The sequence below is a fragment of the Arthrobacter sp. UYCo732 genome, from assembly GCF_040547265.1.
GTDB lineage: Bacteria > Actinomycetota > Actinomycetes > Actinomycetales > Micrococcaceae > Arthrobacter.
This window is the reverse complement of record NZ_JBEPPJ010000004.1, coordinates 170,254-227,924: the sequence shown is the minus strand read 5'-3', so window position 1 is coordinate 227,924 and position 57,671 is coordinate 170,254. Positions and strand designations below refer to the sequence as shown.

Genomic DNA, 57,671 nt, shown 5'->3' with positions numbered 1-57,671 from the left:
CGCGATGATGTTGATGACGGCTGGCCCGAGGATGACGATGAACAGTACGGGCAAAATGCAAAGCATCAGGGGAAACAGCACCTTGATAGGAAGCTTCATTGCTTTCTCTTCGGCCCGCTGCCGCCTCTTGATCCTCATCTGCTTGGCCTGTGTCCGCAGGACGCTTGCGATCGCGATGCCGTAGATGTCTGCTTGGACAATAGCCCGCACGAAGCTCCGCAGGTCCGGTGCGCCGGTGCGTTGTCCCATGGCCAGATACGCTTCCCGGCGGCTCCTGCCGACCTGCATATCCTGGAGCGTCCTGAGGAGTTCCGCGGCGAGTGGTCCCTTACCGCTCTGGGCCGCCCGCGCCATGGCTGACTCGAAGCCCAGTCCGGCCTCTACCGATATCAGCATTTGGTCAAGGGTGCTGGGCAACTCCAGTTCGATCGCTTCCTGGCGCTTCGCACCCTGGCTCTGCAGGAGGAGGTCCGGAACGAAATATGCGAGCACCGTCACGAACAAAGCCAAAAGAATGTTTGTGCTCGTTGGGGTTTTCAGAATCAACAAAATCCCGATCAGTCCGGCTACCAAAGCGAGCCCGGGCTTGACCACCAGAAGACGCTCCAGAGGCATGGTCGCTGGCCTCCCCGCCTTCGCAAGCAACTTGTCCAGCCAGGCCGGGTACCCCTTCGGGGTCAGTCGCTGGCCCAATTGCGCTAGCCATGGGGCTTCGACGCCCTGGGAATCGGCTGACGTTCCCTTACCTCGACCCAGGTTGCTTCGGACAGCAGCCAGCCCTGGGCGGTCCACCGAAATGACGGCCCACACCATAACCGAGCACGGTATAACGATTATTGCCACTATGAACCAGGCCATTGCGCTCATGCTTCTACCCCCTAGAACTTGATCTTGACGACGCGGCTCAGCCAGTAGGACCCGAGAGCCAGCAGCACAACTCCAAATCCGAGCATGATCCATCCCAGCACGTCGGTGTACATCACTCCGAGGTAGCCGGGGTTGGAGAAACTCAGGAAAAGAAAGATTCCGACAGGCAGAGCAATGAGGATGTACGCCGACAGCTTGCCCTCGGCACTCAGCGATTGGACCTGTCCCTTGATTTGCATCCGTTCGCGGATTGTGTCTCCCACATGATCGAGTACTTCGGCCAGGTCTCCGCCGACTTCCCGGTGGATCTCGATGGCCTGGGCCATCCAGTCAAAGTCCTCGCTTCGCATGCGTCGCGCCGAATCGGCCATGGAGTCCTTGAGGTCTCTACCAAGCCTGGTCTCATTGACCAGCCGTGCGAATTCCTCAGAGGTTGGCGCGTCTGACTCTTGGGCAACAGCGTCCACGGCCCGCAGCAGGCTGTGACCGGCTCTAAGTCCACCCGACAGCATCTGCAACGTGTCGCCAAGCTGCGCTTCAAACTTGGCACGTCGCTTGCCAGCCATAACGGTTAGGAACATCATGCCGCCGAGCGGCGTCAGCAGGGTAGATAGCAGTGCCAGCCCCATGCCGCCGAGAACATAACCCACCACCCCGCCTGTAACTGCTATGCACCCGAGCAGGAGGATAAAGTCTGCCTGGCGAAGGCGCAGCCCCGCTTCCTCCAACGACGAGGCCGAACCAAAGCGGGCGTTCCGGCTGACGTTGCGTTCGACAAAGGAAGTCGCCGAAGCGGCAACCCGGGTGAGTGTGGACGGTTGCTCGGCAACACCCGGCCGCCTGCGTGACAATTCGATATTTGCTTCACGGCCACGAAGAGTCACTACGAAGAGGAACACAAGCGAAGCCAGGGATAGAAGGACGCCGAGAATCAGCAGAACCGGGCTTGTGGCGGTCACCGGAAACCACCGCCGGCTGGCGCCGTCCCGAAGACGGCGGGGGAGATGGCAATTCCCAGGTCCGCGAAGTGGTCTGCGAAACGGGGTCTGACGCCGGTGGGGACGGGCTTTCCGAGGAACTTTCCCTTTGCGTCAACTCCGGCGCTGTAATCGAAAGTGAAAGCGTCCTGTAACGTCACGATGTCGCCTTCCATGCCTTGGACTTCCGTGACATGAGTGACTCGCCTGGTGCCGTCTCGAAGGCGCGAAATGTGCACGATCAGGTTGACCGCCGACGCGATCTGTTCGCGGATGGCGCGAAGCGGCAGGTCCATCCCGGCCATGAGCACAAGGGTCTCAAGTCTGGCGATGGCGTCACGGGGCGTGTTTGCGTGCACTGTAGAGATCGACCCGTCATGGCCTGTGTTCATGGCCTGGAGCATGTCCAGAGACTCGCCTCCACGGACCTCGCCGATAACGATTCTGTCCGGGCGCATGCGTAGGGAGTTCCGGACAAGATCCCGGATACTGATCTCGCCCTTACCCTCGATGTTCCGCGGCCGGCTTTCGAGGCGCACCACGTGTTCTTGCTGAAGTTGCAGCTCGACGGCGTCCTCGATGGTGACTATCCGCTCGTCCGGAGGAATGAAGGACGACAACACGTTGAGCAGTGTGGTCTTACCTGTGCCGGTGCCTCCCGAGACGATGATGTTGAGCCGGGCGTGGACGCAGGCTTTCAGGAGTTCGGCGATTTCCGGAGAGATGGTTCCAAACGAGATGAGATCATTGACGGTCAGCGGCACTTGGCCGAACTTTCGAATCGTTAGTGACGAGCCGTTGACGGCCAACGGCGGAATGATGGCGTTGACACGCGAACCGTCGGCCAGGCGGGCATCCACCAAGGGAGACGATTCGTCGATGCGCCTTCCGACTTTCGTAACGATCCGCTCGATGATCCGCCGCAGATGGTCCTCGGACTTGAAACGTGAGCCGGTGAGGAAGAGTTTGCCTCCCCTTTCCACGTAAATTTTGTCCGCGCCGTTGACCATTACTTCGGTCACCGCATCATCCGCAAGGAACTTTTGCAGCGGACCGAGACCAATCACATCATCCAAAATGTCCTGGACCAGGCGCTGCCGTTCCCCGGATGAGAGTGGGATCTCATCCTCTTCGATGATGGTGCGCAGCTCGTCTTTGGCGTATTCGTGCAACTCGGCCTCGTCCAGTGACGAGTCTGAGATCCGGCTTCCCATGCGCTCATAAAGTGCAGCACCGGCGCGTTCCTTGACCACGGTTAACGCGTCGTTAGCTTCGGCACTGTGATCGTTGGAGGCAGGTTCATCCCAGGCGGATTCATTCTGGCTTCTTCCTGCCCACGGGATCTCAGTCCGGGTTTCAACTGGCTGCTGACTCGTCTGGTTACGGACAGATTGAAAGCGATCTGCGAGTGTCATTGGACTACCGCCCTTCGGTGAAGTTTCTTGTGGACCCGCTGTTCCCACGCCGGGTCAAACCGCTGGACGAGCTGGCGCAGCCCTTTTGTCACGGAATCCCTGGACGTCTCCTGCAGCAACGGAACCCCTTTGTTCGTGGAATAAGGCACCGCATGTGACCGGGGGAGCACTACATCCACAGGGCATCCGATGGTTGCCTCGACGTCCTTCAGTGTCAGTCCGCTTCGGCGATCGCCGAAATTGAGCACCACGTGCCGGTTCGGGGGTAGCAAGCCAAGTTCGGTCAGGATGGAGAATCCTGTTCGAAGACCCTTGACGCTCGGTATGTCCATACCGCAGACCCAGACGCCGTCGGTGGCTTGTTCGAGACTCGCGAGTACATGTTCCCCGAGCCCTGGGGCGGTGTCCACCACAACGTATTTGAATTCGCTGGCTAACTGCACCAGCAACCAAGCCACCTGCTCCCCTGTTATTTGGTCTGCCTCTACGGGGTTGAGCGGCGCGCAGAGTGCGTACATGCCTGACGGATGCAGCGTGAGGTACGACTTGAGCACCAGGCTGTCACCCGCGGCCGCGCCTTTGACGGCGTCTGCGATGGTCTTCTCGGGTTCAAGCCTGAGCCCGGAGGCTACGTCGCCGAACTGCAGGTCTAAATCGACCACCACAACGCCCATAGGGGCCAGCTTTGCAAGGCCTACGGCGAGGTTGGTAGTCACGGTCGTCTTTCCCACACCGCCTTTAGGAGACATGACTGCAATGATTCGCCCGCTGCCGCTCAGCGGTTCAACGCTGCTTCCGAGGCCGCGGCGGCGTCCTGCCGCCGCGAGGCTGGCGCGTTCGAGCATGACGTGGATGGCGTCGACGTCTGCCCCGGGATCCAGGAGGTCTCTAATACCGGCCCGCATCGCGGGCAACGCGATGTCAGAATCACTTTCGGTGACCAGCACCACGCTGATCTCCGGGTACTGGAGGTCAAAGAGACTCGCAAGCCTGATGGATTCATCGACCGGAAGACCCGGTCCGAGCAGAATCACTTCCACCTGATCGCCCGAGAGCGTACGCAGTACGTCGTCCGGGCCCGGCGGTAGGAAGTTGGCCACGATTCCGTGAAATGTTCCGCGCAGGCGGGAAGCTGCCTGCCTGGCCCGGGCTTCGAAGTCAGCGTCTGCTGTGATGGCTACGAACCTGCTCACCGGTACAGCTCCGGCTTCTTGACAACCAGCGGTGTTCCTTCGTTAGCGGACGACGGTTCCTTGGTCAGCCACAGGGATCCGAAGTTGGCCCCGAAAGCGATCTTCGCGGCATCTGCATCGTTTCGGGCAAACGTGACGAGCAACTGTCCGGTGGGCAGTTCCGTGTTGGCCTGTTCCTCGGCAGTGGTCGCTCCGGCGGCCGAGCTAGATGTCTTCGCAAGGGAACGCTGAACGCTCGTTACCAGGACTTTGTGAAAAATCTGCTGTCCGGATTCCACATCGGGCGCGTCTTTGACGGCTCCCTTGTCGAAGAGGACCACGATGCCCACGGTGTCGCCGGCCGCGATGCGCCCGCCCACCACCCGCTGGGCCTCAAGCTGAACCGAGATCTCTTGCATCCCGTCGGGAACCGCAACCGACCCGGGCGCGGAGAGACTTTCGGGATCAGCCAGCCGGGCGCCCAGTAGAGCTTCGCCCGGCAGCAGATCGACTGCCGCGACTTTGCCGTTGAGGCCGTCCAGGCTCTTAAGGGCGCCGTTGGGCACGGAGGCCGAAGGCAGTGAGGTCAGCTTGACTGAGGATCTCAGTTTTTCCAGGTCAGTGCCCTTGGCTACCTGCTGTTGAACGACGAGTACGTCCACCGGCTGCAGGTCCTTTTGGGCCCGTGCCTCTGATGCTGAAACGTAAGAAACAAGCAAGAAGGTGCCAGCAATTGCCAGCACAAACGCGATAATGCCTCCCAGTAGGCGTGTTTTCATTTTTCATCTCCCTATAAAGAAGTTATTTAGTGAGTCCGAGTACAACGACGTTGCCGGTGGAAGTGGATGAATCCCCGGTAAAGAGGCTTGGATCGGCTGAATATCCGACGAAGGTGCCGTACAAGCCGCTCTCGCCTGGGCCGAATACACCGGTGGGGCCGGCGTTGTTGGAGGGAAAGCTCCAGCCGAGGACCTTGAACCCTGCCCATTTTTGGATCATGTATTTCACGTTGCTGCCCGTGCACGGAGACAGTATCCCTGTGCATGTGTAGCCATAAACGGGGAGTGCCACTGTCTTTCCCAACAGCGACGCGTTGAACAAGGCGTCGCAGCCGGTCGGGATTGAGCCGCCGGCACTCGTGGCGCTCCACTGACCAATAGTCGCCGTAACGTTGCAACCGGTGCTGCCGTCGGGCTTCAGCCAAGCGAAACCGCCGGGGATTATTTGGCCGGAGGGGTTGCTACTGTTGCAATCCGGGGCACCGTGCCCGCCGCCGTGGGTAAGGATTTTGTGCGGGCTGTGATCATCTTTGAATTCACATGTAGCGAAGACGAGGGGTAAGACCGCGCGGCCGGTCGTTGGGTATTTCCACCTTGCTTGAGCCGTCGCTTGGATCTCAACAGAGTTGATTCCGAGTGCCCGAGCCAAGTAAAGAGAAAAGTGTTCCCCACCGGCGCTTGCCGGGGTCTCAGTTTTGACGTCCGCAGTGCCAGCGGCGTTATCAACCACAGCTGACACCACGTTGCTGTGACCGTCAAGGGCGTTGCCGTTGGCGTAGGGCGTGGCCTGAGTTTTCTGATCAGCAGGGCATCGCGCCGACATAGGAGCTTTGGCGCAAATGTCGGCCACGGCCAGGGCAGCAGAGTCGGCTCCGTTTTGAAGTTGCGCCTTTTCCGAGTACATGGCGCCCACGTCGACAGCCAGTGCACCAAAACCTAGCAACGCCACCATAAGCAACGCTGCCACTGGGGCTACAACCCCCCGTTCCCTCTCGTCGTCACGGCCGCCCGGCGTTGCCTTCTGGCCTAACCTCCGCATCGCATGACCCCTTTAGCTGAAATGTTCATAATGTCCGGTAGAAAGGGAACTAGCGTCGGAAGACCAGTGAGGTACGTGACGTTTGCGTTAATAGTGACGACGGCATCCCGGTCTGGCATGCAGGTACTGATGTTGATTTCCCCGGGCTGTAACCTGGCGATAGGGGCAGCGGCAATGGCCTTTTGCTTTGCGACAGCTTCGAAGCCGGCGTCTGTGTAGTGGAGGGCGGTATACCGGGCTGCTTCCCGGGCGCCCCCAGCCATGGAGACCTGGATACTGAATGCTCTGCCGTATTCCACTATGCCGAAAATCAGCATTAGAAATATCGGCAGTATCAGTGCGAACTCGACAGCAACAGCTCCTCTTTCTTTGGGCCTGCGCTTGCCGTGGGCCAATTCTGACTTCTGCATCACAGGCCGGCCAGAGCTGCTTGAAATCCGGGAATGAGTTGCTGGCCAATCAAACCGACAATGGCAGCTATCAGCGTGGCAATGAAACCGACCAGAAGCGAATACTCAGAAGTGGTCGCACCGGCCTGCTCTGCTATCACGGTACGACGGCCCCTGAGCCACCGATGGATGAACATGTTCGCCCTAACTTTGTGATCCTGCACGACCCCTCCTATATTGAAAAGACCCAGGGCGGGGCAGCGGCAACAGAATCTTAATCCTGTGCTCCGCCCCGCGCCTGGGCTTCAACTCTGGCTAGCCGGCGACTGGAGGGAAGGAGTTCCTGATATTGGTGAACAGCTGGTTGAGCCCGCCGCCCAAGGCGGTGACCGTACCGATGATGGCGACAGCAATCAAAGCGACCATCAGGCCATACTCCACGGCAGTTGCGCCCTTTTCGGATGCTAGGCGATCCTTGACGCCGGCGACAAAAGCCATCATTGAGACCATGAGAGAAGTCATTGTATTTTCCTTAATTCGGTGAAATGGGTTGAATTGATTCCAACGAATTTCCAGCTGCCCCCATATTTCCTAGCGGTTGCTGGACTTCGCTAAGAAGAGATTCTCATTCCGGGGTTTCGGCAACAATGCGTAGAGGTACCCGACTTTTTTGGGGTCGTTTCAATGACGTACTCGAAACGCAATCGTGAGTACTCGCATTGGCGATGTGTGTACGCACGCCGCTACTTGGACGCGGCGGCGTAACTGATCGCTAGCGGTGTTGAGGGAACGTCGCGGCCTAGGTCAAAAGGAGGGCAACGCCTGCCGCGGCAGCAAGCATGGAAGGCCCGTGTGGCACCTCAGAGGCACGTTCTGCGCGGTTTCGGCGAATTACAACGAGCGTTACGACTCCGTTCAGGATGAATCCCAGGAGGCCGCCGTACAGTAGTTGGCTCCAGCCTAGGTACCCCAAGTAAAGGCCGATTGGTGCCGAAAACTTGACGTCGCCCATTCCCATGCCGCCGGGAGAAATAATCGCCAGAATCAGGTAGATGACGCAGAGAATCGCCGCTCCTGCCACTGCGCGAAGCACGTCTGTCCACTGCGATCCACCAAAAGTCGAAGCCAGAAGACAAAAGAGTCCCCCTAATAAGAGGGACAAAACCAGGGGGTTCGGCAGTAGATGCAGCGCGATGTCGATTCTGGCCAGCTGCACACCAAGAACGGCAAGCAGCACGAAGGCGGGCAGTCCGGCACCCGCTCCGAAGCGCACAGCGAAAGCCGCGCAGAGAACCCCGGTGACCACCGCCGTCGTCATCCGGATGCGCGCGGCCGGCAGTCCCCCGATGCGCGGGAGCAGCTTAGCGATGAGCATTTCAGCGACAGGTGAAAGAATGAGTCCCAGGAGTCCTATCCCGGTCACAAACAACGGCGCCGTTGAACCGGCGTAGCCCACTGAAGTCATTGAAATCCCCTTGCATGCGTCGGGCCGGCGGGCGGTGAAGGCTGTCCGGCTCACCCATTTTGACCCTGAGGCCGGGTTCAAGCTAACATTGGTAGTCGTTGTGCGTGTCCTTTCTCGATGATGCGTGCCCGCTTGAGAATCCGGTTGCAGGATAACTACTCAACGAGCACATTCGAGACCGCTGGATGACTGGTTACATAGAGCCCTCACCTCTGTTCCGGTAGCGCATAGATAGTAGGTGCACACGTTTGCGTGACACCTAAACAAGAAACGCCAGAACAAGAACGAGGCAAAAACCGTGCGTACGTACACCCCGAAGCCCGGCGATATCAACCGCCAGTGGCACGTCATTGACGCCACAGACGTTGTCCTTGGTCGTCTTGCCAGCCAGACCGCAATCCTGCTGCGCGGCAAGCACAAGGCCACCTTTGCGTCCCACATGGACATGGGCGACTTCGTCATCATCATCAACGCTGAAAAGGTAGCCCTGACCGGCGCCAAGCTGGAGCAGAAGCGCGCCTACCGGCACTCCGGCTACCCGGGCGGCCTGACCTCCGTCAACTACGCGGAACTCCTGGAGTCCAACCCGGTCCGCGCCGTTGAGAAGGCCATCAAGGGCATGCTCCCCAAGAACTCCCTCGCTGCCCAGCAGCTGGGCAAGCTGAAGGTGTACCGCGGTGCAGAGCACCCCCACGCCGCCCAGCAGCCCAAGACTTTCGAAATTACCCAGGTCGCCCAGTAGTCCTGGCCACCAAACAACTTATCTATACAAGGAGAATCGTGGCTCAGAACGAAGAGACCACCGAAGCCGTTGAGGCTGAGGAAACCCTGACCAGCTACACCTCTGAAAGTGGAGCTGCGGAAGCTGCTGCGCCAAAGAAGGAGCGCCCGGCCCTGACCGTTGCCGGCGCAGCTGTTGGCCGCCGCAAGGAAGCTGTTGCCCGCGTACGCGTCGTGCCGGGGTCCGGCAAGTGGACCATCAACGGCCGCGCGCTGGACAACTACTTCCCGAACAAGCTGCACCAGCAGGACGTCAACGAGCCCTTCAAGATCCTTGATCTTGACGGCGCCTACGACGTCATCGCCCGTATCCACGGTGGCGGCATCTCCGGCCAGGCCGGTGCACTGCGCCTCGGTATCGCCCGTTCCCTGAACGAGATCGACACCGAGAACAACCGCGCCACCCTGAAGAAGGCCGGTTACCTGCGCCGTGACGCCCGCGTCATCGAGCGTAAGAAGGCCGGTCTCAAGAAGGCCCGTAAGGCTCAGCAGTACTCCAAGCGCTAAATCCGCTTGCACAGAAGCCCGTCCCGCCATCTGGCGGGGCGGGCTTCTGCCGTTAACTTCGCTTCTTATGACAAGCGGACAGTCCACCTGACCAGTCATTTCAAGCCCTGAACCTCTCATCCCCTAGACTTGACCCCGATGTCTAGATTATTTGGAACAGATGGAGTCCGGGGCCTGGCTAACGGCCTGTTGACGGCGGAGCTCGCCATGCAGCTTGCCCAGGCAGCCGCCGTCGTGCTCGGGCATGACCGTAATACCAACGGGACCCGGCCCCGCGCCGTGGTGGCGCGTGACCCACGCGCGAGTGGCGAATTCATCGCCGCGGCCGTCGAGGCCGGGCTCTCCAGCTCCGGCATTGACGTGTACGACGCCGGAGTCCTCCCGACGCCGGCCGCTGCCTACCTCGTGGCTGATCTCGACTCTGACTTCGGCGTAATGATCTCCGCGTCGCACAACCCTGCTCCGGACAACGGCATCAAATTCTTCGCCCGTGGCGGCCAGAAGCTGCCTGACGAGGTTGAAGACGCCATCGAGCAACAGATGAGCAAAGAGCCCACCCGGCCCGTCGGAGCTGACGTAGGCCGCATCCAGCGCTTCTCGGACGCCGAGGACCGCTACATCGTCCACCTCCTGGGCACGCTGCCGCACCGTTTGGACGGGCTCAAGGTTGTTCTGGACTGCGCCCACGGTGCCGCCAGCGGATGCTCGCCCCAGGTCTTCAGGGACGCCGGGGCTGACATCGTCGTCATCGGCGCGGAACCCGACGGCCACAACATCAACGACGGCGTGGGCTCCACGCACCTGGGCCAGCTCAAGGCCGCCGTGATCAAGCACAAAGCCGACCTGGGCATCGCCCACGACGGCGACGCCGACCGCTGCCTCGCCGTGGACCACGAAGGCAACGAGGTGGACGGCGACCAGATCATGGCGATTCTTGCCGTGGCACTCAAGGCCTCGGGCAAGTTGATCGACGACGTTCTGGTCGCCACCGTCATGAGCAACCTCGGCCTCAAGATCGCGCTCCGCGAGGCCGGCATCAGCATCCGCGAAACGGCAGTGGGGGACCGCTATGTCCTAGAGGGTATGCGCGACGGCGGCTATAACCTTGGTGGTGAACAGTCCGGCCACGTGATCTTCGCCGACTACGCCACCACCGGCGACGGGGTCCTTACTGGCCTGCAGTTGGCCGCGCAGATTGCCCTGACTGGCAAACCGCTCAAGGAATTGGCTGCCGTGATGACCAAGCTCCCGCAGGTCCTCATCAACGTCAAGGGCGTTGACCGCAGCCGCGTGAACAGGTCCGCAACCCTCGCGCAGGCAATAACCGTCGCCGAAGCAGAGTTGGGCGACACCGGACGCGTCCTGCTCCGGCCGTCAGGCACCGAGCCCGTCGTCCGGGTGATGGTGGAGGCCGGGGATGAAGCCACGGCCGAATCCATCGCCGAGCGGCTCGCACAGGTGGTCCGCACAGAGCTCGCGCTGGAACTCGTCACCGACTGACCCAGACTTCTAACAACTGTGGCCCGCCTCCGTCAGGAAGCGGGCCACACGTGGTTAGTGCCCAGGCGAAACTCAGAGTACCCGGTTCTGCAGCGAGTCGCGGATTTCGGTGAGCAGGGCGATCTGCGGATCCTCCGCGGCCACTTCCTTGACGTCCGGGTTGATGCCGAGCCTGCGGTTGCGGCGCTCGATCATGTGGTTCATCGGCATGATGACCACGAAGTAGACGGCGGCGGACACCAGCAAGAAGGAAATGATAGAGGAGATGACGGATCCATACATGAATCCCTCCCACTGCATTTCTGCAATCCCTTTGGCACTGAACAGACGGCCGATCAGCGGTGTGAGGAGGCCCTCGACAATTGAGGTCACGACGGCGCCGAATGCGGCACCCATCACGACGGCGGCGGCAAGGTCTACGACGTTGCCCTTCAAAATGAAGTTCTTGAATCCTGTCAACATAGAACCCAAAACTAGCGCACCAAGGTAAGCCGGACATGACTAAACCTGTAAATTCCTGCCACCGTGTCAGGAACTACATACGCACCGGTTGCGGTCAGGCGTACCCAGGCGCCGCTTCCACCCCGAAGTACTCCTCAAGAGTGACGATGCCGCGGTTCGCCATGTCCGTGGCGGCCTCCACGCCGATGTACCGCAGGTGCCACGGCTCGTAGTAGTAGCCGGTGATCGGGTGGAACATCAACGGATAGCGCACCACAAAGCCGAAGCGGTGGCCGTTCGCTTTCGCCCACACCGCGGCCGGCTGATCGGCGAAGCAGGAATCGAAGCCGCAGGCCCCGCCGCCGTCGCCAATGTCGAGGGCCCACCCGGTCTGGTGCTCCGAGTAGCCGGGCCGGGCACTGGCGGTGTCGGCATCCGCCTGGCCGCGGGCCGCCACATAGCCGTTGTACGTCACCACCTGCGTGCCATACGAGCGGTAGCCGCTCGCCAGCGTCATCACCACGCCATCCTGCGCGGCGGCGGCGAACATCGTTTCTGCGGCAGCCGCCGTCGGGCTGTTCAGCAGGGCCGCCTCGCCGGATACAGCCAAGTTCACGTTGGGCCGGACAAGGTCCGCCGGGGCATAGTCCGCCGGCGAGAGCGGGCGGTGTTTGTTCACCACCACCCAGGGGCTCGCCGGATCCGTCAGCGAGAACTGCCGCGGCAACGCCGCAGCTGCTGACGGCGAAACAGGAACCTGCGCACTCGGCGCAGCTGCCGCCGTCGTACTTTCCACTGCGGGGACGCCGGACGCGGACGTCACCGCGGGAACGGGGGAGGACGACGGCGCCACCGTCTCGGGTGCCACCGGCGTGCACGCTGCCAGAACAGTCAGTCCGGCTCCGGCGGCGAGGAAGCGGGCGAAGGACCGCCGGCTGGCCCCCGCCGTACGACGGCCTGCCACGCAGTCATGGCACACCTGGGTTAAACCTTCCGCAGGAGCATACGGCGGATGGAGTGATCCGCGTCCTTGGTCAGCACCAGCTGGGCGCGGCCACGGGTGGGGAGGACGTTTTCCTCCAGGTTGGGCTCGTTGATGCGCTTCCAGATATCCCGGGCGGTGCTCTCCGCTTCGGTGGGGGACAGCGATGCGTAGCGGTGGAAGTAGGACTCCGGCTGCGCGAACGCCGTGCTCTGAAGCCGCCGGAACCGCTCCACATACCACTCCTCGATATAAGCGGTCTTGGCGTCCACATAGATGGAGAAGTCGAAGAAGTCGCTCACGGCCAGGCCCTGCCGGCCGTCATGCCGCGGGCGGGCCGGGGCCAGCACGTTCAGGCCCTCCACAATCAGTACGTCCGGGCGGCGGACCACCACTTCCTTGTCCGGCAGGATGTCATAGGTGACATGCGAGTACCACGGGGCCCGGACCTCCTCCGCGCCGCCCTTGACCTCGCTGACAAAGCGCAGCAGCGCCCGGCGGTCGTAGGACTCGGGAAAACCTTTCCGGTCCAGCAGCTGGCGCCGCTGGAGCTCGGCCAGGGGATAGAGGAACCCGTCCGTGGTGATCAGCTCAACGTTCGGTGTCCCGGGCCAGCGCCGCAACATCTCCCGGAGCACCCGCGCAATGGTGGACTTGCCCACAGCCACCGATCCGGCCACGCCGATGACAAACGGGGTGCGCTGCGTCTTCTCGCCCAGGAACGTGGTGGTGGCCGAATGCAGCTGGCCGGCGGCCTCCACATACAGGTGCAGGAGCCGGGACAGCGGCAGGTAGACCTCGCGGACCTCCTTCATGTCCAGGGGATCGCCGAGGCCACGCAGTCGCACAATGTCCTCTTCGTTAAGGGGCTGCTCCATCTGGGCGGCGAGCCGGGACCAGGTCTGCCGGTCCAGCTCAACGAACGGGGAGACACCCTCGCCGTTCGCTTCGTTGCGTTGCAAAGTCACGTTAGAGATTCTGCCCCTCCCGCGGCTGAGAGCGAAATGCGGCGGCGAAAGTTTAAATCTCCTCCCGCCTGCCGATAGGCTGGTGCGCATGTGTGGAATCGTTGGATATGTGGGCCATTCTGCTGGCCGTGGCAATGCCGGTCACAGTGCGTTGGATGTGGTCCTTGAGGGATTGCGCCGCCTCGAGTACCGGGGTTATGACTCTGCAGGGGTGGCGGTGGTCTCTGAGGGGTCCATCCAGTCCCGGAAGAAGTCCGGCAAGCTGAGCAATCTCCTGGCCGAGCTGGAGGAGCACCCGCTGCCGGAGACGCTGACCGGGATCGGCCACACGCGCTGGGCCACGCACGGCGGCCCCACGGACCAGAACGCGCACCCGCACCTGGCCGACGGCGGCAAGCTGGCCCTGATTCACAACGGCATCATCGAGAACTTTGCCGAGCTGAAGCTGGACCTGGTGGAGAAGGGCTACACGTTCGAGTCCGAGACGGACACCGAAGTCGCGGCCGTGCTGCTGGGCGATATCTTCCGCACCAAACTCAACGGGGATGTGTCCGACGGCGGCCTGACGAAGGCCATGCAGCTCGCCTGCCAGAGCCTCGAGGGTGCGTTCACCCTCCTCGCCGTCCACGCCGACCAGCCCGACGTTGTGGTGGCTGCCCGCCGCAACTCGCCGCTGGTGGTTGGCCTGGGCGAGGGCGAAAACTTCCTGGGCTCGGACGTGTCCGGGTTCATTGACTACACCCGCCGCGCGGTGGAGCTGGGCCAGGACCAGATTGTCACCATCACCGCCGACTCCGTGGAAATCACTGACTTCTTTGGTGCCCCGGCCGAGGGCAAGGAGTACCACGTTGACTGGGATCCGGAATCGGCGGAAAAGGGCGGCTTCCCGTCCTTCATGGAGAAGGAAATCCATGACCAGCCGGACGCCGTGGCCAAGACCCTGCTGGGCCGTTCCGACCTCGACGGCCGGCTGACCCTGGATGAGCTGCGGATCGATCCGGAGCTGCTCAAGAGTGTCAACAAGATCATTGTGCTGGCCTGCGGCACGTCCGCCTATGCCGGGCAGGTGGCCAAGTACGCCATTGAGCGCTGGTGCCGGATCGCCACCGAGGTGGAGCTCTCCCACGAGTTCCGTTACCGCGACCCGATCGTGGACGCGAACACCCTGATCGTCTCCATCTCCCAGTCCGGCGAGACCATGGACACCCTGATGGCTGTCCGCTACGCCAAGGAACAGGGCGCAAAGACGGTGTCCATCTGCAACACCAACGGCTCCACCATCCCGCGTGAATCTGACGCCGTGCTCTACACCCACGCCGGCCCGGAAATCGCGGTGGCTTCCACGAAGGCGTTCCTGGCGCAGATCACCGCCGCGTACCTGTTGGGCCTGTACCTTGCTCAGCTGCGCGGGAACAAGTTCCAGGGCGAGATCAAGGACATCCTCGCGGACCTGAACAAGATCCCCGCCAAGATCCAGACCATCCTGGACAACGAGGGCCCGATCAAGGACCTCGGCAAGTCCATGGCCGATGCGAAGTCCGTGCTGTTCCTGGGCCGCCACGTCGGCTACCCGGTCGCGATGGAAGGTGCGCTCAAGCTCAAGGAGCTCGCGTACATCCACGCTGAAGGGTTCGCCGCCGGTGAGCTCAAGCACGGCCCCATCGCGCTGATCGAGGAAGGCCAGCCCGTCTTTGTGGTGGTCCCGTCCCCGCGCGGCCGCGACTCGCTGCACGCCAAGGTGGTCTCCAACATCCAGGAAGTCCGGGCCCGCGGCGCCAAGACCATCGTCATCGCCGAGGAAGGCGACGAAGCCGTGAAGGCCTACGCCGAGCACGTCTTCTACATCCCCGCAACCGACACCCTCCTGGCACCGCTGCTCAGCACGGTCCCGCTGCAGATCTTCGCCCTGGCCCTCGCCTCGGCCAAGGGCTACGACGTGGACCAGCCGCGCAACCTCGCCAAGAGCGTCACCGTAGAGTAGTGCCATGATTGTTGGCATTGGCGTAGACGTTGTAGACATTGAGCGGTTCGGCCGCCAACTCGAGCGCACCCCCGGCCTCCGGGACCGGCTGTTCGTCCCTGCGGAACGCGAGTTGAACACCCGGTCCCTGGCCGCACGGTTCGCCGCCAAGGAGGCCGTGGCCAAGGTTCTTGGTGCGCCGGCCGGCATGAACTGGCAGGACTGCTGGATCGGCCTGGACCAGCACGGCCCCACCATCCAGGTCAAGGGCACCGTCCTTGCGGTGGCCGAGTCCAAGGGCGTCAAGCGCTGGCACGTGTCCATGAGCCACGACGGCGGGATCGCCACCGCCACGGTCCTCGCCGAAGGCTGAGAACCGCAACGGCTGAGACGCCAACGGTCCTGACACGATGATCAGCGCCTACACCGGAACCCAGATCAGGGCGGCCGAACAGCCACTCCTGGCGGCCGGCATGGGCGGCGTCCTGATGCAGCGCGCTTCCTACGGGCTCGCCAACGCCATAGTCCACGAGCTGCAGGCCCGCGGCTGGCGGCTCTACGGCGCCAGCGTGGCCGTCCTCGCGGGCAAGGGCAACAACGGGGGAGACGGACTCTTCGCCGCGTCATTCCTGGCCGCCCGGGGCATGCGGACGACGGCGGTGCTCACCGCCGGGGCGGCGCACCCCGAGGCGCTGGCCGCTTTTGAACGCGCCGGCGGGCGCGTGTATCTGCTCACCGAAGCGAATGTCAGCCAGCTGGCGGCTGAAACGGCAAGTGCCGACGTCGTCATTGATGCTGTCCTGGGGACGGGCGCCCAGGGCGGGCTGCGGGGAGCCGGCGGAGCACTGATGGGCGCTCTTCTGGAGGGGCGTTCCGGCGGCCCTGGACTTGTGGTGGCCTGCGACATCCCCAGTGGCGTGGACGCCGATACCGGGGAAGCCCATGCGCCGGTGCTGCCCGCGGACCTGACCGTAACATTCGGCGCCGCCAAGGTGGGCCTGCTCGCAGACCCGGGCGCCGATCACGCGGGCCGCGTTCAGGTGGTGCCCATCGGCATTGAGGACGAGCTGCCGTGGCCCGCCCTGCGCCGGCTGGGGCCGCCTGACCTGTCGCGTCTGCTGCCACGGCCCGGCAGACGGTCGCACAAGTACTCCCGCGGGGTCCTGGGCGTTGTTGCCGGCTCGGCCGGCTATCCCGGCGCCGCAGTGCTCGCGTGCCGCGGTGCGCTTGCCGCCGGCGCGGGTATGGTCCGCTACCTCGGCCCGCCGGAGGTGGCCGGCCTGGTCCGGCAGGCCTGCCCCGAGGTGGTCTGCAGCACCGGCTCCGTGGCGGACACCCACGTCCAGGCGTGGCTGGTGGGTTCGGGCATGGGCCCTGGCGACTCGGATCAGCTCCAGCGCGCCCGGGACGCCGTGGGGTCCGGCCTGCCAGTGATTGCCGACGCCGGTGCGCTGCCGTCCCTGCCCGACGTCCTGGGGCCGCACGTGGTGCTGACCCCGCACGCCGGCGAACTGGCGTCCCTCCTGGGACGGCTCGGCGCTGAGTATGACCGGTCCGCCGTGGAGGCCAACACATTAGGCGCCGTCCGGCACGCCGCCGTGCTGACCGAGGCCACCGTCCTGCTCAAGGGTGCCACCACGCTGGTGGCCTCGCCCTTCCAGGACTTCTACAGCCAGGCCGACGGCACGCCGTGGCTCGCCACCGCCGGGAGCGGCGACGTCCTGGCGGGAATCATCGGTGCGCTGCTCGCCCAGGCGGGGTCCGACGTCGGGCGCTTCCGTGACGCGGGCATCGATCCGGACGAGCGCTGGGCGGCGATTGCAGCCCTCGGGGCAAGCCTCCACGGCCTCGCAGGTACTGCCGCAGCCGCCGGGGGACCGTTAAGCGCAGGGCGGATTGCGGACGCCATACCAGAGGTTTGGGGTAAAGTCAGCGTGCTTAGTAAACACGGGGTCCGGAAACGTAATAGTCACACCCACCCGCTACCGTAGGCATAGGTTCTGTACCGGCCGGGGTGGTGCGGCGATGTTTCGCGGGCCCCTGCTGTCGAATAACAATGAGGAGCACGCATGGAAATCTGGCCCGGATCGGCTTATCCGCTTGGCGCCACTTTTGACGGGACCGGCACTAACTTCGCGCTGTTCAGCGAACGCGCCGAAAAGGTTGAGCTGTGCCTCTTCGATGACGACGGCGTGGAAACGCGGTTCGGGCTCGATGAGGTGGACGGCTACGTGTGGCACTGCTACCTCCCACAGATCCAGCCCGGCCAGAAATACGGCTACCGCGTCCACGGACCCTATGACCCCGCCTCCGGGAACCGGTTCAACCCGAACAAGCTCCTCCTGGACCCGTACGCCAAAGCCGTGCACGGGCAGATCGACTGGGACCCGGCCCTGTTCACCTACAACCTGGGCGAAGAGCCGGACACCATCAACAACGATGACTCCGCGGCGCACATGATGATGGGTGTGGTCATCAACCCGTTCTTCGACTGGGACGGAGACCAGAACCTGCGCGTCCCGTACCACAAGTCCGTCATTTACGAGGCCCACGTCAAGGGCCTCACCCAGCTCCACCCCGAGATCCCGGAGGAGCAGCGCGGCACGTACGCCGGGGTGGCGCACCCGTCGGTCATCGCCCACCTCCAGAAGCTGGGCGTCACCGCCATCGAACTGATGCCGGTGCACCAGTTCGTAAATGACGGCACCCTGCAGGACAAGGGCCTGAACAACTACTGGGGCTACAACACCATCGGCTTCTTCGCCCCGCAGAACACCTACAGCTCCACCGGCGACACGGGCCAGCAGGTCCAGGACTTCAAGGCCATGGTCCGGTCGCTGCACCGGGCCGGCATCGAAGTGATCCTGGACGTGGTCTACAACCACACCGCCGAAGGCAACCATCTGGGCCCCACCCTGTCCTTCAAGGGCATCGACAACCAGTCCTACTATCGCCTCATGGAGGGCGACGAGAAGCACTACATGGACTACACGGGCACCGGTAACTCGCTCAACGTCCGCCAGCCCCATTCCCTGCAGCTGCTGATGGACTCGCTGCGGTACTGGGTCACCGAAATGCACGTGGACGGCTTCCGCTTCGACCTCGCCTCCACCCTTGCCCGTGAGTTCTATGACGTGGACAAGCTCTCCACGTTCTTCGAACTCATCCAGCAGGATCCGGTGGTTTCCCAGGTCAAACTGATTGCCGAGCCCTGGGACGTTGGCCCCGGCGGCTACCAGGTGGGCAACTTCCCGCCGCAGTGGACCGAGTGGAACGGCAAGTACCGCGACACCGTCCGGGACTTCTGGCGCGGCGAACCGGCCACGCTGGGCGAATTCGCTTCCCGCATTACCGGCTCCGCTGACCTGTATGAGCATTCCGGCCGCCGCCCGGTAGCTTCGATCAACTTCGTCACCGCGCACGACGGCTTCACGCTTGCGGACCTGGTCTCCTACAACGAGAAGCACAACGACGCCAACGGCGAGGACAACAACGACGGCGAATCCCACAACCGTTCGTGGAACTGCGGCGCCGAGGGCCCCACCGACGATCCTGCTGTCCTGGGCATGCGCGCCCGCCAGCAGCGGAACTTCATCGCCTCCCTTCTGCTCTCCCAGGGCGTGCCCATGCTGCTCCACGGTGACGAACTGGGACGCACGCAGCAGGGCAACAACAACGGCTACTGCCAGGATTCGGAGCTGACCTGGATCAACTGGGAGAACATCGACCAGCCACTGATTGAATTCACGGCGGCCGTCAACGCGCTCCGTGCCAAGCACCCCACGTTCCGCCGGAGCAGGTTCTTTGACGGCCGCCCCGTCCTGCGGGGCGAAGGCGAACGTCTGCCCGACATCGCATGGCTGGACGTCGGCGGCGACACCATGAAGCCTGAAGACTGGGACAGTGGTTTCGGCCGCTCAGTTGGTGTGTTCCTCAACGGCGACGGCATCCAGGGCAAGGACCTCCGCGGCCGCCGGATCACGGACGTGAACTTCCTTCTCTACTTCAATGCCCATGACGACATGGTTGAGTTCACTCTTCCGAATGACGAGTACGCGCCGGCATGGGACATCATCATCGACACCGCGGGCCACAATGCCGACACGGAACCCGTCAAAGCCGGTGAGGCCTTGCCGGTGGATGCCAAGTCCCTGGTGGTGCTCCGCGCCCACACGGTGGAGGAGACGGAACCGGACCACTCCGTGGCCGCGTCGCTCGCAGCCCTGTCGCAGACCTCTACCGCGGAAACCGCCGCCCTGAGCACGCCAACCGTGCCGGAACCCAAGAAAACGAAGAAGGTCAGCACGCCAGAGGGGGCAGCCAAGTGAAGGTCCCGGCGTCCACCTACCGGCTCCAGATCCGGAGCAGCTTCACGCTGTTTGATGCGGCCGCCACGGTTCCGTACCTGAAATCACTGGGCGTTGACTGGGTGTATCTCTCGCCCATCCTGACGGCCGCGCAAGGTTCTGACCACGGCTATGACGTGACGGATCCGTCGGCGGTTGATCCCGAGCGCGGCGGGCCCGAGGGCCTGCTGGCACTCTCCGAGGCTGCGCGTGCCCACGGCATGGGGGTGCTGGTGGACATCGTTCCCAACCACGTAGGCGTAGCCACGCCCGTGCAGAACCCGTGGTGGTGGTCGCTGCTGCAGGAGGGCCGCGGCTCGCCCTACGCGGCAGCGTTCGACGTCGACTGGGACTTTGGCGGCGGACGGCTCCGGATTCCGGTGCTGGGCAGCGATGACGACGTTGCCCGGCTGGAAATCAGGGACGGTGAACTGCGCTATTACGATCACCGCTTTCCACTGGCAGTCGGCTCCTACACCGAGGGCGATTCGCCGCAGGCTGTGCATGACCGGCAGCACTACGAACTGATCTCCTGGCGCCGGGCGGACAGCGAGCTGAACTATCGGCGGTTCTTCGCCGTCAACAGTCTGGCGGGCATCCGTGTGGAAGACCCCTGGGTTTTCGATCAGGCGCATGCCGAAGTGCACCGCTGGTTTACTGAAGGCCTGGTGGACGGGCTGCGCGTGGACCATCCTGACGGCCTGGCCGATCCGGTGGGCTACTCGCACCGGCTGAAGGAACTCAGCGGCGGGGCGTACGTCCTGGTGGAGAAGATCCTGGAACCGGGGGAGGAGTTGCCGCCGGAATTCGCCTGCGAAGGCACTACCGGATATGACGCCCTGGCCGACCTGGACCGTGTCCTGGTGGATCCGGCGGGGGAGGCTGGTTTGGACGCGCTGGATGCACAGCTGCGGTCCGGGGAATTGGCGGACTATGCGGCCATGATCCTTGGGACCAAGCGGGCCGTGGCGGACGGCATGCTGCGCTCCGAAATCCTGCGGCTGGCTCGTCTGGTGCCTTCCGATGCGGGCCTGTCTGCCGACAGCTCGGCCGATGCGCTGGCGCAGGTCATCGCGGCCTTCCCGGTGTACCGCACCTACCTGCCTACCGGCGAGGACGTGCTCCGCGGCGCCTGCGTGGCAGCGGCGGAGTCGCGCCCGGACCTGGCCGACGCGTTGGACGTCCTCCTGCCCCTGCTGCTGAAACCGGAAACGGAACTGGGCCGCCGGTTCCAGCAGACCTCCGGGATGGTGATGGCCAAGGGTGTCGAGGACACTGCCTTCTATCGCTACACCCGGCTGGGAACGCTCACGGAGGTGGGCGCTGACCCGGCCCACTTCTCGTTAACAACCGACGAGTTCCACCAGCGGATGGCGGAGAGGCAGGCCACCCTGCCGCTGTCCATGACCACCCTGACCACCCACGACACCAAGCGCAGCGAGGACACCCGGGCGCGGATTTCGGTGATCGCCGAGCGGGTGCCGGAGTGGGCAGAGCTGCTGACGGCGCTGCGTGCGGCCGCGCCGTTGCCTGACGGTCCGTTGTCCGCGTTGCTGTGGCAGGCGGTGGTGGGGGCCTGGCCCGCCAGCCGGGAACGGCTGCGCGGCTACGCCGAAAAGGCTGCCCGGGAAGCCGGGAACTCCACCACGTGGACGGACCCGGACACCACCTTCGAAGCCGCGTTGATGAAGGCCGTGGACGCGGTTTTCGACGACGACGCCGTCAACGCCCTGGTCACCGGGTTCGTGGACTCCCTGGCTCCTTACTGCGCGGTCAACTCGCTCTCGCTGAAGCTGCTCCAGCTGACCATGCCGGGGGTCCCGGACGTTTACCAGGGTACGGAATTCTGGGACCGTTCGCTGGCAGACCCCGACAATCGGCGCCCGGTTGATTTCGACCGCCGTGTTGCCGCCCTGGCGGGGCTGGACGGCGGCGCTCGTCCCGCGGACTTCCAAGACGAGGCCGTCAAACTGCTGGTGACATCCCGGGCGCTGCGTCTCCGCCGGGACCGGCCGGACCTGTTCCGGGGTTACGAGCCCTTGGCGGCGTCCGGGGCAGCCGCCGACCACCTGGTGGCCTTCGACCGCGGCGGCGCACTGACGTTCGCCACCCGGCTTCCCTTCGGACTGGAACGTGCCGGCGGATGGCGGGACACCGCCGTCGAACTTTCCAGCGCTCTGCGGGACCAACTCACAGGCCGGACATACGGTCCCGGCCAGGTGCCGGTGGCCGGCATCCTCCAGACCTACCCTGTGGCGTTGCTGGTGCCCGTGAACGGAGAGAACGCATGAGCCTGACGCACCACGGTTCCGGCCGGTTCGACGTCTGGGCGCCGGACGTTGCGGCGGTTTCGCTGCTCGCTAACGGGCAGCAGTACGCTATGAAACAGGTGGCCGGAGCCCCCGGTGCAGACGGCTGGTGGTCCGCGCCGGACGCCCCCGGGGACGCCGACGTAACCTACGGCTACCTGCTCGACGGCGACACCCACCCGCTGCCGGACCCCCGGTCCCGCCGCCTCCCGGACGGCGTCCATGCCCTGTCCTGCACGTATGATCCCGGCTCCCACAACTGGCAGGACGCTGGATGGGCCGGGAAGGAACTGCGCGGCTCGGTCATCTACGAACTCCATGTGGGAACCTTCACGCCGGAGGGCACTCTGGACGCGGCGGCCGGCAAGCTTGGCTACCTGGCGGACCTCGGCGTCGATTTTGTGGAGCTGCTGCCGGTCAACGGGTTCAACGGCACCCACAACTGGGGGTACGACGGCGTCCAGTGGTTTGCGGTCCACGAAGGCTACGGCGGGCCGGCCGCTTACCAGCGGTTTGTGGACGCCGCCCACGCATCCGGCATGGGCGTGATCCAGGACGTTGTCTACAACCACCTGGGCCCCAGTGGCAACTATCTGTCCCGGTTCGGCCCGTACCTCAAGCACGGCGATGCCAATACGTGGGGGGACTCGGTCAACCTCGACGCCCCAGGCTCCGACGTCGTGCGTGAATACATCCTGGCCAACGCCGCCCTGTGGCTGCGCGACTACCACGTGGACGGCCTGCGCCTGGATGCGGTCCATGCGCTGCGGGACGAGCGCGCGGTGCATCTCCTGGAGGAACTTGGGGCGCTGGGCGACGCGATTGCCGCGGAGACCGGTTTGCCCAAGACCCTCATCGCCGAATCGGACCTGAACAACCCGCGGCTGCTCTATCCGCGGGACGCCAACGGCTACGGCCTTGCCGGGCAGTGGAGCGACGACTTCCACCATGCGGTGCACGTCAACGTCAGCGGGGAAACCGCGGGCTATTACGGCGACTTCGTGTCCCTGGCCGTGCTGGCCAAGGTCCTCAGCGACGGGTTTCTGCACGATGGCAGCTACTCCAGCTTCCGCGGACGCCATCACGGCCGTCCCATCAACACCTCCCTGGTTCACCCCGCCGCCCTGGTGGTGTGCAACCAGAACCACGACCAGATCGGCAATCGGGCAACGGGGGACAGGCTGTCGCAGTTCCTTCCGTACGGGCCGTTGGCCGTGGCTGCGGTGCTGACGCTGACCTCGCCGTTCACGCCCATGCTGTTTATGGGCGAGGAATACGGCGCCACCACTCCGTGGCAGTTCTTCACCTCGCACCCCGAGCCTGAGCTTGGCAAGGCGACGGCGGAGGGCCGGATCCGTGAGTTCGAACGCATGGGGTGGGATCCCGCCGTCGTGCCCGATCCGCAGGATCCCGAAACGTTCCGCCGCTCCAAACTCGACTGGACTGAGGCAACCACGGGCGACCATGCGCGGCTCCTGTCGCTCTACCGGTCGCTGACGGCGCTTCGCCGCGCTTACCCGGACCTGGCCGGGCTGGGCTTCGCCGAGACCCACGTTGAGTTCGACGACGACGCCTGCTGGCTGCGTTTCCGCCGGGGGTCCGTGGAGGTGCTGCTGAACTTCAGCTCTTCTTCTGTGCGTTTGGCTGGTGCGCGGGGAACGCTGCTGCTGTCCACCGAAGAAACCTCCGGCGCAGAGGGCGATTCGTTTCTGCTGGCGGCACACAGTGGGGCGGTTCTGACCAGTGGGAGAGAAGTAGCCTCGAGTTGACGTAGACACTGGAGTTACCCGGGCGTACCATGCGCTTACTGGCCAGCCGTGATGTACGGCTCGGCGGCATGGTGCGGGCGATGGAGGCCGTCATGGGTGACAGTGTGGATGGCACGCCGAAGGTCCCGGCCACGCTTGAACTGCGGATCCATGGCATCCGCAATACGCCGCCGCACGAGCTCCTCCAGTGCGAAGTCGCAGACGTTGACCGGGTCCAGGGCGACGAGCTCGGCGGTTTCTTTACTGCAAAGGCACCCTCTCCCGGACCGACCCTCGTGGAGGCCTACAGCTGGGGGAAATTGGCTCGTAATTCGCCGGTTGCCAGCATTTTTGGCAAGGTCGGGGTCGTTGCAAGCAATCTGGCATGGTTTCTGCTCTTGCCATTTGGTCTTGCGAATGCGGCCTACTGGGCGCGCAGACTACAAAAGGACGGTCCCAAGGGAGGCAGCCAACTCGCCGCAGGAAACGGGGCGGGAACGGTACGGCTGTTCGCCCTGCTTCTAAGTGTGTTCTACACCGCAGCGCTGTGCACGGTGGCCTTCGACCTGCTGGCGGTGCAGTGCTTCCGCCACCTTGAGGGTGTGCCAGGGGTGTCGGTATGCAGCCAACTTCCTGGCCCTGCTGACCTACTTCGGAACCTGACCCGGGGGCAGCGCCATACCGTTATGGCCTCAGTGCCGTTGCTGGGAATGGGACTCCTGTTCACCATTTCCCTTTTGTCCAACGCCAAGTACCGAAGACGTACACTTCGACTCGAAGCCCGCAGCTCCGTGGAAGCTGCAGCCGGCGCCGTCAAACTTCCCATTCTGGCCGCCTCCGGGTTCTGGGATCGAAGGTTTGTTTCTTCGTCCACAGGAGTCCTTCACATCGCGGCATGCTTCGCATTCGTCGCGCTGCTGATTAATGCGGATGCGGTCGCAGCCCTGCGGTCCCCCGTCTGCGGTGACCCAGGCCGGTCGTTCGACCTCGTCTGCCTCACGGAACCGTTGCGCCGCGCCGGGGAACGCACAGTCGAGATGGCGCTCCTCGTCACAGGCGGCGTTCTGCTGCTGATGGTCGCGGTCATTGTGGTGGCGTGGTCATCGGAGGTCCGCGCACCAGTCTCAACTGCGCTCCGGCGAAAGCGGGCCGCGGCCTTAGTCATGGTGGCCGTCGTCCTGCATTTGGCCGGAACACTCAGCGTGGCTTATTTCGCGACCCCGGATGCTTTCGTTACCAGGGGTTTCTCGGGCACTCGTGCGGCGCCTCTTGTGTTGCTGGCGCTGTTGACCATCTTGAGCCTTTCGGCTGCCGTTACGCGTTCAGGGGTGCCGGCGGCCAGGGCGTTCGTATTGATCTCCATTTCCACCGTATCCCTGCTGGCATGGTCGCTCATCCCGGCAACCGACCTCATCCTCCTACTGCCACTGGGCGCCGGGCTTGTTCTGGCCGTAGACATCGTCCAAGTGCGCCGGCGAAGCCTTGCCGATTTCGAACACGAAGGATGGTTCGGCTTTGGACCAGGGGTATTCATGTTCCTGGCGGTCATGTTTGCGTCTTTCCTCAGCGGGAGCCTTGTGGTGGGAGTGGCCGAGTTCCTGAGGAGTCCGCGAATAATCAGCCAAGTTCTGGAGCAAAATCCGGTGTGGCGATCGGTGACCGAGAGCACCGCGCTGGGAGAGTTAACTGTCCCGACGTCATACCGGATGTTTGCGGGTGTCCTGCTGGTAGCCATCGTGGTTGCTTCCGTGGTGGTTGTCCTCTGGGCCGGCGTCAATTTGTTCAAACGCCATATTATTGCTTACCCGCGAGCCTATGACTCTGGCCTTGGGATGCCTCCTGGCGAGCCCGGAGAATTTAAACCCCGCAGGGCGCCCGAATCGCTTGAACCGCGCCTGCAAAGGGTGGCAGACAAGCAGAGATGGTCATCCTTGGCCCAGCGCGGTGAACCTGCCATCTGGATCGTGGTACTCCTTGTGTGGTTGGCCGTGACCGTCAGCCTGGCCGCCAGCACGGCTCGAAGCCGCACAGTCAGCGATTCTGCACTGCACGCATGGCTCTATGACCTTGCCGCATTCGTGGACCTGAAACTTGCAGGCTGGGGGGGTTGTGGCGGGTGCAATCCTTGTGCTGGGCCTCGCCATTGGAAACGCGGCCTCGTCCAAGGACCGGCCGCTGTCGCTCATTTGGGACATCATCTGTTTTCTTCCCCGGGCGGCGCATCCATTTGCGCCGCCTTGCTACGGCGAACGGGTAGTACCGGAACTCAGCGACAGGATGGCTGAATGGATACGGCCGGCAAACCGAATGGGCGCCCAGATAGTGCTTTCGGCACACAGCCTCGGCGCTGTTCTAGCCATTGCTGCTTTGTTTCATCTGAAGGCAACGTCGCCGGACCTAGACTTTACGCGGATCCGACTCCTCACTTACGGAGTACAGCTCCGGTCCTACTTTGGGCGGTTCTTTCCCGAGTTGCTGGGTCCTGCCGTGCTCAGTACAGCGCCCTCCTTGGGCCCCGCATTAGGCGCAGCAGATCCGTGGACACGACAGGTCGCCCGGGATTTCGCCCTGTCCAACCACCCGCAGGTTACCGCGTACGAAAAATACTCACTCGCGTCCCTGCTCAACGGGGACTGGGGCAATGAGGAACCCACGCGAGGCGAGGATCACTGGATCAATATCTGGCGGCGCACCGACTATTTGGGCTTTCCCATCGACTCCTTCTGCACCGGCCCGGGGCAGCGGGACCGCATTGCTGAGGAGATCGAGCCCAGCGGTTACATGGAGGAAGTCGCGACTCACTCCAAATACCTGTCGACTGCTGCGTACGAGACGGCCCGGAACGCCTTGATTTCCACGTGATTGGCGGACCGAGGTCCTGTCGCGTGCGTCACAGATGGCAGGATGGAACGCATGACTTATTCAGCCGCGGAAAACCGCTATGAATCCATGCCCTACCGCCGCGTCGGACGCAGCGGCCTGAAGCTCCCGGCCATCTCACTGGGACTTTGGCACAACTTCGGTGACGACAAACCGTTCGACGTGCAGCGCGACATCCTGCGCCGTGCCTTCGACCTCGGCGTCACCCACTTCGACCTCGCCAACAACTACGGGCCGCCCTACGGCACAGCCGAGACCAACTTTGGCCGCCACTTTGCCGATGACTTCAGGCCGTACCGGGACGAACTCATCATCTCCAGCAAGGCCGGCTATGACATGTGGCCCGGGCCGTACGGCAACTGGGGCTCCCGCAAATACCTGCTGGCCAGCCTGGATCAGTCGCTGACGCGCATGGGCCTGGACTATGTGGACATCTTCTACAGCCACCGTCCGGACCCGGAAACGCCGCTGGAAGAGACGATGGGCGCCCTGGACCATGCCGTCCGGTCCGGCAAGGCGCTCTACGCCGGCATTTCTTCCTACACCCCGGAGCAGACCCTCGAGGCGGCCCGGATCCTCAAGGAACTGGGTACGCCGCTGCTGCTACACCAACCGAGCTACTCCATGCTGAACCGCTGGACCGAAAACGACTCGCCTAACCTGTACGAGGCACTTGAACAGGTGGGGGCGGGGTCCATCGCCTTCTCACCGCTCGCCCAGGGGATGCTGACCAGCCGCTACCTCGACGGTATCCCCGCGGATTCGCGGGCAGCGCAGGACAAGTCGCTGGACGAACGCATGATCACGGACGAAAATCTGGACCGGGTGCGCGGGCTCCACCGGATTGCCGAGGGCCGGGGCCAGACCCTCGCACAAATGGCGATCGCCTGGATCCTCCGAGAACAGGGCAAAGGGTCCGCCGTGACCTCAGCACTGGTCGGCGCGTCCAGCGTCCGGCAGTTGGAAGACAGCCTCGCTGCCGTCAACAACCTCCACTTCGGGGACGACGAACTGTCTGCCATCGACGAGTTCGCGGTGGAATCCGACATCAACCTCTGGAAGCAGAAGTAATCTTTATGATGCTCCGGCAAGCAGGGGCCGGGAACAATCCAGGCCCCTGCTTGGTTGGGTAAGATGATAAAGCGCCGATTGGCGCACTGCCAGCACGCCGCCGTCGTATTTTCCGGTGTTGACCGTCCTGGCGGCTGAGGTTGTCTTCAAAGGAGTTCCGTGTCTGCAAATCCGATTCGTGTTGCCATTGTTGGTGTAGGTAACTGCGCCGCCTCGCTCGTCCAGGGTGTGCAGTACTACCGCGACGCCGATCCCCAGGCCACGATCCCGGGTCTGATGCACGTGGAGTTCGGCAAGTACCACGTCAATGATGTCCAGTTTGTTGCCGCCTTTGATGTGGACGGCAAGAAGGTGGGTGTTGACCTCGCCGATGCCATCCTGGCCAGCGAGAACAACACCATCAAGATCGCCGACGTTCCGCCCACCGGCGTGACCGTCCAGCGCGGCCATACCCTTGACGGCCTCGGCAGGTACTACCTCGAGACCATCGAGCAGTCCACCGAAGAGCCCGTGGACATTGTCCAGGCCCTCAAGGACGCCAAGGCTGACGTTATGGTCTGCTACCTGCCCGTCGGGTCCCAGGAAGCGGCCGAGTTCTACGCGCAGGCTGCCATTGACGCCGGTGTTGCCTTCGTCAACGCCCTCCCCGTTTTCCTCGCCGGCACCAAGGCCTGGGCTGACAAGTTCACCGCTGCCGGTGTCCCGATCGTGGGCGATGACATCAAGAGCCAGATCGGTGCCACCATCACGCACCGTGTCATGGCCAAGCTCTTCGAAGACCGCGGCGTCACGCTGGACCGCACCTACCAGCTGAACGTCGGCGGCAACATGGACTTCAAGAACATGCTTGAGCGCGACCGCCTCGAGTCCAAGAAGATCTCCAAGACCCAGGCCGTGACGTCCAACGTTGAGGCCGACATCGCGCCCCGCGACGTCCACATCGGCCCGTCCGACTACGTCCAGTGGCTGGACGACCGCAAGTGGGCTTTCGTCCGCCTCGAAGGCCGCAACTTCGGCGACGCCCCCGTGTCCCTGGAATACAAGCTGGAGGTCTGGGACTCACCCAACTCCGCCGGCGTAATCATCGACGCCATCCGCGCCGCCAAGATCGGCCTGGACCGCGGCATCGGCGGCCCGCTGCTCTCCGCCTCGAGCTACTTCATGAAATCCCCGCCGGAGCAGTTCAACGACGACCTCGCCCGTGAAAAGGTTGAGGCCTTCATCCGTGGTGACCTGGAGCGCTAACCCTCGCCGCACCCCGGACGCTCTCTCACGGAGCCTGGGTTTTTACCAGACGCTCCCTCACTTCGGTGGGGGAGCGTCATGGTTTAAGCGCAGTTCTGGTACCGGTGGATGGCGTGGCTGGCCCTCGTCAGTGACATCCGCCGCGATATCCGATCGCACCTCGGAAACAGGGTGGGCAGCCACATCGGCATTGCCGTGGCCTTCGGTTTTGCCGTTTACGTGCCGGGGCGCGCCCTTCGTGACCTGCTCGCCAGAAACCTCGCCGCAGCGGTCTCCGCTGGCGGGCTCGTTGTGCTGAGCACCGTGGTGATCTATGTTTCGCGCAAGCGGGGCGGCCGGGTGGGCCGGTATCGTCTCCCAGCGCGACGGATCCGGGCCTCGAGGAGGTGACGTTCGCCGCCGTACTGCGACCTGTTTAGGCGCGGGACCTGCCACGGACGAAGTGGAAGATCAGGATGACCACGGCAACGACTAAAAGCAGGTGAATGAACCCGCCGCCGATGTTGGCGAGCAGGCCAAGAAGCCAGAGAACAGCGATAACGACGGCTATCCAGAGCAACATGAGAGTCTCCTTCGTATATGTGGCGTGGACGGAAATGCCTCTCACATTCTAAATAGCGACAGGAACAGGACACAAGGCAAGCATGCTTAGCAAATTCTTTCGCTCGGTAAACCAATGCCCCGGGCCGCAGGCTTAGAAGCCCGATTTGATCGCCGCGAGCAGGGCCGTCCCGTCGGGGTTGCCGAGCCCGGTGCAGGGATCCCAGCCGGCCGCGGCCATGACTCCCTGGTGTGGGCTTCGGAGCAGGTTTGTGTGCCGCCGCACGCCAGTACGTGCGGGCTGGAGGCCGGAAAAATCCGCGTGGTCTTTGCCGTCTGTTACCCCGTCGGTGCTGCCGTTGTCGCCGGCCGCTGCCGTGACGGTCACGCCCAGTGCCGTGGCGTCGGCCAGGGCCTGGTCGAACGCAGTCCGTGCCTGGGCGGTCCAGGCGTCCTCGTTCTGGCCCCAGCTGATGCTAATGGAGGCAGGTGCCGGGGTCGCGTGGGAGGCGTTGATAATCGCGTCGAGGAAGCCGGCGTCGGTGTTCGGGGCGAAGTAGACCAGGATGTCCGCCTTCGGTGCCAGGGCGCCGACCACTTCGACGTGGGAACCCGCGTTAAGTGAGAGAGCGTTGGTGAAAAACCCCTCTACGTCAAGCTGGTTGTGAGTCAGCGTCTGCGGGCGGGCTTAGGAGAGGCCTACGGGGTTGCCGGCGTCGTCCACGTCCATGCGCATGGCAGCCGGGCTGACGGGCAGTCCTGGCATGGTCATGACAGCGCCGGTGAGCGCCACGATGAAGCCTGCCCCCGTCTTGGGGATGAGGTCGCGGACGTGGATGGTGAATCCCTTGGGGGCGCCGAGGCGGGAGGCGTCGTCGGTGAAGGAGTACTGGGTCTTGGCCATGCAGACCGGCAGCCCCTGCCAGCCGTTCTTCTCAATGTCAGCGAGGCGTTTCAGGGCCGGGACGGAGAAGTCCACGCCGTCGGCGCCGTAGATCTCCTGCGCGATGGTCCGGATCTTCTCCTCCACAGGCAGGTCAAGCGGATACAGGTGCTTGAAGCTGTTGGGCGCCACAACCGCCGCAGCGACTCTCGCGGCCAGTTCGTCGCCGCCGTCCCCGCCGCCGCCACGTCCCCAAACATCGGCAACCGCCGCCTGCACACCTTCGGCGGCGCACCACTCCAGCAGCCAGTTCAGTTCCTCATCAGTGTCGGACGAGAACCTGTTGATGGCCACCACCGGCGCCACCCCGAACTTCTCCACGTTGTGCACGTGCCGCCGGAGATTTGCGACGCCCGCCTGCAGCGCGTCGAGGTCAGGCTCCGTGAGCCGGTCCTTGGGCACGCCGCCGTGCATCTTCAGCGCGCGGACGGTGGCTACAACCACGACGGCGGACGGCGCCACGTCAGCCATCCGTGCCTTGATGTCCATGTACTTTTCCGCGCCCAGGTCGGCGCCGAAGCCTGCCTCCGTGACCACGATGTCCGCGAGCCGCCGGGCGGTCTGGGTGGCGATCAGCGAGTTGCAGCCGTGCGCGATGTTGGCGAACGGACCGCCGTGCACCAGGGCGGGCGTGCCGGCGATGGTCTGCACCAGGTTCGGCTTGATGGCTTCCTTCAGGAGCAGGGTCAGCGCGCCCTGGACGCCGAGGTCTGCCACGGTGACCGGAACCCTGGCATAGGTGTAGCCGAACGTGATCCGGCCCAGCCGCTCGCGGAGGTCGGCCAGATCCGTGGCCAGGCAGAAGACGGCCATGATTTCCGAGGCCACCGTGATGTCGAAGCCGTCCTGCCGCGGCACACCCTGCGTGGGCCCGCCCAGGCCGATGATCACCTCGCGCAGTGACCTGTCATTCATATCCAGCACTCGCTTGAACGTCATCCGACGGGGATCGATGTTCAGCTCGTTGCCCTGGTAGATGTGGTTGTCCACGAGCGCCATCAGGGCGTTATTCGCCGAGGTGACGGCGTGGAAGTCACCCGTGAAATGCAGGTTGATCTCGTCCATCGGCAGCACCTGCGAGTAGCCGCCCCCGGTGGCGCCGCCCTTCATCCCCAGGACGGGCCCGAGCGACGGTTCCCGCAGCGCGATCATGACCCTGTGGCCAGCCCTGGCCAGCGAATCGGCCAGCCCCACGGTGGTGGTGGACTTGCCCTCCCCGGCCGGGGTGGGCGACATCGCGGACACGAGCACCACCTTCCCCGCGGGCGCCGGTGCCGTGAGGAGCGACGGATCAACCTTGGCCTTGTACCGGCCGTAAAGTTCCAAGGCTTCGGCGTTGATGCCTGCCGCGGCCGCAATGTCGCCGATGGGCCTGATGGTGGCCTGCCGTGCGATCTCGAGGTCAGTCAGGGGAATCAGGCCAGTCATTCGAGCTCCTTAGGGTGCCGCGACAGCTGCGGCCGCCGCAGCAGCGAGACCGGGAACGGCGGGGGCCAGCCGGCTTGCCAGTTGCTGCTCGACGGCGGTGTGGTAGGTCTCCAGCGTGATGGCGGCCGTGCGGTTCCAGCCCAGGTTCTCCGCCCGGATGGCCGCGGCCCGCCCCATATCGGCGCGGGTGTCCGGATCGTCGTACATGGCTTCGAGGGCGTCCGCCCAGTCTTTGGCATGGTGCCCCTCCACCAGTAGCCCGGTCCGGCCATGGCAGATGGCCCGGGACAGTCCACCCACCCGGGTGCCCACCACGGGGGTACCGCAGGCCTGCGCCTCAATGGCCACCAACCCGAACGACTCGCTGTAGGAAGGCATCGCCACAACGTCCGCCGCCCTGAACCAGGACGCCAGATCACTCGCGCTGACCGGCGGAAGGTGCGTCACGACGTCGTGCAATCCGGACTCCGTGATCAGGTGCCGGAGGTTGAAGTCTTTGTTGCCGCTTAATGCCCCCAGGATGGTGAGCCGCAGATCGATCTCCGGCCGCCGTTTACGCAGCAGGGCTGCGGCCTTAAGCAGGACCTGCGGTCCTTTGAGCCGCTGGATCCTGCCGGCGAAAAGCAGGTGGAACGTCTCCGGCGGCACACCGCGCCCCGCCCGGGACCGCGCCCGGAAGGCAGGCGTGAAGGTGTTGAGGTCCACGCCCGGCGGCGCCACATCGATCCGGTCGGGATCGGCGCCGTAATGGGACACAAGTTCGGTGGCTTCGGTGCTTGTGTTGGCGATCAGGCGGGCCGCGCCGTCGACGATCCGGTGCTCGCCCTCTTCGCGCCGCCGCGGCTCGGGCTGCTCGCCGGGCTGCAGCAGCAGGTTCTTGACCTTGGCCATCGTGTGCATGGTGTGGATCAGCGGCACGCCCCAGAGCTCGGATAGTTCCAGTCCGGCGATCCCGGACACCCAGTAATGCGAGTGGATGACGTCGTACCGGCCGTGCAGCTGCTCCCGGCGGATCTCGTCGATCTTGGCCACCATGCTGTGCAGCAGCGCGGGCAGTTCTTCCTTGGGGATTTTCCGCGCAGGTCCGGCCATCACGTTGTGGACGCAGACGCCGGGGCTGGGATGCTCGACGGCGGGCTGCCGGGCTGAGGTGGACCGCGTGAAGATCTCCACTTCCACCCCGCTTTCGGCCAGGGCAGAGGCCAGTTCGCGGATGTAGACGTTCATCCCGCCGGCGTCGCCGGAACCGGGCTGTTCCATGGGGGAGGTGTGGAGGGAGAGTAACGCGACCCTGCGGATCAGTGTCATGGCTTCCCCTTCCCGCCCCCGGTGCGTCGTCCGCCCCGGCTGTTGTCCACTCGGTAAAACACTACTCCTGCCGCCACAGTGCACCCAGTGCCGGGAACACGCGCTCGTAGCCGGTCAGTAACGCCGGGCCCAGATGCGGTGAGTCCACCAGCGGATGCCGGCTGAAGGCGTCGACGGCGGCCTGCCGGTCGCCGCGCGTCGCGGCCCGGACGGTGAGCTGCTCCACCTCCTTGACCCGGCGCAGCAAGGCAAGTTGCTCCGGTCCGGGGGCCGACTGTGGAAGCGGCACCGCGCCGTCGGGCGTTACAGTGCACGGGACCTCGACGACGGCATCCGCCGGCAATCCCGGGACGGCCGGCTGCGGCGGGGCTTCTCCAGGCGCGGCGGGATTGACCGGAAGGGTGTTGGGTGTGTTGAGGATGAGTTGGGTGCCGCCCGCCAGGGCTGACTCCCCCGCCAGCGCGCGCATCACGGCCAGGGCGACGCGTTCGTAGCCGCCGCCGGCGAGGTCGGCTTCGTCGCGTTGCTCACCAGGGGTCCGCGCCTCCGCGAGGTAGCCTTCCTCGCGGGAGCGCCGGGCAGCGTCCCACAGCCGGTAGGCGTCCGTGCCTGCCGAGGCGAGCCGGGGGTACAGCTCGGCCTGCTGGTGGTGGATGGATTCGCCTCGGGTGACGGCCATGGCCCGCATGGCTGCGGCTGCGGTGTCCCGTTGGTAGTAATAATAAAGGTATTCATTGGGCAGGGCGCCGAGCTGCGCCAGGAACGGCTGGGGAAAGAGCCGGCCTTCCTCGAAGGAGGCCAGGGCAGCCGGGTCGGCGAGCAGCCCCGGCAGCAGATCGCGGCCCTCAGACTCCAGCCGGTACAGCCAGCCCAGGTGGTTCAGCCCGTAGTAGCCCACGCCGTCGAGCCTGCCATCCGGCAGCGACAGGCCGGCCGCCCGGGCCGCCCGGTGCACCAGCCCGCCCGCGGAATCACAGATTCCGATGACCTTCCGGCCCAGGATGGGCACGAGTGCCTCGGTGACCATGCCGGCGGGGTTGGTGAAGTTGATCAGCCCCGCGTCCGGGCAGAGTTCCCGCATCTGCCGTGCCAGGTGCAGCATTTCCGGGATGGTCCGCAGGGCGTAGGAGATGCCGCCGGCGCCGGTGGTCTCCTGGCCGAGCAGGCCAAGATCCTGGGCCACCCGTTCGTCGGCGATCCGGCCGGCCGTGCCGCCGGGCCGGATCGCCGCGAATACCAGGTCCGTCCCGCGCAGTGCGTCCGGCAGGGACGTGGTGGTGCGGACGGCGGGCGGCCGGGCATGCGCGCCCGCCCCGGCGGAAGCACCGCCCGCGGAAGCTCCGCCGTCGGGCATGGCTCGCAGGACCGCGGCGATGGCACTGAGGCGGGCGGGGTCGACGTCGAACAGCACCAGTTCGCTGACCAGCCCGGCGAAAGGGCCCGAGGACAGCGCCCGGTAGACAAGGGGCACGCGGAATCCGCCGCCACCGGCAATCATGAGCCGCATAGCCAGCAGTCTAGGGCGACGGCGGCCGCGCCCCTACCGCAGCGCGGCGGCAGGGCGTAGTCTGCCGGACATGGACGCCAACCCGGACCGCCGCTTCGATCCGCTCGCGTCCGTCCGAACGAAGTCCAACGGCGGCTTCGACCTCATCCTGGCAGGCACCGTTTTCCAGGACATCATCTTCACGGGGTTGAAGCACGCACCCGAGCCCGGCACGGAAATCTGGAGCGAGGGTATGGGCAGCTGCCCCGGCGGAGTCGCGAACCAGGCCATTGCTGCGGCGAGGCTGGGCCTGAAAACCGGGCTTGCTGCCGCATTTGGGGACGACGGTTACGGTGACTACAACTGGAAGATCCTCGCCGGCCAGGAACACGTGGACCTCAGCCTGAGCCGCCGCGTGCCAGGGTGGCATTCGCCGGTCACCGTTTCGCTCTGCGTCCAGCAGGACCGCGCCCTGGTGACACATGGCCACCCGGCTCCCGTGACGGCGTCCGAACTCATTGGCCCGCCACCCGCTGCGCTCGCGGGCATTGCCGAGCTCGGCGTCGAAATTGAACCGTGGGCCAAGGCCGCGCACCAGGGCGGCGTGAAGCTGTTCGGCGACGTGGGCTGGGATCCCAGCGGCGAGTGGGCGGCGGTCCGGCTGGAGAACCTGCAGTACTTCCACGCGTTCCTGCCCAACCAGCGCGAGGCCATGGCCTTTACGGGGAAGGACAATCCGTGGTCCGCGCTGTACGCCCTGGCGGACCGGGTGCCTGTGGCTGTGGTGACGCTCGGCCCGCAGGGTGCCATGGCCGTGGACTCCGAAACGGGGGAGGAAGAGTGGGTGCCGTCGCTGCCGGTGACCGCTTTCGATCCCACCGGCGCCGGCGACTGCTTTGATGCGGCCTTCATTGTGGGCAGCCTCGCGGGCTGGCCGCTGGGGAACCGGCTCCGCTTCGCGAACCTTTGCGCCTCCCTGGCCGTGCAGGAGGTGGGCGGTTCGCTGGCCGCGCCGGGCTGGGGCGACATCGCCGACTGGTGGAAGAAGGCCAACGCCCGGCCGGAACGCCAAAGCAGCCAGTGGCTCCGCCGCTTCGGCTTCCTCGCCGACATCATCAGCGACGTGCCGCAGGCTGCCCAGCGCCGGGCCACCGCCACCATCGCACACCTCTCCGACGCCTGAGAGCACACCGATTATCCGGCCCTGACAGCCCGCACTAGAATCACTAGGGTGACTTACCCCGCAGCAACCGGTGACTTCAGTGTGGCCCCAGGAACGGATCCGCTGTACGAGCGCTCCGCCGTGATCGACCTGGACGCCATCCGGCACAATGTCCGCCGGCTGGCGGACGCAGCCTCGCCCGCCAAAGTCATGGCCGTGGTGAAGGCCGACGCCTACGGGCACGGCGCGGTTCCGGTGGCCAGGGCCGCCCTCGAAGCCGGTGCCTCCTGGCTGGGCGTCGCGCACATCTCCGAAGCCCTGGCACTGCGCGCCGCTGGCATCGAGGCGCCGCTGCTGGCCTGGCTGCACACCGCCGAAAGCAACTTCGCCGCGGCGGTGGCTGCCGGCGTCGACATCGGCTGCTCGGGCTGGGAACTGGACCGCATTGTGGCTGCCGCTCGCGACCAGGAGCGTCCCGCGCGGATCCATCTTAAAGTGGACACGGGCCTGGGCCGGAACGGTGCAACACTCGAGTCCTGGGACCAACTGGTGGGCGAGGCGCTGGAGTACCAGGACGAGGGCCTCCTCCGGGTGGTGGGCATTTTCTCGCACCTGTCCGTGGCGGATGAACCCGACCGGCCGGAGACGGACGAGCAGCTGGCTGTCTTCCGGGAAGTGCTCGCCGTGGCCAAGGACGCCGGCGTCGACCCGGAAGTCCGCCACCTCGCCAATACGCCGGCCACGTTGTCGCGTCCCGACACGCACTTCGACCTGGTCCGCGTCGGGCTGGGAATCTACGGACTCTCGCCCTTCGAAGGCCAGACCTCCGCCGAGCTCGGCCTCCGTCCGGCGATGACGCTGCGCACCCTGGTGTCCCAGTGCAAGGATGTCCCGGAAGGGCAAGGCGTCTCCTACGGACTGCGTTACCGCACCAGCGGTCCCAGCTCTCTCGCGCTGATCCCGCTCGGCTACGCGGACGGTGTGCCCCGCGTTGCTACCGGCGGCCCCGTCCGGGTGGCCGGCCGGACCTACCCTGTGGTGGGACGGATCGCCATGGACCAGATGGTCATTGACGTCGGCAACATCGGCGCCGCGGGTGCGGACCTTTTCGGTGCCGAGGCGGTCCTGTTTGGCAACGGCGACGACGGCGGGCCCACTGCCGACGAGTGGGCGGACGCCGCAGGCACCAACAACTACGAGATCGTCACCCGCATCAGCCCGCGGGTGCCGCGCCGGTTCGTTAACGAAAGTCCCGCCGTCGGGCGTTCCAACACGGGACAGTCCGACGCCGGGCAGGTCGACGCCGGGCAGGTCGCGCCGTGAGCGTGTCCACCCCGGCTGGGCTGCCTGCCTGGGAACAGACGCTAAGGGTCACGACGGCGGACCAGACGCACGCGCTCGGCGCGGCGTTGGGGGCGGTGCTGCAGGCGGGGGATCTGCTGGTGCTGACCGGCGAGCTGGGTGCCGGGAAGACCACGTTTACGCAGGGGCTCGGCGAGGGCCTTGGCGTGCGGGCGGGCATTATTTCGCCCACGTTTGTCCTGGTCCGCATCCATCCCAACCTGCCTGGCGGCCCTCGTCCCGGTGGCCCCGACCTGGTGCACGTGGACGCGTACCGGCTTGGATCGGCGCCGGAAATTGACGACATTGACCTTGAGAACACACTGGACTCGTCGGTGACGGTGGTGGAATGGGGGCGCGGCCGGGTGGAGCACCTGAGCGAAAGCCGGCTCGAAGTGGATCTGCTCCGCGCCATCGGGTTCGAGGCCATAGGCGCCACGGAACCCATCCCCGGCCACACGGAAACCCTGGACTTTGACACCGAGGACGACGACGAACCACGCACCATCGCGATCCGAGGATTCGGTCCCCGCTGGAGCACCAAGCCCGTCCTCGGCGGCGCCTTCGAAGGGACACTCTGATGCTTATTCTTGCCATCGACACCTCCGCCGTGGCCAGCGCTGCCCTGGTTTCGGACGACGCCCTAGAAGGCGTGGTGGCCAGCTTCTCGACGGAGGACACCCGCAGCCACGCCGAAGTCCTGGCTCCCGGCATCGAGGACCTCCTCACCTCCGCCGGGGTCACAGGCCAGGACATTGACGCGATCGTGACGGGCGTGGGCCCTGGCCCATTCACAGGCCTGCGGTCAGGGATCGCGACTGCCCGGACCCTCGCCTTCGTCTGGGACAAGCCGCTCTATGGGCTGATGAGCCTCGACGCCGTCGCGCTGGAAGTGGCGGAATCCACCGATGCCGCCGACGAGTTCCTGGTGGTCACCGACGCCCGGCGCAAAGAGGTTTATTGGGCCCGGTACAGCCTCGCGGCGGGCCAGCTGCCTGCGTTGGTGGACGGCCCGCATGTGGGATCTGCCGCCGATCTCCCCGACCTTCCTGCCTACGGGGCTGGCGCCGGCCTGTACAGCGACGTTCTGCGCGCTGACCCCGGCTTCAGCAACGAACAGCCGGACGCGCTGTACCTCGGGCAGTTCGCCCTGGCCCGGCTCGCCTCCGGCGGACAGCTGCTGGATTCCACACCCCTGTACCTCCGCGAATCCGACGCGCAGGTGCCCGGGCCGCGGAAGCGGGCCCTGTGAGCACGCCGTCCAGCACCGGCCGTTCTAGCACCGATGGTCTGACCTTCCGGGACATGACCCTGGAGGATGTGCCCGCCGTCAACGCCTTGGAACAGCGGCTGTTCCCTGCGGACGCGTGGCCGCTGCAGATGTTCCTGGCGGAACTGTCCCAGCCGGAGACCCGGCGCTACTTCGTGGCAGAAAGCGGCGGGGACGTTGTGGGCTACGCCGGCCTGATGTGCATTGAGCCCATCGCTGACGTCCAGACCATCGCCGTCGTGCCTGAATTCGAGGGACGCGGAATCGGTTCGGCCCTCCTGACCCGGCTGATCGACGAAGCGCGGCTTCGCCGGGCAGCTGACGTCCTGCTGGAGGTCCGTGAGGACAATCCGCGGGCCCAGCAGCTGTACGTACGGTTTGGTTTCGAACAGATCCACGTGCGCCGCAAGTATTACCGCGACGGCGTGGACGCCTTCATCATGCGGCTGCAGCTGGTGCCGGACGGCGCCATCCCGGCAGCCGACCCCACCGCCAATCCCACAACGGAAGCAGGCCAGGCATGAACCGCTCGCAGCCACTGGTGCTGGGCATCGAATCATCCTGCGACGAAACCGGCGTGGGGATCGTCCGCGGCACCACCCTGCTCACCAACACCGTGTCCTCCTCGATGGACGAGCACGTTCGCTTCGGCGGGGTGATCCCCGAGATTGCTTCCCGCGCCCACCTTGACGCCTTCGTCCCCACGCTGCGGCAGGCCTTGGCCGATGCCGACGTGAAGCTGGATGACGTCGACGCCATCGCCGTTACCTCCGGCCCCGGGCTGGCCGGCGCGCTCATGGTGGGGGTCTGCGCGGCGAAGGCACTGGCCGTCTCCACCGGCAAGCCGCTGTACGCCATCAACCACCTGGTGGCGCACGTCGGCGTCGGGCTGCTGGACCGTGCAACGCCCGACGGCGGGTCCCCGGCCGGGGGCCCGGGAGCTGTGCCGGCGGGCGTCCAGGGTGCCCCGCGCCTGCCCGACAACCTCGGCGCCCTGCTAGTCTCCGGCGGGCACACCGAGATCCTGAAAATCAACAGCATCACCGATGACGTCCGGCTCCTCGGCTCCACCATCGACGACGCCGCCGGCGAAGCGTACGACAAAGTGGCCCGCATCCTGGGCCTTGGCTACCCGGGCGGCCCGGCCATCGACAGGCTGGCCCGGACAGGCAATCCCAAAGCCATCCGGTTCCCGCGCGGACTCAGCCAATCCAAATACATGGGCACCGCCGAGGAACCCGGGAAGCACCGCTACGACTGGTCCTTCAGCGGCCTGAAGACCGCCGTCGCCCGTTGCGTAGAGCAGTTCGAGGCCCGCGGCGAGGAGGTGCCGGTTGCCGACGTCGCGGCAGCATTCCAGGAAGCGGTGGTGGATGTGATCACGTCCAAGGCCGTGCTGGCCTGCCGCGAGCACGGCATCAAGGACGTCCTGCTGGGCGGGGGAGTGGCGGCCAATTCCAGGCTGCGGGAGCTTACCGGCCAGCGCTGCGCGTCGGCCGGAATCAGGCTCCACGTTCCGCCGCTGGAACTGTGTACGGACAACGGAGCGATGGTGGCGGCCCTGGGCGCGCAGTTGGTGATGGCGGGGATCGGGCCGAGCGGCATCCGCTTCGCCCCCGACTCCTCGATGCCGGTCACCGCGGTGTCACTGCAGGTCTGAGGCAGGTTCGCCCGGCGAACTCCGCGGGGCACTTTGGGGGCGTCGTCGTCGTAAATCACGACGGCGGCTGGCGTGTCCGTGTTGAAGTGCCCCGTTTCGGGGCAGGGACTGCATTAGCCCGTCGGGCCGTTCCGCATCTGCTTGACGAGGTCCAGCACCACTGCCTGCAGGTCTCCGCCGTGCTCGGCGGCCACACGGCGCTGGCGCTGGTAGCCGGCGCCCCGGCGGATGATCTTTTCGACGTCGGCCAGCTCGTCGGTGCAGCCGAGTTTAACCGCCACCGGCTCCAGCCGGTTCAGGGTCTCCATCAGGTGGTCAGTGACCAGCTGCTCGTTGCCGGCGGCGTCGAGGATAATGATGGCTTCCATGCCGTAGCGGGCGGCCCGCCATTTGTTTTCCTGGATGTGCCAGGGCGGCATGGTGGGGATGGTCCCGCCGTTGTCCAGCGTGGTGGAGAATTCGTCCACGAGGCACTGGGTGAGGGCAGCGATCGCGCCCACTTCCTCCAGCGAGGCCAGGCCGTCGCAGATGCGCATCTCGATGGTGCCCAGGTTGGGGACCGGCCGGATGTCCCAGCGGATCTCGGACAGGGTGTCGATCACGCCGGTGGTGAACATGTCCTGGACGTAGGATTCATATTCCGCCCAGGACCGGAACTGGAAGGGCAGGCCCGCCGTCGGCAGCTGCTGGAACATCAGGGCGCGGTGCGAGGCGTAGCCGGTGTCCTCGCCACCCCAGAACGGGCTTGATGCTGAGAGCGCCTGGAAATGCGGGAAGTAGTTCACCAGCCCGTCCAGCACGGGCAGGGCCTTTTCGCGCCGGTCCAGCCCAACGTGGACGTGTACGCCGTAAATGACCATTTGCCGGCCCCACCACTGGGTGCGGTCGATCAGCTTGGCGTAGCGGGCCTTGTCCGTCACCGGCTGCAGCTGCGGCGGGCTGAACGGATGGCTGCCGGCGCAGAAGACCTCCACACCCATGGGATCGGTGATTTCCCGGACAGCGGCCAGCGACCTGCTGAGGTCTTCCTTGGCTTCGCCGGCCGTCTCGCAAATGCCGGTCACAAGCTCCACCGTGTTCAGCAAGAGTTCCTGCTTGATGTGGGGGTGTTCGTCGTCTTCGTTGAGCTCGGGGTGTCTGGCAACCACGCCGCGGAGGACCTCATTTGCCACCGATGCCAGTTCGCCTGTCCGGCCGTCCACCAGGGCCAGTTCCCATTCCACACCAAGAGTTGATTGCCTCGATGAAGCGAAATCAATCTTCATGCGTTCCCCTAACTGTTCGGTTGACCATGGGCGCACGCCGCGTTCAAGTCTAGTGCAGGGGTAGCATCGTCTTGATGGCTTTGTTCGTGAGCACCCGTGACAGTATTCACAAAATTACCCTCTTTTTCGCGGCTGCGGCTGCCGCATCCGCGTTGGCTGCCTGCACCGCCGTTCCGGCCACATCGCCAGTGCCGTCAGGCTCCGCTTCCGCATCTCCATCTGTCTCGCCACCCGGATCAGAGCGTCCGACGGCGGCACCTCCTTCCGCGGCCCCCGCACCTGACCCCGGGGTGAGGCCGCTGGGCTGGGGCCCGGAGCAGCGGGACCATGATGTGGCAGCCGCCGCTGTGGCGGCAATGTCGGTGGAGGAGAAGGCGGGCCAGGTGCTGATGGCCGCATATGCGGGAACCGACCCGCAGGCCCAGGCCGCCACCATTGAACGACTTCATCTGGCCGGGTCCATCATTATGGGCGACAACATTCCGCTGGACGCGCGCGGCCAGGCGGACCCGGCAGCAATGGCGGCGGTGAATGACCGGCTGGCACAGGCTTTCCGGGCTGACGGAAGGCCATGGCCCGGTCTCATCGGCGTGGACCAGGAGGGCGGGATCGTGGCCCGCTTAGGCGCACCGCTGACCGAATGGCCCACGCCCCTGAGCTACGGGGCAGCCGGCGATGGGAAGGTCACCCAAGACGCAGGCGGGGCACTCGCCGCTGAGCTCGCTGGGCTGGGATTCAACGTGGACTTCGCTCCCGATGCCGACGTCACCATCGGCCCTGCGGATCCCACCATCGGGGCACGGTCGATGTCCGGAAACCCTGACCAGGCGGGGCAACTCGCGGTGGCGTTTTCCCAAGGGATGGAGAAAGCCGGCGTCCTGCCCGCCGTCAAGCATTTCCCCGGCCACGGCTCCGTCACCGTCGACTCGCATCAAAACCTGCCGGTGCAGCCTGCAGGCATCTCCGATCTCGAGGCCCGTGACTGGAAGCCGTTCCGGGCAGCCATCGCCGCCGGTGTGCCGATTGTCATGACGGGGCACATCGCCGTGCCGGCGCTGGAACCCGGCGTGCCGGCGTCGTTATCAGCGCAGACGTACGGAACACTCCGCGGCATGGGCTTCAAGGGCGTTGCCGTGACGGACGCCCTGAACATGGGCGCGGTCCAGCAGCAGTATCCCGGTGGCTCTGCTGCGCCGGCAGCGCTCGCGGCCGGCGCGGACCTGCTGCTGATGCCGGCGGACATCGGGCAGGCCCATGCGGCCATCGTGGGTGCCGTGGCTGGCGGAACCTTGCCGGCGGCGCGCCTGGACGAGGCCGCCACGCGGGTTGCCACCATGATGGCGTGGCGCGGCCGGACGGCGTCATCCCCACAAGGGCCCAAGGGCGCCGCCCCGGGCAGCACCGGCGACATCTCGGCGCGGGTCTCCGCAGCAGCCGTCACGGTCCTGTCCGGACAATGTGCCGGGCCCCTCGCCCCGGCAGGCATCCGGATCGCCGGCGGTTCCAACCAGGACCGGGCAAGGTTCGAAGCGGCCGCAGCGAAGGCCGGGTTGGCCATCGGGCAAGGCCCGCTCGTGACCCTCATCGGCTACGGCGGAAGCCCCGCCGGAGGGGACATCGCGGTGACGCTCGATGCGCCCTGGCCACTGGCGGGCTCCAGCGCACCGGTGAAGATCGCGCTCTACGGCCGTACCCCTGGCGCCTTTGACGCGTTGGTCGCCGTGCTGGCGGGCAAAGCGGCCGCCCCGGGGAACCTGCCAGCTGCCGTCGGAAGCTTCCCGGCGGGCACCGGCTGCCCGTAACCCGCCCAACTGACTTGCACTTAACGTCGTCATTCGCCCATTTCAGTGCGTTATCTGCCATTCAGTTGGGGAGTCCGGGTTAAATGGACGGGTGCCCATTCTTAATAAAGACATGACCCTCTGCATCTCGCTGTCGGCCCGGCCCAGCAACAACGGGACCCGGTTCCATAACCACCTCTACGACCAGCTGGATCTGAACTGGATCTACAAGGCGTTTGCCCCCACCGACCTGGCCCAGGCGATCGCCGGCGTTCGCGGGCTGGGGATCCGGGGCTGTGCGGTGTCCATGCCCTATAAAGAGGATGTGATGGCCCTCGTGGACGAGCTTGATCCTTCGGCTAAAGCCATCGACTCGGTCAACACCGTCGTGAACACCGACGGCCATCTCACGGCCTACAACACCGACTACACGGCGATCGAACAGCTGCTCAAGAACAACGCCGTGCCCACGGACTACTCCGTATTGGTCCAGGGTGCCGGCGGCATGGCGAAAGCTACCGTGGCGGCATTGCGCGACGCCGGCTTCCCCGACGTCACCGTCATCGCCCGCAACGGGAACACCGGCCGGGGGCTCGCGGAGCAGTACGGCTTCCAGTGGCGGGCAACGCTCGACGGCGGCACGGCGGACCTGATCATCAACGTCACGCCCATAGGGATGGCAGGAGGCCCCGACGTCGACTCCTTGTCCTTCCCGGCGGACGCCATCGCTGCAGCCAAGGTGGTGTTCGACGTCGTGGCACTCCCCGCCGAGACACCGCTGATCACGGCCGCGCGGGCCGCGGGAAAGCGCGTGATCACGGGCGCTGAGGTGGCCACCATCCAGGCACTCGAGCAGTTTGTGCTTTACACGGGGGTGCGTCCCACCGACGCGCAGGTGCGGGCCGCCGAGGATTTCATGCGCGCCCAGTAGAACGCGCCAGCAGAACAGGTTTAGACGGGTTCCACCGCGATGGCTACCCGGTCCTCCCCGATGCGGGTCAGGACCAGGGTGGCCGTTTTGGCTCCGGCCTTCTTGCTGCCGCCCCTAGTGCCGGCGAGGAGCTGTTTCCGCAGTTCTTCGGGGGTCACGGAGACGCCGCGTTTTTTGATGTCCAGCACCGTGACGCCGTTGTCCTTGACCCAGGCCTTGAGCGCCTTAACGTTGTACGGCATCACCTCCAGCACCTTGTAGGCCCGCGCGAAGGGTGTGTCCAGCAGATCCGGGGCACAGATGTAGGCGATGTGTTCGTCCAAAAGGTGCCCGCCGAGTTGAAGCGCAACGTCGGCAACCATGCCCGCGCGGATCACCGCTCCGTCGGGCTCGTACAGGTAGCCCTCTGCCGGACCCACCTCTGCGGTGGGACCGCCGTCGAAGTCTTCGGCGCTGGTGATCTCCGCAGCTCCCTGCGGCCCGAGCAGCAAGGCGCCCCGGCGGATCCCGGGACGCCTGACGGAGTTGAACCACAGGGCAACCTCGGTGACATCGCCGCCAACAGAAACCCACTGCGCCTCGCACCCGGTGGGCACGGACTCGTGCGGCATGCCGGGACCCATTTTGACCCCGACGGCGCGCCCGGTGGCTGCGAGGGATTCCACAAAAGACAGCGGCGGCGAAAACGCCTCGGGATCCCAGATCCGTTTAGTACCCGAGGTGGAGGTGACCCGGCGCGCGGGATCCAGCCAGACGCCGTCGACCCCCTCCAGCGGAACCGTCATGGCGTCCGAATGCACCACCTTGGCGTTGGGAAACGGGATGAGGTTGACAGTGGCGCAGGCAGCCGTGGTTTCGTCCACCTCCACGGCCGTGACGGTGATGTCCATCGATGCCAGGGCCAGGGAATCAGCACCGAGCCCGCAGCCGAGGTCCGCCACATGGCTGATGCCGGCCTGCGCAAACCGTTCTGCGTGCCGGGCCGCAACGTTGAGCCGGGTTGCCTGTTCAAGGCCCGCCTGGGTGAACAGCATGCTCCGGGCGAACTCGCCAAATTTGAGCTCGGCCTTGGTGCGCAGCCTGGACTGGGTGAGTACGGCGGAGACCAGTTCGGGGGAGTGCCCCGCTTTGCGAAGCGTCGAATTGAGTTCAAAGGCCCCGTCCTCGCGGTACGGCCCCAGGGATGCCAGCAGCTCCCAACCCTCGCTCGTGAGCAGTGGGGCGATCTGTTCCTGCGGTACTGAAGACATGGGTTCAAGCCTAGTGGAGGTGGGCCGGCGCCCTGTTCCGGCTAGGGTTGAAGGCATGGAAGACAGCGCAGGCACCCAGCCGTCCGGACCGTCCCCAACCAGCCGCACGGACCTGGTGAAGATTGCCCGCCCCGCCCTGATTGCAGGATCCGCAGTAGCCGTCGTATGCATCGCGCTGCTGGTGATCATCTTCTTCCTGGACACTTTCAACGCCACTGTCTACTCCGTGGGCGGCAACGATATCCAGGACGCCACTGACGAAGCCCGGGACATCCGCGGACTTTACGCCGGCATACGCGTGGGCGGCACTATCCTGCTGGTGATTTCGCTGCTGGCTGCCGTGGGCGGCGCGGTGGTGCTGTATCTGAAGCGGGGCACTGCAGAGGACGGCGACGACGGCGATGAGGACGTGGATTTTGACGACCTTGCTGGCCGCTGATTCTGTTCGCCGGGGACATAATTCTGGCACTCGCCTTGACCGAGTGCTAACCAGTACATAGAGTCGTCATTAGCACTCTCCCTAGGAGGGTGCTAACACATGAAGAGCTGCCAGCCAGGCTGCTGCCGGCACCGCGACGACGGTTTGCCAGCCACGGCGACACAGCCTAACTGTCCATGAATTTTGCTGACGTAGAAGGAGAGGTCCGAGTGTCGGTCTCTATTAAGCCTCTTGAGGATCGTATTGTTGTCCGCCCGCTCGAAGCCGAGCAGACCACGGCTTCCGGCCTGGTTATCCCGGACTCCGCGCAGGAGAAGCCGCAGGAAGGCGAAGTTGTTGCAGTCGGCCCCGGCCGCTTTGAAGATGGCAACCGCGTTCCCGTCGACGTAGCCGTTGGCGACGTCGTTATCTACTCCAAGTACGGTGGAACCGAAGTCAAGACCGGCGGCAACGAGTACCTCGTGCTGTCCGCCCGCGACGTTCTGGCGATCGTCGTAAAGTAACTCTTTGGATCCCCGCGCTGCTGTTCCGTCCCTGACTGAACAGCAGCGCGGGGTTCTGTCTTGAAAGGACAAAACCATGGCAAAGCAGCTTGCGTTTAACGACGCTGCCCGCCGGTCGCTTGAAGCCGGCATCGATAAGCTCGCCAACACTGTCAAGGTGACGCTCGGCCCCCGCGGCCGCAACGTTGTCCTCGACAAAAAGTGGGGGGCACCCACCATTACCAACGACGGCGTCACCATCGCCCGCGAAGTTGAGCTTGATGACCCGTACGAAAACCTTGGCGCACAGCTGGCCAAGGAAGTAGCCACCAAGACCAACGATGTTGCCGGCGACGGCACCACCACGGCCACCGTGCTGGCCCAGGCCCTGGTCAAGGAAGGCCTGCGCAATGTTGCGGCTGGCGCCGCTCCGGGCCAGATCAAGCGCGGCATCGAGGTTTCCGTTGAAGCCGTCGCTGCCCGCCTGCTCGAGAACGCACGCCCCGTTGAAGGCACCCAGGTTGCCAACGTTGCTGCCATCTCGGCTCAGAGCGACGAAATCGGCGAGCTCCTCGCCGAGGCGTTCGGCAAGGTCGGCAAGGATGGTGTGATCACCATCGAGGAGTCCTCCACCACGCAGACTGAGCTGGTCCTCACCGAAGGCATGCAGTTCGACAAGGGCTACCTGTCCCCGTACTTCGTCACCGACACCGAGCGTCAGGAAGCCGTCCTCGAGGACGCCCTCATCCTGATCAACCAGGGCAAGATCTCCTCCGTGCAGGACTTCCTGCCGCTGCTGGAGAAGGCGCTGCAGAGCTCCAAGCCGCTCTTCATCATTGCCGAAGACGTCGAGGGGGAGGCACTGTCCACCCTGATCGTCAACCGTATCCGCGGCACCCTGAACGTGGTTGCCGTCAAGGCTCCGGGCTTCGGCGACCGCCGCAAGGCCATGCTGCAGGACATCGCCACCCTCACCGGTGCGCAGGTTGTCTCCGCGGAACTGGGCCTCAGCCTGGATACCGTTGGCCTTGAGGTGCTGGGTACCGCCCGCCGCATCACGGTCACCAAGGACAACACCACCATCGTTGACGGCGCCGGTTCCGCAGAAGACGTCGCAGCCCGGGTTTCCCAGCTGCGCGCCGAGCTGACCCGCACCGACTCCGACTGGGACAGGGAAAAGCTCCAGGAACGCCTGGCCAAGCTGGCCGGCGGCATCGGCGTGATCAAGGTTGGCGCAGCCACCGAGGTCGAGCTGAAGGAAAAGAAGCACCGCATCGAAGACGCAGTGTCCTCCACCCGCGCAGCCCTCGAAGAAGGCATCGTGGCCGGTGGCGGTTCCGCGCTGATCCACGCACTGAAGGCCCTCGACGAGGATCCCGCAGTGAAGGCCCTCGAAGGCGACGCCGCCGCAGCTGTGGGCATTGTCCGCCGCGCGCTGGTCCAGCCGCTGCGCTGGATTGCCCAGAACGCTGGCTTTGACGGCTACGTTGTCACGGCCAAGGTTGCCGAACTCGAAACCAACAACGGCTTCAACGCCAAGTCGGGCGAGTACGAAGACCTGATCGCTGCCGGTGTCATCGACCCCGTCAAGGTCACCCGTGCAGCCCTCCGCAACGCAGCCTCCATCGCGGCGCTGGTCCTCACCACCGAGACCCTTGTGGTGGAAAAGCCCGTTGAACAAGACGAGCACGCAGGCCACAGCCACTAATCCCCACCGTCTCCCTTACCTCGCTTCGTCCCCACCGGCTCCCAAATCTCGCTTCGCTCGATTTGGGCCCCTCGCCGGTGTGGGCCCACGGTCAGGGAACGGCGTGGGCCCAGGGCATCTGCGCAAAGTCTCAAGCACAAAGAACCGGTCCAGCTTCGGCTGGGCCGGTTTTTTGTGGCCCTTAGGCGACCGCCATCTCCTGCGTCTCGACGCCGCCGGTGCGCTCGTAGACCAGCGACACCGCGCCCTTTGGGAAGGTGCGCGCCCGCTCAGCGAGGCGGAAGGAAGCGGGGATGGTCCCGGGGTCGAAGAGGCGCTTGCCCTGGCCGAGGGTGATCGGATAGAGCCAGAGGTGGAGTCGGTCGATCACGTCTGCCTCGAGCAGTGAACGAATAAGGACGCCGCTGCCAAACATGTGCACCTGGTCGTATTCATCCCGGAGCCGGCCCGCGGCGGCAGCGTCCGGCAGTACGGTAGTGCCCGCCCACCCCGGAGCGGTCAGGGTGCTGGAGACGACGAACTTGGGTACCCGGTTGAGCGTGCCGCCGATGTCATCTGATTGGTGCGGCCAGTAGGCGGCGAAGATGTCGTAGGTCTTCCGGCCAAGAAGCAGGGCGTCAATGCTTTCAATCCCGGCACCGATGGCCGCGGCGGCCTCGTCATCTGACACCGGCGCCTGCCAGCCGCCGAAGGCGAAATCGCCCTCGGTGTCTTCCTCGCGGCCGCCGGGAGCCTGGTAGACGCCGTCGAGGGTGATGAACAGGTTCGCGACGATGATTCCCATGCGTTCATTCTGGAACTGCGTCCCGGCGCTGTCCATCGTCTGCGGGCGTGGCAGACTGGTGCCATGCTGCTCGACGAGCTCGTCAGAACCACGGCGGCCGTCGCGTCGACCCGCTCCCGGCTTGCGAAGGTCGCTGCGCTGGCCGACCTGCTGCGCCGGCTTGAGCCCGGGGACATCGCGGCCGCCGTCGGCCTTCTCGTCGCCAAGCCGCGACAGGGCCGCGTAGGGGTCGGCTGGCGCGGCATGACAGCAGCCATGGGGGAGCCGGCCGCCGAGCCAAGTCTTACCGTGGCTGACTTCGACGCTGCGCTGGATCGCCTGCTTGTCACCGCGGGCGCCGGATCGGCTGCGGAGCGCGCCGCGACGCTCCGCTTGCTCACGGAGGCAGCCACCGAGCGCGAACAAGCCTTCATCGCCGGCGTGCTGCTCGGGGAACTGCGCAGCGGTGCGCTGGAGGGGGTGCTGACGGATGCCGTGGCCCGCGCCGCAGATCGGCCGGTCGACGCCGTACGCCGTGCGGCGATGCTCTCCGGCGATCTCGGCGGGACCGCCCTGCTGGCGATCACCGGCACGGCGGCCCAACTGGACGCGGTGGGCCTCGTCGTCGGCCGTCCCGTGCAGCCCATGCTCGCCGCAACCGCGGCGACCGCCAGCGCGGCACTGGAGGTCACGGGGGAGGCATCCGTGGAATACAAGCTCGACGGCGCCCGCATCCAGGTGCATCGCGTCGGCGACGATGTGCGCATCTACACACGCACCCTGGCCGAGGTGACCCACCGGCTGCCCGAGGTGGTGGAGGTGGTGCGCGGACTGCCGGTGCTCGATGTGATCCTCGACGGCGAGACCCTCGCCCTCGACGAGGACGGCGGCCCGCGACCCTTCCAGGTGACCATGTCGCGGTTCGGGGCGGATGCTGCGCGCGCCACGGTGCTGCATCCGTGGTTCTTCGACGTGCTGCACATCGACGGGCGCGACCTGCTTGACGAGCCGCTTTCGACCCGGATCGGCGTGCTCGAGCGCATTGCCCCCGAGCACCGGATCCCTGGGGAGATTACGGCGGACGCGGCCGTGGCTGAGAGAGTCTCGCGGGATGCGCTTGCCGCCGGCCATGAAGGCGTGGTGGTCAAGGCGGTCGGATCGGCCTACGCGGCCGGTCGGCGAGGTTCGAACTGGATCAAGGTGAAGCCGGTACTCACGTATGACCTGGTGGTGCTCGCCTGCGAGTGGGGGTCTGGACGGCGCACCGGGCTGCTGTCCAACCTGCATCTGGGAGCCCTGGACCCGGCCGGCGAGTTCGGCGTGCCGGGCGGCTACGTGATGGTGGGCAAGACCTTCAAGGGCCTCACCGACACGCTGCTGCGCTGGCAGACCGAGAGGTTCCAGGAGCTCGAGGTGCGCCGCACGGCGGCCACCGTCTGGGTGGAGCCCGTCACCGTGGTCGAGATCGCGATTGACGGCGTGCAGAAATCGTCGCGCTATCCGGGCGGAATCGCCCTGCGGTTCGCACGCGTCAAGCGTTACCGCGACGACAAAGCGGCGGCAGAGGCCGACACCATTCAGACGCTGCGCGCGCTGCTGCGTTCGTAGCTTGTGCCCGTTCCGCAGCGGGCGTACCGTCTCGCCTGATACCGGCCCGCGCCTGCCGACACGGCGGGCAGACCGAAGGCTCCCCCGAGTTTTTGTCCAGATATCGCGGATTGCACAGCGCTTTCGGCCAATTATCTGGACAAAAACTGCGCGTGGTGGGGCTCGACGTCCTCAGGCTCCCCGACCCTTCCGGCCCACGCCGCGAGTCCGCGCCGGCTGCCAGCTGAGAGGCCATTCTGAATCCCGCCGTGATTGGCCATCCTGAGTCACAGGCAAGTAGGGTGGATGTTTTTGCCAGCGGGTTTTAGGGGTCATGGGTGTTGATTGCGGGAACAGAGGCTGCGCCCGGCGGTCCGGCGGACGCCACCGGCGCCCCCCGCAAACCCACCTTCCGTCCCGAGGTGCAGGGCCTCCGTGCGCTCGCTGTACTCATGGTGGTCACGTATCACGTGTGGCTTGGCCGGGTGTCCGGCGGCGTGGACATCTTCCTCCTGATCTCGGCCTTCCTGCTGACCATGTCCTTTGTCCGGAAGGTCGAAGCCGGTACTTCGCTCAATCTTTTCCGGCACTGGCTGCACCTCTTCAAACGGCTGCTGCCGGCCGCCGTCGTGGTGATCCTCGCCGTCCTCGCGGGCACCTGGCTGGTCCTCCCGCAAGGCCGCTGGCCGGCCGTGCTGGACCAGGCCTGGGCTGCGCTGCTTTACCAGCAGAACTGGCTGCTGGCCGACACCGCCGTTGACTATTACGCCCAAGACCACGCCGGGGCGAGCCCGCTGCAGCACGTCTGGTCCTTGTCCATCCAAGGGCAGGTTTTCATCCTCTGGCCTCTCGTTTTCGCCGGCTCGGCTGTAGTGTGGCGGCTCCTGCGGCGGAGGTTCAACACCAGCTACCGGGCCGTGGCGGCAGCCGTGTTCGCAGCCATCCTCGCCGCATCGCTGGCTTTCTCAGTTGACCAGACGGCCACGAACCAGGCGTACGCCTACTTCGACACGAGGGCCAGGCTGTGGGAATTCGCCCTGGGCTCGCTCCTGGCATTGAGCCTCCCGCTGCTGAAGCCCGGAAAAGTGCTTCGCCTGATCCTGGGCTGGGCCGGGCTTATCGCCATGGTCTCCTGCGGCCTGGTGCTGACCGTGGACCGGGCCTTCCCGGGATTCTTGGCACTGTGGCCCACCATTGCGGCAGCAGCGATCATTGTGGCCGGCCAGAGCGGCGGCCGCTTCGGCGTGGACCGCTTCCTGAGCTGGAAGCCGCTGGTCTCGCTGGGCGACAACTCCTACGCGCTCTATCTGTGGCACTGGCCCGTACTTGTGTTCGCACTGGCCGCCACCGGCGTCGAAACACCCAACCTCAGCGAGGGCGGGGCCATCGTTGCCGCCTCGATCGTCCTGGCCGTCCTCACCACACGTTTTGTGGAAAAGCCGCTCCGCGAATGGCGCTGGCCTCAGTTACGCAGCTGGCGCACCGCCGTCGTCGTTGCTGCCTGCTGTGCCATCCTGGCCGGACCCGTGGCGGTCTGGCAAACCAGCCTGACCGCGGAGGAGGCCGCCACTGCAGCGCAGCCCCGCGAACTGACTCCGGGGGCGGCCCAACTGACGTTTGGGAACGGAGACACGCCGGCCCCCGCGGCGCGGATCATTCCGGCGCCGGCGGTCCTGGACCACGACTGGGCCGGGATCCATGCGCCCTGTATCGATGCGAACGCGACGCCCGATCCGGTTCTGGCTGGGTGCCGGCAGGCTGTCCCGCCCGGCGAAACCACCAAACGGATCATGGTGCTGGGGGACTCCCATGCGCAGCAGTACCTGGCCGCTCTTGCCCCCATCGCGGAAGCCCGCGGCTGGGAACTGGTCACGCTGCTGATGCCCGCCTGCCGTTTTGGGGCGGAATCCGAGGCCCGGAATGCTGAATGCAACGCCTACAACCGGGCCAGCGCGGCGTACGTGCTCGAACACCGGCCGGATGCCGTCTTCACCGTGGCCACCCTGACCCACGAGGAAGCCCCGTTTGAGACAGAGGTACCGGCGTACCTGGAAGGAATCCAGCCGATCGCCGACGCCGGCATCGAAATCCTCGGCATCCGGGACAACCCCAGGTTCACCTTCAACATGCCCGAATGTGTCCAGCGCAAAGGTCCGAACTCCCCGGCCTGCAACCCGCCGCTAAACGAATCCCTGGTCGATCCTTCACCCCTGGAGAGCTACCGCGGGAAGGTCGACGGTCTGCACCTGATGGACGTCAGCGACTTCATCTGCGCCGGCGGCAGCTGCCCGGGGGTGGTGGGAAACGTCTACGTGTACAAGGACGACAACCACCTCAGCCGGACCTACGTTGAAAGCATGATCCCCATGTTTGAAGAGCGGCTGCTGGCCGCCACGGGCTGGACGTGACTCCCGGGGGGCGGGCCCATGCCTGCATGGTTCCCTGTCCGGGCGGGCGGGGTCAGGGAGCGTGCCGTTGCTCACAGTCGGCTGCCGGAATAGGGGGATCGGCTGCGAGGTTCTAATATTTACTCAACGCTTTGCGCATGGCTACCCTGCGTGCGGCACAGACTCATTAGGCCCCTGCACCGACCAGTCCCGTAATGACGGGCTGGTCATCAGCTGCAACCCCTACCCGTGAACGAATACCCAAGGTAAGAGGCGCACTCATGACCCAGCCCGAGCACAACCCTTTCGGCTTCATCGGCCTGACCTACGACGACGTCCTGCTCCTCCCGGGACACACGGACGTTATCCCGTCCGAAGCGGACCCGTCGTCGAGGATCTCCAAGCGGATCTCCGTGCACACCCCGCTGCTGTCCGCCGCCATGGACACGGTCACCGAATCACGGATGGCCATTGCGATGGCACGCCAGGGTGGCCTGGGCGTGATCCACCGCAACCTGTCCATCCAGGACCAGGCGGACCAGGTGGACCGCGTGAAGCGCAGCGAGTCCGGGATGATCACCAACCCGCTGACCATCGGCCCGCAGGCAACGCTGGCTGAGCTGGACGAGATCTGCTCGCAGTACCGGGTTTCCGGCCTGCCTGTTGTGGACGAGGGCCTGCGGCTGCTCGGCATTGTCACAAACCGCGACACCCGCTTTGTGCCCGAAGCAGACTTCCCGCTGCGGCTGGTCAGCGACGTCATGACCAAGATGCCGCTGATCACCGGCCACGTTGGCATCAGCCGTGAGGAAGCCTCCCACAAGCTGGCCACCAACAAGATCGAAAAGCTCCCGCTCGTTGACGAGCAGGGCCGGCTCAAGGGCCTCATCACCACCAAGGACTTCACCAAAGCCGAGCAGTACCCGCTGGCCACCAAGGACGAAGAGGGCCGGCTCCGCGTGGGTGCCGCCATCGGCTTCTTCGGTGACGGCTGGGAACGTGCCATGGCCCTGGTCGACGCCGGCGTCGACGCCCTGTTTGTTGACACGGCCAACGGCCACTCGCAGGGTGTGCTGGACATGATCCGCCGCCTGAAGTCTGATCCGAGGGCTGCGCACGTGGACATCATCGGCGGCCAGGCCGCCACCCGTGAAGGTGCCCAGGTCCTGATCGACGCCGGTGCCGACGGCATCAAGGTGGGCGTGGGCCCGGGATCGATCTGCACCACCCGTGTGGTGGCCGGTGTGGGCGTCCCGCAGATCACCGCCATCTACGAATCCGCCAAGGCGGCCATCCCTGCCGGCGTTCCCCTGATCGCCGACGGCGGCCTGCAGTACTCGGGCGACATCGGCAAGGCGCTGGTTGCCGGCGCCGACACCGTGATGCTCGGTTCCCTCCTGGCCGGTTGCGACGAGTCCCCGGGTGAGCTGATCTTCGTCAACGGCAAGCAGTTCAAGAGCTACCGCGGCATGGGCTCACTCGGTGCCATGCAGTCGCGCGGCAAAAACACGTCCTACTCCAAGGACCGCTACTTCCAGGCCGATGTGTCCGGTGATGACAAGCTCATTCCCGAGGGCATCGAAGGCCGCGTCGCCTACCGCGGCCCGCTCGCGTCGGTGGCGTACCAGTTGGTGGGCGGCCTTCGCCAGACCATGTTCTACACCGGCGCCCCCACCATCCCGGAACTCAAGTCCCGCGGCAAGTTCGTCCGGATCACGCCGGCGGGCCTCAAAGAATCCCACCCGCACGACATCCAGATGACCGTGGAGGCTCCGAACTACGGTTCGCGCTAGTCCCACCGGCACCCTCGCCTCGCCAGCTCGGCCAGGGAACCCTGCCGGCGTGGGCGCACCCACCAAACAGGCCGCGGGAATTGTCCCGCGGCCTGTTCTCGTTGGTGCCGGGAACTAGGCTGGAGCCATGCCTGAACGAAGCCATCCCGTCGAACTGAACCCCCAGCGCGACGCTCGGCGACGTTTGGCCCTGAGGCCGTACGCCCGGGCCGTGGCGCAGGTTCTGCGCGTCAGCTTCCGGGCCTCGCCGGGCGCCGTCGTGATGAAGGTTGTGGGGTCGCTGATCTCGGCAGTGCTGCCGCTGGTGACAACCTTCTTCGCCGCGCTGACCACCACCGCGTTGGCGGCCGCCTACGCGGGCGATGCCGCGGCGGGCCAGCAGGCCATTGTGTACGTCATCATCACGGCAGCGCTGGGACTCTTCTGGGGCGCCTTCAGCAGCGTGGACCGTTACATCCAGCAGCTCATGAGCTTCAAAGTGGGCGCCATTGTGGGCGACCAGATGTATGAGCGCTTTCTGGCGCTGGAGTTCTGGCGCTACGACGATAAGCAGACCGTGGATCTGTATGACCGGGCCAAACGCTTCTCCGATTCCTACGCCAGGGTTTTGGACCGGATCGCCGCAATTTTCACTCAATTGGTCTCGGTGATCCTGGCCGTCGGGGCCCTGCTGCTGGTCAGCTGGTGGATCGCCGTGATTGTCCTCGTGGCGATCGTGCCGAGCGTTTACCTGCAGTTCAAACTTTCCCGGGAGCAGATCGCGCACTGGAACACCCAGGTGGATTCCCGCCGGCAGCGCCGGATGATCGAAACGAACCTGCTCCGGCCGCAGCACATCGCCGAGATGCGCCTGTACGGCATCGTGGGGTACCTGATGGACTTCCGCTCACGCCTGCGCGACGCTGACGAGCGCCGGCGCCTTGACTTCCAGAAGCGCTACATCCCCAGGCAGCTGGCCGCCGACGCGCTGCAGTACGCCGCGGAGGTGGTCTCGCTGATCTGGGTGGTGGGGCAGATCATTGCCCGGGCCCAGCCGGTTGGCCAGTTCCTGTATGTCCAGCAGATCGTTAGCCGCGCCCTGTCCACCGCCAACAACCTGGTGTCCTCGTTGAGTTCCATCGACGAGGACCTGGCGAACCTCAAAGACTACGAAGTGTTTATGGCGGTGCCGGTGCACTCCCACCACGCACCGGCGCTGCTGCAGGCTCCCAAGACGGTGGAGCTGCGGGACATCCGCTTCACCTACACAGGCAGCGACCTGGAGGTGATCCGCGGCATCAGCATGACCATCCGGGAGGGCCAGCACATTGCCATCGTGGGAGAGAACGGGGCGGGAAAGTCCACCCTGATCAGGATCCTGGCGGGGCTTTACGCCCCGGACTCCGGGCAGGTAATGCTCGACGGCGTCGACCTCGCCGCCGTCGATGTCACCTCCTGGCACCGCCACCTGGCGGTGCTGAGCCAGGAATTCCTGAAGTACGAGTTCGCCACTGCCGCTGACAACATCCGCTTTGGCGACGTCGATTCGCCACAGGATGACGACCGGATCCGGCGGGCTGCGGCCGACGCCGAGGCCCTGGAGTTCATCAACAAGCTGCCCAACGGCCTGGACAACCATGTCAGCAACTGGATGGAGGACCCGCGCGGCCGGAAGGGCAGCGGGTTGTCCGGCGGCCAGTGGCAGCGGTTGGCCATGGCCAGGAACTTTTACCGCAGCGCCTCCTTTATGGTCATGGACGAGCCAACGTCGGCCATCGATGCGCTGGCGGAGCACCGGATCTTCACCCGGCTTTTCGCGGACCGCAGCAGCACGATCATCGCCATCAGCCACCGGCTCGCCACTATTGAGAAGGCTGACATCGTCTACATGCTTGAAGACGGCCGGATCGTGGAGCAGGGCACGCACAAGGAGCTGGTGGCGCTGCGCGGCCGCTACTTCAGGATGTTCGAGTCCCAGCTGACGGTGGAAGAGGCCGAAGGGATCTGAATGTCACAGCCCCCTGGCCCGCGTTAGCGGCGACCCGTCCCGGCCACGATTGTGGTCCGGACACGGGCCACGCTGGGCTGGGCCGGCACGCTGCTGAAGCCGAACGTCACGGCAGGCTGGATGGGTGCGAGAGTCCCCTGGTTCCTGCCCTCCCAGGAAATTTCGGCAGTGCTGATGCGGTGGACGTCTGTCACCCCGTAGGTTTCACGCCTCCCGTTTCCGGCAGTGCCGGAGGTCCGGGCTCCGGGACTGAGGAGGCCCGCCAGCGGGTCGACAGCCCGGAGCCACCTTGGATGGACAGCAAGCGGCCGCGGCACTGCCCGGAGGGCGAAACCCAGGGGAGTCCTGCGGCCGATCTCTGCGTTGATCTGCAGCGGTCCGGCATTCACGGCCAGCTTCCGCCGGCCCAGCTGAACGTCTACTGCGACCACCCGCACAACGTCAAAGCTGTAGGTGGCGGAGACGAAGTCCGCCACCTCCACGGCGGGCGCGAGCAGGATCCGCTGCCCGGACGGGAGCTGCACCATCACGTCGGCGAAAGGTCCCAGCGGGGAGGCCTGCCACACTCCAACCACGGCCCGGAGTCCGGATTGCGCGCCGATGCCCGCGATGTGGCCGTCGAAGACCCACTGTTTGCCCATTCGGCCACTCTAGCCATCAGCCGCGGCCAAGGTCCCGGCTGGGATAACCTAGAGCAGTGACTTACGAGATCGAGATCGGCCGTGGCAAGCGTGGGCGTCGTGCCTACTCCCTGGATGACATTGCGATTGTCCCTAACCGTCGTACCCGCGACCCCAAGGACGTGTCTGTCTCCTGGCAGATCGATGCCTACAAGTTCGAAATGCCCGTGATCGCGGCGCCGATGGATTCGGCCATGTCCCCGGAGACGGCCATCGCCCTGGGGCGCCTGGGGGGTCTCGGCGTGCTGGACCTTGAGGGTCTCTGGACCCGCTACGAGGACCCGCAGCCCATTTTGGACGAGATCGCTGCCCTCGAAGATGAGGTCAACAGCCCCACTGTGACGGGCCGCATGCAGGAACTCTACCGCGCGCCCATCCAGCCGCAACTGATCACCTCCCGCCTCGCCGAGATCCGCGCCGCCGGCGTGACGGTGGCTGGATCGCTGACCCCGCAGCGCACGCAGGAATACTACAAGACCGTGGTGGCCGCCGGCGTCGACATTTTTGTGATCCGCGGGACCACCGTGTCCGCCGAGCATGTTTCGAAGGACGACGAGCCGCTTAACCTGAAGCAGTTCATTTACGAACTGGACGTTCCGGTGATTGTGGGCGGCGCGGCCGGCTACACGCCCGCGCTGCA

General features: G+C 65.3%; 53 protein-coding genes (2 of these 53 only partly in view). 30 read left to right on the top strand and 23 right to left on the bottom strand.

Annotated elements, in window-relative coordinates:
* From ABIB45_RS09035 to ABIB45_RS08990, 10 genes are all read right to left on the bottom strand, one after another.
* Window positions 1-615 carry the 5' portion of a type II secretion system F family protein gene (locus tag ABIB45_RS09035; RefSeq protein ID WP_354215531.1) on the bottom strand. The gene continues 18 nt to the left of window position 1, outside the view, so only the first 615 of its 633 coding nucleotides appear in the window; the start codon lies at window positions 613-615; its stop codon lies beyond the left edge, outside the window.
* 263 nt (window positions 616-878) lie between these two features.
* Entirely contained in the window at window positions 879-1,826 is a 948-nt protein-coding gene (locus tag ABIB45_RS09030; RefSeq protein ID WP_354215530.1) for a type II secretion system F family protein, read from the bottom strand.
* Complete coding sequence (locus tag ABIB45_RS09025; protein ID WP_354215529.1) at window positions 1,823-3,259, bottom strand: TadA family conjugal transfer-associated ATPase; 1,437 nt, start codon at window positions 3,257-3,259, stop codon at window positions 1,823-1,825. Before ABIB45_RS09025 ends, ABIB45_RS09030 begins: the two co-directional genes overlap by 4 nt.
* Window positions 3,256-4,452 (bottom strand): CpaE/TadZ family protein, encoded by a 1,197-nt coding sequence (locus ABIB45_RS09020; RefSeq protein ID WP_354215528.1) that lies wholly within the window; start codon window positions 4,450-4,452, stop codon window positions 3,256-3,258. Before ABIB45_RS09020 ends, ABIB45_RS09025 begins: the two co-directional genes overlap by 4 nt.
* Complete coding sequence (gene cpaB, locus ABIB45_RS09015; protein WP_354215527.1) at window positions 4,449-5,210, bottom strand: Flp pilus assembly protein CpaB; 762 nt, start codon at window positions 5,208-5,210, stop codon at window positions 4,449-4,451. Before cpaB ends, ABIB45_RS09020 begins: the two co-directional genes overlap by 4 nt.
* A 22-nt stretch (window positions 5,211-5,232) precedes the next feature.
* A complete protein-coding gene (locus ABIB45_RS09010) occupies window positions 5,233-6,249 on the bottom strand; it encodes a pilus assembly protein TadG-related protein (protein ID WP_354215526.1) in 1,017 nt (338 codons plus the stop codon).
* Window positions 6,237-6,644 (bottom strand): TadE/TadG family type IV pilus assembly protein, encoded by a 408-nt coding sequence (locus tag ABIB45_RS09005; protein WP_354215525.1) that lies wholly within the window; start codon window positions 6,642-6,644, stop codon window positions 6,237-6,239. Before ABIB45_RS09005 ends, ABIB45_RS09010 begins: the two co-directional genes overlap by 13 nt.
* 14 nt (window positions 6,645-6,658) lie before the next feature.
* A complete protein-coding gene (locus ABIB45_RS09000; protein WP_354215524.1) occupies window positions 6,659-6,862 on the bottom strand; it encodes a Flp family type IVb pilin in 204 nt (67 codons plus the stop codon).
* 91 nt (window positions 6,863-6,953) lie between these two features.
* The gene (locus tag ABIB45_RS08995; RefSeq protein WP_354215523.1) at window positions 6,954-7,160 is read right to left on the bottom strand and encodes a Flp family type IVb pilin; all 207 of its coding nucleotides are present in this window, start codon (window positions 7,158-7,160) and stop codon (window positions 6,954-6,956) included.
* Window positions 7,161-7,437: 277 nt separating this feature from the next.
* Window positions 7,438-8,103 carry a prepilin peptidase gene (locus ABIB45_RS08990; protein ID WP_354215522.1) on the bottom strand — a complete coding sequence of 222 codons (666 nt, stop codon included), beginning with the start codon at window positions 8,101-8,103 and terminating at the stop codon, window positions 7,438-7,440.
* Window positions 8,104-8,401: 298 nt separating this feature from the next.
* On the opposite strand from ABIB45_RS08990, the gene rplM reads away from it, so the two are divergent.
* The 3 genes from rplM (at window position 8,402) to glmM (ending at window position 10,890) form a co-directional block, all read left to right on the top strand.
* Window positions 8,402-8,845 carry a 50S ribosomal protein L13 gene (gene rplM, locus ABIB45_RS08985; RefSeq protein ID WP_015937805.1) on the top strand — a complete coding sequence of 148 codons (444 nt, stop codon included), beginning with the start codon at window positions 8,402-8,404 and terminating at the stop codon, window positions 8,843-8,845.
* A gap of 38 nt (window positions 8,846-8,883) precedes the next feature.
* Entirely contained in the window at window positions 8,884-9,390 is a 507-nt protein-coding gene (rpsI, locus tag ABIB45_RS08980; RefSeq protein ID WP_354215521.1) for a 30S ribosomal protein S9, read from the top strand.
* A gap of 138 nt (window positions 9,391-9,528) precedes the next feature.
* Window positions 9,529-10,890: a phosphoglucosamine mutase gene (gene glmM, locus ABIB45_RS08975; RefSeq protein ID WP_354215520.1), complete on the top strand. Its 1,362-nt coding sequence runs from the start codon at window positions 9,529-9,531 to the stop codon at window positions 10,888-10,890.
* Between the two features lie 72 nt (window positions 10,891-10,962).
* On the opposite strand, the gene mscL is transcribed toward glmM, so the two are convergent.
* The 3 genes from mscL to coaA all read right to left on the bottom strand — a co-directional run bounded on the left by mscL (window position 10,963) and on the right by coaA (window position 13,290).
* Window positions 10,963-11,352 (bottom strand): large conductance mechanosensitive channel protein MscL, encoded by a 390-nt coding sequence (mscL, locus tag ABIB45_RS08970; protein WP_354215519.1) that lies wholly within the window; start codon window positions 11,350-11,352, stop codon window positions 10,963-10,965.
* A gap of 94 nt (window positions 11,353-11,446) precedes the next feature.
* Window positions 11,447-12,310 carry a M15 family metallopeptidase gene (locus tag ABIB45_RS08965; protein ID WP_354215518.1) on the bottom strand — a complete coding sequence of 288 codons (864 nt, stop codon included), beginning with the start codon at window positions 12,308-12,310 and terminating at the stop codon, window positions 11,447-11,449.
* 5 nt (window positions 12,311-12,315) lie between these two features.
* Entirely contained in the window at window positions 12,316-13,290 is a 975-nt protein-coding gene (gene coaA, locus ABIB45_RS08960; protein WP_502909113.1) for a type I pantothenate kinase, read from the bottom strand.
* Between the two features lie 79 nt (window positions 13,291-13,369).
* Between coaA and glmS the strand changes: the two genes are divergently transcribed.
* The 6 genes from glmS to treZ all read left to right on the top strand — a co-directional run bounded on the left by glmS (window position 13,370) and on the right by treZ (window position 23,665).
* Complete coding sequence (gene glmS / locus ABIB45_RS08955; protein ID WP_354215516.1) at window positions 13,370-15,262, top strand: glutamine--fructose-6-phosphate transaminase (isomerizing); 1,893 nt, start codon at window positions 13,370-13,372, stop codon at window positions 15,260-15,262.
* A 4-nt stretch (window positions 15,263-15,266) separates the two neighbouring features.
* The gene (locus ABIB45_RS08950) at window positions 15,267-15,614 is read left to right on the top strand and encodes a holo-ACP synthase (protein ID WP_056344245.1); all 348 of its coding nucleotides are present in this window, start codon (window positions 15,267-15,269) and stop codon (window positions 15,612-15,614) included.
* A gap of 37 nt (window positions 15,615-15,651) precedes the next feature.
* The gene (locus ABIB45_RS08945) at window positions 15,652-17,232 is read left to right on the top strand and encodes an NAD(P)H-hydrate epimerase (RefSeq protein WP_354215515.1); all 1,581 of its coding nucleotides are present in this window, start codon (window positions 15,652-15,654) and stop codon (window positions 17,230-17,232) included.
* A gap of 78 nt (window positions 17,233-17,310) precedes the next feature.
* Complete coding sequence (gene glgX, locus ABIB45_RS08940; protein ID WP_354215514.1) at window positions 17,311-19,569, top strand: glycogen debranching protein GlgX; 2,259 nt, start codon at window positions 17,311-17,313, stop codon at window positions 19,567-19,569.
* Entirely contained in the window at window positions 19,566-21,878 is a 2,313-nt protein-coding gene (gene treY / locus ABIB45_RS08935; protein WP_354215513.1) for a malto-oligosyltrehalose synthase, read from the top strand. Before glgX ends, treY begins: the two co-directional genes overlap by 4 nt.
* Window positions 21,875-23,665, top strand: coding sequence for a malto-oligosyltrehalose trehalohydrolase (treZ, locus tag ABIB45_RS08930; protein ID WP_354215512.1), 1,791 nt, complete (start codon window positions 21,875-21,877; stop codon window positions 23,663-23,665). Before treY ends, treZ begins: the two co-directional genes overlap by 4 nt.
* A gap of 35 nt (window positions 23,666-23,700) precedes the next feature.
* Here treZ and ABIB45_RS08925 read toward each other — a convergent pair whose 3' ends face one another.
* Window positions 23,701-23,841 carry a hypothetical protein gene (locus tag ABIB45_RS08925; RefSeq protein WP_354215511.1) on the bottom strand — a complete coding sequence of 47 codons (141 nt, stop codon included), beginning with the start codon at window positions 23,839-23,841 and terminating at the stop codon, window positions 23,701-23,703.
* A gap of 99 nt (window positions 23,842-23,940) precedes the next feature.
* Here ABIB45_RS08925 and ABIB45_RS08920 point away from each other — a divergent pair, with 99 nt between their 5' ends.
* From ABIB45_RS08920 to ABIB45_RS08900, 5 genes are all read left to right on the top strand, one after another.
* Window positions 23,941-25,929: a hypothetical protein gene (locus ABIB45_RS08920; RefSeq protein ID WP_354215510.1), complete on the top strand. Its 1,989-nt coding sequence runs from the start codon at window positions 23,941-23,943 to the stop codon at window positions 25,927-25,929.
* Between the two features lie 202 nt (window positions 25,930-26,131).
* Window positions 26,132-26,506 (top strand): hypothetical protein, encoded by a 375-nt coding sequence (locus ABIB45_RS08915; RefSeq protein ID WP_354215509.1) that lies wholly within the window; start codon window positions 26,132-26,134, stop codon window positions 26,504-26,506.
* A 51-nt stretch (window positions 26,507-26,557) separates the two neighbouring features.
* The gene (gene mgrA, locus ABIB45_RS08910; RefSeq protein ID WP_354215508.1) at window positions 26,558-27,595 is read left to right on the top strand and encodes an L-glyceraldehyde 3-phosphate reductase; all 1,038 of its coding nucleotides are present in this window, start codon (window positions 26,558-26,560) and stop codon (window positions 27,593-27,595) included.
* Between the two features lie 159 nt (window positions 27,596-27,754).
* The gene (locus ABIB45_RS08905) at window positions 27,755-28,840 is read left to right on the top strand and encodes an inositol-3-phosphate synthase (protein WP_354215507.1); all 1,086 of its coding nucleotides are present in this window, start codon (window positions 27,755-27,757) and stop codon (window positions 28,838-28,840) included.
* A 108-nt stretch (window positions 28,841-28,948) separates the two neighbouring features.
* The gene (locus tag ABIB45_RS08900) at window positions 28,949-29,230 is read left to right on the top strand and encodes a DUF2306 domain-containing protein (protein ID WP_354215506.1); all 282 of its coding nucleotides are present in this window, start codon (window positions 28,949-28,951) and stop codon (window positions 29,228-29,230) included.
* A gap of 25 nt (window positions 29,231-29,255) precedes the next feature.
* Here the strand turns inward: ABIB45_RS08900 and ABIB45_RS08895 are convergent, their stop codons facing one another.
* The 5 genes from ABIB45_RS08895 to ABIB45_RS08875 all read right to left on the bottom strand — a co-directional run bounded on the left by ABIB45_RS08895 (window position 29,256) and on the right by ABIB45_RS08875 (window position 34,566).
* On the bottom strand, window positions 29,256-29,402 hold the full coding sequence (locus ABIB45_RS08895; protein ID WP_354215505.1) for a lmo0937 family membrane protein: 147 nt from the start codon (window positions 29,400-29,402) through the stop codon (window positions 29,256-29,258).
* Between the two features lie 132 nt (window positions 29,403-29,534).
* Entirely contained in the window at window positions 29,535-29,978 is a 444-nt protein-coding gene (locus ABIB45_RS08890; RefSeq protein ID WP_354215504.1) for a S8/S53 family peptidase, read from the bottom strand.
* 90 nt (window positions 29,979-30,068) lie between these two features.
* On the bottom strand, window positions 30,069-31,751 hold the full coding sequence (locus ABIB45_RS08885) for a formate--tetrahydrofolate ligase (RefSeq protein ID WP_354215503.1): 1,683 nt from the start codon (window positions 31,749-31,751) through the stop codon (window positions 30,069-30,071).
* Window positions 31,752-31,760: 9 nt separating this feature from the next.
* Window positions 31,761-33,059 (bottom strand): D-inositol-3-phosphate glycosyltransferase, encoded by a 1,299-nt coding sequence (gene mshA, locus ABIB45_RS08880; protein ID WP_354215502.1) that lies wholly within the window; start codon window positions 33,057-33,059, stop codon window positions 31,761-31,763.
* A gap of 61 nt (window positions 33,060-33,120) precedes the next feature.
* Entirely contained in the window at window positions 33,121-34,566 is a 1,446-nt protein-coding gene (locus ABIB45_RS08875; RefSeq protein WP_354215501.1) for a family 4 glycosyl hydrolase, read from the bottom strand.
* Between the two features lie 70 nt (window positions 34,567-34,636).
* Here ABIB45_RS08875 and ABIB45_RS08870 point away from each other — a divergent pair, with 70 nt between their 5' ends.
* From ABIB45_RS08870 to tsaD, 6 genes are read left to right on the top strand one after another with little or no spacing between them, the layout of a single operon-like run.
* Window positions 34,637-35,728, top strand: a complete 1,092-nt coding sequence (locus ABIB45_RS08870) for a carbohydrate kinase family protein (RefSeq protein WP_354215500.1) — start codon at window positions 34,637-34,639, stop codon at window positions 35,726-35,728.
* Between the two features lie 48 nt (window positions 35,729-35,776).
* Entirely contained in the window at window positions 35,777-37,030 is a 1,254-nt protein-coding gene (gene alr / locus ABIB45_RS08865) for an alanine racemase (RefSeq protein WP_354215499.1), read from the top strand.
* Entirely contained in the window at window positions 37,027-37,629 is a 603-nt protein-coding gene (gene tsaE / locus ABIB45_RS08860; RefSeq protein ID WP_354215498.1) for a tRNA (adenosine(37)-N6)-threonylcarbamoyltransferase complex ATPase subunit type 1 TsaE, read from the top strand. Before alr ends, tsaE begins: the two co-directional genes overlap by 4 nt.
* Window positions 37,629-38,300 carry a tRNA (adenosine(37)-N6)-threonylcarbamoyltransferase complex dimerization subunit type 1 TsaB gene (gene tsaB / locus ABIB45_RS08855; protein ID WP_354215497.1) on the top strand — a complete coding sequence of 224 codons (672 nt, stop codon included), beginning with the start codon at window positions 37,629-37,631 and terminating at the stop codon, window positions 38,298-38,300. Before tsaE ends, tsaB begins: the two co-directional genes overlap by 1 nt.
* Before the next feature lie 53 nt (window positions 38,301-38,353).
* Window positions 38,354-38,842 carry a ribosomal protein S18-alanine N-acetyltransferase gene (gene rimI, locus ABIB45_RS08850; RefSeq protein ID WP_354215599.1) on the top strand — a complete coding sequence of 163 codons (489 nt, stop codon included), beginning with the start codon at window positions 38,354-38,356 and terminating at the stop codon, window positions 38,840-38,842.
* Entirely contained in the window at window positions 38,839-39,978 is a 1,140-nt protein-coding gene (gene tsaD / locus ABIB45_RS08845; RefSeq protein ID WP_354215496.1) for a tRNA (adenosine(37)-N6)-threonylcarbamoyltransferase complex transferase subunit TsaD, read from the top strand. The genes rimI and tsaD overlap by 4 nt, the downstream gene beginning before the upstream one ends.
* A 113-nt stretch (window positions 39,979-40,091) precedes the next feature.
* Here tsaD and ABIB45_RS08840 read toward each other — a convergent pair whose 3' ends face one another.
* Entirely contained in the window at window positions 40,092-41,243 is a 1,152-nt protein-coding gene (locus tag ABIB45_RS08840) for a glutamate--cysteine ligase (RefSeq protein WP_354215495.1), read from the bottom strand.
* 356 nt (window positions 41,244-41,599) lie between these two features.
* Between ABIB45_RS08840 and ABIB45_RS08835 the strand changes: the two genes are divergently transcribed.
* Window positions 41,600-43,045, top strand: coding sequence for a glycoside hydrolase family 3 N-terminal domain-containing protein (locus ABIB45_RS08835; protein WP_354215598.1), 1,446 nt, complete (start codon window positions 41,600-41,602; stop codon window positions 43,043-43,045).
* 91 nt (window positions 43,046-43,136) lie between these two features.
* On the top strand, window positions 43,137-43,955 hold the full coding sequence (locus ABIB45_RS08830; RefSeq protein ID WP_354215494.1) for a shikimate 5-dehydrogenase: 819 nt from the start codon (window positions 43,137-43,139) through the stop codon (window positions 43,953-43,955).
* A 20-nt stretch (window positions 43,956-43,975) separates the two neighbouring features.
* Here the strand turns inward: ABIB45_RS08830 and ABIB45_RS08825 are convergent, their stop codons facing one another.
* The gene (locus ABIB45_RS08825) at window positions 43,976-45,205 is read right to left on the bottom strand and encodes a THUMP-like domain-containing protein (RefSeq protein ID WP_354215493.1); all 1,230 of its coding nucleotides are present in this window, start codon (window positions 45,203-45,205) and stop codon (window positions 43,976-43,978) included.
* A gap of 55 nt (window positions 45,206-45,260) precedes the next feature.
* Between ABIB45_RS08825 and ABIB45_RS08820 the strand changes: the two genes are divergently transcribed.
* From ABIB45_RS08820 to groL, 3 genes are all read left to right on the top strand, one after another.
* Window positions 45,261-45,644, top strand: a complete 384-nt coding sequence (locus ABIB45_RS08820) for a hypothetical protein (RefSeq protein WP_354215492.1) — start codon at window positions 45,261-45,263, stop codon at window positions 45,642-45,644.
* A gap of 209 nt (window positions 45,645-45,853) precedes the next feature.
* Complete coding sequence (gene groES, locus ABIB45_RS08815) at window positions 45,854-46,147, top strand: co-chaperone GroES (protein ID WP_056344177.1); 294 nt, start codon at window positions 45,854-45,856, stop codon at window positions 46,145-46,147.
* 76 nt (window positions 46,148-46,223) lie between these two features.
* Window positions 46,224-47,834, top strand: a complete 1,611-nt coding sequence (groL, locus tag ABIB45_RS08810) for a chaperonin GroEL (protein WP_354215491.1) — start codon at window positions 46,224-46,226, stop codon at window positions 47,832-47,834.
* 181 nt (window positions 47,835-48,015) lie between these two features.
* Here the strand turns inward: groL and ABIB45_RS08805 are convergent, their stop codons facing one another.
* Window positions 48,016-48,618 (bottom strand): dihydrofolate reductase family protein, encoded by a 603-nt coding sequence (locus ABIB45_RS08805; RefSeq protein ID WP_354215490.1) that lies wholly within the window; start codon window positions 48,616-48,618, stop codon window positions 48,016-48,018.
* Between the two features lie 63 nt (window positions 48,619-48,681).
* Here ABIB45_RS08805 and ABIB45_RS08800 point away from each other — a divergent pair, with 63 nt between their 5' ends.
* The 4 genes from ABIB45_RS08800 to ABIB45_RS08785 all read left to right on the top strand — a co-directional run bounded on the left by ABIB45_RS08800 (window position 48,682) and on the right by ABIB45_RS08785 (window position 56,351).
* Window positions 48,682-50,205: an ATP-dependent DNA ligase gene (locus tag ABIB45_RS08800; protein WP_354215489.1), complete on the top strand. Its 1,524-nt coding sequence runs from the start codon at window positions 48,682-48,684 to the stop codon at window positions 50,203-50,205.
* Window positions 50,206-50,522: 317 nt separating this feature from the next.
* Window positions 50,523-52,592: an acyltransferase family protein gene (locus tag ABIB45_RS08795; RefSeq protein ID WP_502909108.1), complete on the top strand. Its 2,070-nt coding sequence runs from the start codon at window positions 50,523-50,525 to the stop codon at window positions 52,590-52,592.
* A 260-nt stretch (window positions 52,593-52,852) separates the two neighbouring features.
* On the top strand, window positions 52,853-54,364 hold the full coding sequence (gene guaB / locus ABIB45_RS08790) for an IMP dehydrogenase (protein WP_354215488.1): 1,512 nt from the start codon (window positions 52,853-52,855) through the stop codon (window positions 54,362-54,364).
* Window positions 54,365-54,491: 127 nt separating this feature from the next.
* Window positions 54,492-56,351: an ABC transporter ATP-binding protein gene (locus ABIB45_RS08785; protein WP_354215487.1), complete on the top strand. Its 1,860-nt coding sequence runs from the start codon at window positions 54,492-54,494 to the stop codon at window positions 56,349-56,351.
* A 23-nt stretch (window positions 56,352-56,374) separates the two neighbouring features.
* On the opposite strand, the gene ABIB45_RS08780 is transcribed toward ABIB45_RS08785, so the two are convergent.
* A complete protein-coding gene (locus ABIB45_RS08780) occupies window positions 56,375-56,992 on the bottom strand; it encodes a hypothetical protein (protein WP_354215486.1) in 618 nt (205 codons plus the stop codon).
* A 56-nt stretch (window positions 56,993-57,048) separates the two neighbouring features.
* Between ABIB45_RS08780 and ABIB45_RS08775 the strand changes: the two genes are divergently transcribed.
* Window positions 57,049-57,671: the 5' portion of a GuaB3 family IMP dehydrogenase-related protein gene (locus ABIB45_RS08775; protein WP_354215485.1), read on the top strand. The gene runs 514 nt beyond the window's last position; the window shows 623 of its 1,137 coding nt (coding positions 1-623); the start codon lies at window positions 57,049-57,051; its stop codon lies off the right edge, out of view.

Coding starts and splice junctions, on each gene's coding strand:
- glmS (WP_354215516.1), top strand. CDS start 13,370: ATGTGTGGAATCGTTGGATATGTGGGCCATTCTGCTGGCCGTGGCAAT.
- ABIB45_RS08895 (WP_354215505.1), bottom strand. CDS start 29,402: ATGTTGCTCTGGATAGCCGTCGTTATCGCTGTTCTCTGGCTTCTTGGC.
- treZ (WP_354215512.1), top strand. CDS start 21,875: ATGAGCCTGACGCACCACGGTTCCGGCCGGTTCGACGTCTGGGCGCCG.
- guaB (WP_354215488.1), top strand. CDS start 52,853: ATGACCCAGCCCGAGCACAACCCTTTCGGCTTCATCGGCCTGACCTAC.
- groL (WP_354215491.1), top strand. CDS start 46,224: ATGGCAAAGCAGCTTGCGTTTAACGACGCTGCCCGCCGGTCGCTTGAA.
- tsaD (WP_354215496.1), top strand. CDS start 38,839: ATGAACCGCTCGCAGCCACTGGTGCTGGGCATCGAATCATCCTGCGAC.
- mshA (WP_354215502.1), bottom strand. CDS start 33,059: ATGACACTGATCCGCAGGGTCGCGTTACTCTCCCTCCACACCTCCCCC.
- mscL (WP_354215519.1), bottom strand. CDS start 11,352: ATGTTGACAGGATTCAAGAACTTCATTTTGAAGGGCAACGTCGTAGAC.
- ABIB45_RS08805 (WP_354215490.1), bottom strand. CDS start 48,618: ATGGGAATCATCGTCGCGAACCTGTTCATCACCCTCGACGGCGTCTAC.
- ABIB45_RS08800 (WP_354215489.1), top strand. CDS start 48,682: ATGCTGCTCGACGAGCTCGTCAGAACCACGGCGGCCGTCGCGTCGACC.
- tsaB (WP_354215497.1), top strand. CDS start 37,629: ATGCTTATTCTTGCCATCGACACCTCCGCCGTGGCCAGCGCTGCCCTG.
- glmM (WP_354215520.1), top strand. CDS start 9,529: ATGTCTAGATTATTTGGAACAGATGGAGTCCGGGGCCTGGCTAACGGC.
- ABIB45_RS08825 (WP_354215493.1), bottom strand. CDS start 45,205: ATGTCTTCAGTACCGCAGGAACAGATCGCCCCACTGCTCACGAGCGAG.
- ABIB45_RS08820 (WP_354215492.1), top strand. CDS start 45,261: ATGGAAGACAGCGCAGGCACCCAGCCGTCCGGACCGTCCCCAACCAGC.
- ABIB45_RS08840 (WP_354215495.1), bottom strand. CDS start 41,243: ATGAAGATTGATTTCGCTTCATCGAGGCAATCAACTCTTGGTGTGGAA.
- ABIB45_RS08875 (WP_354215501.1), bottom strand. CDS start 34,566: ATGCGGCTCATGATTGCCGGTGGCGGCGGATTCCGCGTGCCCCTTGTC.
- ABIB45_RS09025 (WP_354215529.1), bottom strand. CDS start 3,259: ATGACACTCGCAGATCGCTTTCAATCTGTCCGTAACCAGACGAGTCAG.
- ABIB45_RS08870 (WP_354215500.1), top strand. CDS start 34,637: ATGGACGCCAACCCGGACCGCCGCTTCGATCCGCTCGCGTCCGTCCGA.
- mgrA (WP_354215508.1), top strand. CDS start 26,558: ATGACTTATTCAGCCGCGGAAAACCGCTATGAATCCATGCCCTACCGC.
- ABIB45_RS08995 (WP_354215523.1), bottom strand. CDS start 7,160: ATGACTTCTCTCATGGTCTCAATGATGGCTTTTGTCGCCGGCGTCAAG.
- ABIB45_RS08945 (WP_354215515.1), top strand. CDS start 15,652: ATGATCAGCGCCTACACCGGAACCCAGATCAGGGCGGCCGAACAGCCA.
- glgX (WP_354215514.1), top strand. CDS start 17,311: ATGGAAATCTGGCCCGGATCGGCTTATCCGCTTGGCGCCACTTTTGAC.
- ABIB45_RS08785 (WP_354215487.1), top strand. CDS start 54,492: ATGCCTGAACGAAGCCATCCCGTCGAACTGAACCCCCAGCGCGACGCT.
- ABIB45_RS08950 (WP_056344245.1), top strand. CDS start 15,267: ATGATTGTTGGCATTGGCGTAGACGTTGTAGACATTGAGCGGTTCGGC.
- ABIB45_RS08900 (WP_354215506.1), top strand. CDS start 28,949: ATGGCGTGGCTGGCCCTCGTCAGTGACATCCGCCGCGATATCCGATCG.
- cpaB (WP_354215527.1), bottom strand. CDS start 5,210: ATGAAAACACGCCTACTGGGAGGCATTATCGCGTTTGTGCTGGCAATT.
- ABIB45_RS09010 (WP_354215526.1), bottom strand. CDS start 6,249: ATGCGGAGGTTAGGCCAGAAGGCAACGCCGGGCGGCCGTGACGACGAG.
- ABIB45_RS08885 (WP_354215503.1), bottom strand. CDS start 31,751: ATGACTGGCCTGATTCCCCTGACTGACCTCGAGATCGCACGGCAGGCC.
- ABIB45_RS08990 (WP_354215522.1), bottom strand. CDS start 8,103: ATGACTTCAGTGGGCTACGCCGGTTCAACGGCGCCGTTGTTTGTGACC.
- ABIB45_RS08835 (WP_354215598.1), top strand. CDS start 41,600: ATGTCGGTGGAGGAGAAGGCGGGCCAGGTGCTGATGGCCGCATATGCG.
- rimI (WP_354215599.1), top strand. CDS start 38,354: ATGACCCTGGAGGATGTGCCCGCCGTCAACGCCTTGGAACAGCGGCTG.
- ABIB45_RS08780 (WP_354215486.1), bottom strand. CDS start 56,992: ATGGGCAAACAGTGGGTCTTCGACGGCCACATCGCGGGCATCGGCGCG.